Origin of the sequence: Geodermatophilus sp. FMUSA9-8, assembly GCF_037034165.1 — a bacterium.
GTDB lineage: Bacteria > Actinomycetota > Actinomycetes > Mycobacteriales > Geodermatophilaceae > Geodermatophilus > Geodermatophilus nigrescens.
In genome coordinates this window covers 450,098-507,768 of sequence record NZ_JBAGKE010000003.1, presented here as the reverse complement: position 1 = coordinate 507,768, position 57,671 = coordinate 450,098, and the positions used below count along the sequence as shown (strand labels likewise).

Here is a 57,671-nt window from a genome sequence, read left to right as displayed (position 1 = left end):
GACACCCACCTCGACCCGCAGGTCCAGGCGGCGCTCGACGCGCTGTCGCCGGAGTTCCGCGTGGCCGTCGTCCTCTGCGACATCGAGGGCCTCACCTACGAGGAGATCGCGGCGACGCTGGGCATCAAGCTCGGTACCGTCCGCAGCCGCATCCACCGCGGCCGCGTGCAGCTGCGCCAGGCGCTCGCCCACCTGGCCCCGCGCGGGGTCGCGACGGCACCGGGAGCCGGCGCATGAGCATGAGCCTGCCCGAGAGCCACCTGGCGCAGGAGGCGATCGCCGCGCTGGTCGACGGCGAGCTGGCCAGCGGGCCGGCCGCCCGCGCCGCGCGGCACCTGGCCGGCTGCCTCGAGTGCCGGATGCTCGTGCAGGCCCAGCGCGAGGCGAAGGAGGCCCTGCACGCCGCCTCCGACGTCGCCGTCCCCGGCGACCTGCTCTCCCGGCTGTGCGCCATCCCGTTCACCGCCGAGGTCCCCGGCGCCGGTGGGCTCGGCGCCCTGAGCGCGGGCCCCGGCCAGCTCACCGTCTCCGGCTCCTCCGGCCGGTTCACCGTCTCCCTCGACGACCCGCCGATGCGCCCGGCGCCGCCGCACCAGGCGCGCTGGCTGCGCCGCGGGGTCGCCGGCACGCTGGCCGGCCTCGGCATCGGTGTCGCGGTGCTCACCGTCAACCTGCCCGACGGCGGCCCGGTGCAGTCCGACCCGCCCGCGTCGGTGGCCGGCGGCTCGCAGCCGGAGGAGCGCACCGAGGTCGTGCCCCCGGTCGTGCGCACCCTCACCCGCTCCACGGCCGGAGAGGCGACGGCGCCCGCCGCCACGCCCTGACCCTCCGAGCCGCATCCCAGGTCCGGAGAGGACGCTGTACCCGTGACGCCCCCCGACGCCCGGCAGCCCGGGTCCAGCGACGGCGACCGCACCGTCGAGGCCGTCCTCCCGCCGCCGCCCGCCGCACCCCGCGCCGGTGCCTCCGACCCGGCCGACGCGACCCCGGCCGACGCGACCCCGGCCGACGCGACCCCGGCCGACGCGACCCCGGTCGACGGCGCGGCCTTCGCCCGCCCGGCCGGTGCGCAGGGCTCCTTCGACCCGCCGGAGCGCCACCGTCCGGCGGTGACCCCGCCCCCGCCGGCCAGCCCGGCGCAGCAGGCCGCCTTCGGCCGCCCGGCCGCCGTCGCCGGCAGCTTCGCCGGCGACCGGCCCAGCCCGCCGCCGCGGCCGGTGCCCCCGCCCCCGCCGGAGGCCGTGCTGCGCGCCTTCCGCGCCCCCTCCGGGCAGGGCGGGCTGCAGGAGCCGCCCGGCGGCCGCCCCGGCCGCCGCCGCACCTCGGCCGGGCCGTGGTGGAAGTCCGACGCCCGCAGCGACCCCTGGCGCGACCCGCACGCCCCGGCCGGCCTGACCGGTCCGGCGGTGTTCGAGGAGGAGTCCGAGCAGGAGGGCCCGGTCGTCGTCGACCGGAAGGGCCGGAAGAAGCTGCGGCTGCGCGACCTGACGGTGCGGGTGGCCGCGCTGCTCGTGCTCGCCGTCCTGCTGGCCGGCGCGATCGGCGGCGGGGTGGGCTACCTGCTCACCCGCGAGGCCGCAGAGACGCCGCTGCTCGCGCCCGGCACCACGCTCACCCCCACCGACGAGGGCATCACCCGCGAGCCCGGCTCGGTGTCCGACATCGCCGCCGACGTGACGCCCGCCGTCGTGTCCATCGAGGTGCGCATCGGCGAGGCCGGCGCCACCGGCTCCGGTGTGGTCATCGACGGCGAGAACGGCTACATCGTCACCAACAACCACGTCATCTCCGGCGCCGACGGCGTGGAGGGCGCGGAGATCCGCGCGGTGTTCAGCGACGGCAGCGGCTCCGCGGCGCGCATCGTCGGCCGCGACCCGGCCAGCGACATCGCCGTCGTCAAGGTGGAGCGGCCGGGGCTGGTCACCGCCTCCCTGGGCAGCTCCGACGCGGTCGTCGTCGGCGACCCGGTGGTGGCCATCGGCTCCCCGCTCGGGCTGGCCGGCACGGTCACCAGCGGCATCGTGTCCGCCCTCGACCGGCCCGTGCGGCTGGCGGGGGAGGGCAGCGACACCAACGCGGTGATCAGCGCCGTGCAGACCGACGCCCCGATCAACCCCGGCAACTCCGGCGGCGCGCTCGTCGACGCCACCGGCGCGGTGATCGGCATCAACACCGCCATCGCCTCGCTCGGCGGCGGGAGCGTCGGCCTCGGCTTCGCCATCCCGATCGACACCGCCAGCGACATCGCCGAGCAGCTCATCTCCACCGGCGCGGCCGTGCACGCCGCGCTCGGGGTGAACACCCGGTCGGTCACCGACGGCACCCGTGACGGCGCGCTGGTCCTCAACGTCGAGCCCGGCAGCGCCGCGGCCGACGCCGGGATCCGCGAGCAGGACGTCATCATCGCCGTCGACGACCAGGCCGTCGGCAGCTCCGAGGAGCTCGTCGTCGCCATCGACTCGCACGAGCCCGGCGACACGGTGACCGTCGAGGTCGTCCGCGACGACTCCTCGACCACGGTGCAGGCGACGCTCGACCAGGCCTGAGGCCGCGGCTGGCTACCCTGGGACCGGTACACCGCAGGAACGACGGGAGCGACGGTGTTCGACTCGATCGGCTGGGGCGAGATCGTCGTCCTGGCGCTCGCGGCGCTCTTCATCTTCGGCCCCGAGCGGCTGCCCACCCTCGCCCGGGACGCCGCGGCCGGCCTGAAGAAGGCCCGCACCGCGCTGACCGGGGTGCGGGCGCAGGTCGACGAGTCCCTCGGTGAGGACCTCGCCGGCCTGCGCGACCTCGACCTGCGCAAGTACCACCCCAAGACGTTCATCCGGGCGCAGCTGTTCGAGGACGACGACCACGCGGCCCCGCCGGTGCGCCGGGGGAGTGCCGGGGCGGCGGGTGCGACGGCGGCGAGCCTGGTGAAGCCGGCTGTCGTCGACCGCGACCGCACCGTCCCGCCGCCCTTCGACGTCGACGCGACGTAGTCACTGTCGGCCTACCGGCCGACACCGCGGCCAGGTGCCGTCCCCGACCTGCGCGGAGCCCTGCCACGAGGTCCCGACCGGGAGCCTCCGGCCCCGCGGTCGCGCCCCCGTCCCCGCAGGGCGCCTCACGTAGGCGCCGCGGCCACGTGCCGTCCCCGACCGGGCAGCGCCCCTCCACGCCGTCGCCGGCGCCATCGTCGCCGACCGCCACGGCCAGGAGGCGCTGATCCGGCTCTACCGCGCGTGGGGCGAGGCGGTGCACACGCGCGGTGCGTGGCCGGACGCCGGCGACCTGCTCGGGCGTGCCGGGCTGCCGCCGCACCTGGCGGAGGTCATGGCCGACGACGCGCACGACGACCTCGTCCGTGCCTCGCACGCGGAGGGCATCGGGCTGGTCGGCACGCACGTCGGCACGCCCGTCCTCGCCGTCCGGGAGCCGGGGCGGCCGCGCGTGGCGGTGTTCGGGCCGGTCCTGTCGCGGGTGCCGCGCGGCGAGGAGGCCGGCCGTTTGTGGGACGGCGTCGTCCTGGTCGGCGGCACCGTCGGCTTCCACGAGCTGAAGGGCCGTCCGCCCGGACCTCCCCGCACCTGAGACGCCGGAGGCCCGGCCCCCTGGTGGGGACCGGGCCTCCGGTGCGTCAGCGCGTCAGCGGCGGACGGGGGTGAGCCCCAGCGACCGGCCCGACAGCCCGCGGGAGCGGACGGCGAGCGACTCGGCGATCGCACCGAGCGCCTTGGCGGCGGGCGCCTCGGGCTCGGCGAGGACGATCGGGGCGCCGGCGTCGCCGGCCTCGCGCAGCCGGGTGTCCAGCGGCACCTGGCCCAGCAGCGGCACCCGGGCGCCGAGCGTGCGGGTCAGCGCGTCGGACACCGTCTGGCCGCCGCCGGAGCCGAAGACCTCCATGCGGGAGCCGTCGGGCAGCTCCATCCACGACATGTTCTCGATGACCCCGACCACCTGCTGGTGGGTCTGGGTGGCGATCGCGCCGGCCCGCTCGGCCACCTCGGCGGCGGCGAGCTGCGGCGTGGTCACCACGAGGATCTCCGCGTTGGGCAGCAGCTGGGCGATGGAGATCGCCACGTCGCCGGTGCCCGGCGGGAGGTCGAGGAGCAGGACGTCGAGGTCGCCCCACCACACGTCGGCGAGGAACTGCTGCAGCGCGCGGTGCAGCATGGGCCCGCGCCAGACCACCGGGGTGTTGCCCGGGGTGAACATGCCGATCGAGATGACCTTCACGCCGTAGGACTGCGGCGGCATGATCATGTTGTCGACCTGCGTCGGCTTGTCGTCGACGCCGAGCATGCGCGGCACCGAGTGGCCGTAGATGTCGGCGTCCACGACGCCGACCGACAGGCCCTTCTTCGCGAGCGCGGCGGCCAGGTTCACCGTGACGCTGGACTTGCCGACGCCGCCCTTGCCGGACGCGACCGCGTAGACGCGGGTCAGCGAGTTCGGCTGGGCGAAGGGGATGACCGGCTCGGCGGCGTCGGTGCCGCGCACGGTCCTGCGCAGCTCGGCGCGCTGCTCGTCGCTCATCACGTCGAGGCCCACCTGCACCGAGGTCACGCCCGGGACGGCGGACACCGCGGTGGTAACCCGGTTGGTGATCGTCTCGCGCATCGGGCAGCCGGCCACGGTCAGGTAGACCTCGACGCGCACGGCGCCCGGGTCGCCGCCGACGCCGATCTGCACGTCCTTGACCATGCCGAGGTCGGGCAGGGGACGGTTGATCTCCGGGTCCTGGACGGTGGCCAGAGCGGCGTTGACGGCGTCGAGCGCCGGCGAGCCGGTCAGCGTGTCGGACATGGGTGCGTGTGTCTCCTTCGACGGGGGGACCCGTTCGCGGTCTGCCGTACGCGGCGGCGACCGGCACTGCAGGTCACAGTCACTGTACGGCGATCGGCACCGGGTGCCGCCCGGTGCGGGGGTGATGTGCTGCGCACTGGCGACGCGCAGCCCTGCCCTGGTCAACGCCGTGCCGGGCGGGTCCCTTCCCCCTCCGGGGCGGGTCGTTAGCCTCCGGTCCCGTGTCCGGAACCGCCCGCACGGCCCTCCTCCGCGACGCGGTCGGGCTCGGCATCGCCGTCGGGCTCTACGGCGTCGCCTTCGGGGCCGCCGCCGACGCCGCCGGGCTGGACCCCTGGCAGGCGCTGGTCATGTCGCTGCTGATGTTCACCGGCGCCTCGCAGTTCGCCCTCGTCGGCGTGCTCGGCGCGGGCGGCAGCGGCGCGGCGGCGATCGGCAGCGCGCTGCTGCTGGGCACCCGCAACACCGTCTACGGCGTGCGCCTGGCCCCGCTGCTCGCCCCGCGCGGCCCGCTGCGCCGGCTCGGCACCGCCCACTGGGTGATCGACGAGACGACGGCGCTGGCGGTGGCCGCGCCCGACCGCGGGCTGGCGCGGCTGGCGTTCCTCGCCGGCGGGGCGTCGATCTACGTCGTCTGGAACGCCACCACGCTGGTGGGCGCGCTCGGTGCCGCGGCGCTGGGGGAGACCGCGCAGGCCGCGCTGGACGCCGTCGTGCCGGCCGCCTTCCTCGCGCTGCTGTGGCCGCGGCTGCGCGCCGGCGCCGAGGAGCCGGCCGTCGCGCGGCGGGTGGCGCTGGGCGGGGCGGCGGTCGCGCTGGCGCTCACCCCGTTCGTGCCCGCGGGCGTGCAGGTGGTGGCCGCCGTCGTCGCGGTCGCCCTCGCCGGCCGGCCCCGGCGGGAGGCGGCGGCGTGAGCTCCGGGACGCTGTGGACGGTCGTCGTCGTCGGGTCGCTCGGCTGCTACCTGCTCAAGCTGGCCGGGCTGTCGGTGCCGGCGGCCTGGGTGGAGCGGCCGTGGGTCACCCGCATGGTCACCTTCGTGCCCGCCGCGCTGCTGGCCGCCCTGGTCGCCGTGCAGGCGCTGACCTCCGGCCGGGAGCTGGTGGTCGACGGGCGACTGGCCGGGCTGGCGGTCGCCGCGGTGGCGCTGGCGCTGCGCGCGCCGTTCGTCGTCGTCCTGGTGCTCGCCGGGGCCACCGGCGCGCTCGTGCACGTGATCGGAGGCTGACGTGGCGGGGTCCCCCGAGGAGCTCCCCGACCTGACGGCGGTCCGTGCCGCGATCGACGGGCTCGACGAGGAGCTCGTCGCCCTGCTGGCGCGGCGCGAACGGCTGGTGCGCGCGGCGGCACGGTTCAAGACCGACGCCGCCGCGGTGCGCGCCCCCGACCGCGTCGAGCAGGTCGTCGCCCGGGCGCGGCGGCTGGCGGAGGCCTCCGGCGGCAGCCCCGAGGTGGCCGAGCGCGTGTACCGGGCGATGGTCGCGGCGTTCGTCGACCTCGAGCTGTCGGTGGCCGAGCTGCCCGGCGAGGCGCCCGGCGGAGGCGCCGCCGCGCCCTGACCAACTCAGAACAGCCGGTCCTCCCGCTGCTCGAGGTCGAGCAGGAAGCGCTTGCGGGCCAGCCCGCCGCCGAAACCGACCAGGCCGCCGTCGGCGCCGACCACCCGGTGGCAGGGCACCACGACCGCCAGCGGGTTGCGCCCGCAGGCCAGCCCCACCGCCTGGGCACCGCCGGGCAGCCCGACCGCACGCGCCACCGCGCCGTAGGTGGTCGTCCGGCCGTAGGGGATGCGGGTCAGCTCGTCCCAGACGGCGAGCTCGAACCCGCTGCCGAGGGGCCGCAGCGGCAGGTCGAACGCCTCGCGTGCGCCCGCCAGGTACTCGCCGAGCTGGCCGGCGACCGCGGCGAGCGCGGCGTCGTCCCGTACGCCGAGGTCGGCCTCCGGCCCGGGCGGGGAGAGGTACAGCCGGACGAGCGCCCCGTCGTCGGCGACGACGGTCAGCGGCCCGACCGGCGAGGGCAGCACCGCGTGCGCGCGCATGCCGGCAGTGTGCCGCGGGGGTACGACGGCGCGGGCGCTCAGCCGACCGACTCGCGCCGCTCCCGCTCGGCGCGCTCGGCCTGCTTGCGGCGCTTCTTCTCCTTCTTCTCCGCCTCGTCCGGCTCCTCGGGGACCAGCCGGGACAGCTCCCCGCGGATGAAGTCGCGGGTGGCCACCTCGCCGATCGCGACGCGCAGCGCGGCCAGCTCGCGGGCGACGTACTCGGTGTCGGCGCGGGTCTGCGCGGCGCGGGCGCGGTCCTCCTCGGCCTGCACGCGGTCGCGGTCGGCCTGCCGGTTCTGCGCCAGCAGGATCAGTGGTGCGGCGTAGGCGGCCTGGGTGGAGAACGCCAGGTTCAGCAGGATGAAGGGGTAGGGGTCCCAGCGCAGCCGGACGGCGAACACGTTCAGCGCGATCCAGAGGACCACGATGATCGTCTGGACGGCGAGGAAGCGGCCGGTGCCGAGGAACCGGGCGATGCCCTCGGCGAACCGGCCGACGGCGTCGGGGTCCAGCCGCAGGTAGCTGCCCAGGCTCCGGGCGGAGCCGCGGGGGACGTCGAGCCGGCGGCCGTCAGCCACGGCGGGCCCGCTCGCGCCAGTCCTCGGGCAGCAGGTGGTCGAGGACGTCGTCGACGCTGACCGCGCCCACGAGCCGGCCGCGGTCGTCGACCACCGGGGCGGCGACCAGGTTGTACGTGGCGAAGTAGCGGGTGACCTCGGTCAGCGGCGCCTCCGGCCGCAGCGGCTCGAGGTCGTCGAGCACGCCGCTGACCAGCGTCGACGGCGGCTCGCGCAGCAGGCGCTGGATGTGCGCCAGCCCGAGGTAGCGCCCGGTGGGGGTGGCCGACGGCGGCCGGCACACGTACACCTGGCTGGCCAGCGACGGCGTCAGCTCCGGCTCGCGCACCCGGGCCAGCGCCTCGGCGATCGTGGCGTCGGGCGCCAGGATCACCGGCTCGCTGGTCATGATGCCGCCGGCGGTGTCCTCCGAGTACTGCAGCAGCTGGCGCACCGGCTCGGCCTCGTCGGGCTCCATGAGCTCGAGCAGCCGGTTGCGGTCGACGTTGGACAGCTCCGACAGCAGGTCGGCGGCGTCGTCGGGGTCCATCTCCTCGAGCACGTCGGCGGCCCGTGTCTCCGCCAGGGAGGCGAGGATGCCCATCTGGGTGGCCTCGGGCAGCTCGCCGAGGACGTCGGCCAGCCGCTGGTCGTCGAGCGCCTCGGCCACCTCGTGCCGGCGCTTCTCCGGCAGGTCCTGCAGGGCGTGCGCGAGGTCGGCGGCGTTGAGCTCGCGGTAGGTGGCGATGAGCGTCTCCGCGCCCTGCCCGGTCTCCGGCAGCGCCAGCCCGGCCACCTCGGCCCAGGCCAGCTGGTGCAGCTGCCCGCGCCGGCCGAGCCGGCCCGGCTCCTGCACGGCGAGCCGGGTCACCTGCCACTCGCCGGTGCGGGTCTGCTCGACCGCCGCGTCGACGACGGTGGCGGGGCGCTGCGACTCGCGGAGGGTGACCGTGCGGTCGAGCAGCTCGCCGAGGACCAGCGTCTCGCCGCGCCGCTGCTCGAAGCGCTTGAGGTTCAGCGTGCCCGAGGCGAGCACGACCGCGCCGGGGTCGATGCTGGTCACCCGGCCCATCGGCACGAAGATCCGGCGGCGGGCGACCACCTCGACGACCACGCCGAGCGCGCGGGGGCAGGCGGTGCCCACCCGCAGCGCCACGACGACGTCGCGCAGCCGCCCGACCCGGTCGCCGTTGGGGTCGAAGACGGGCAGTCCGGCGAGCCGGGAGACGTACGCCCTGCTCACCGTGGTCACGGGTGCCGAGGCTACCGTCGGGCCCGTGGCGAGCCCCGTGAGCGTCGAGTACGAGGTCGTCGACGTGTTCGCGCCGCGGGCGTTCGCGGGCAACCCGCTCGCCGTCGTCCTGGACGCCGACGACCTGACGACGGCGCAGTGCCAGGCGCTGGCGAACGAGTTCGCCCTGTCGGAGACGTCGTTCCTGTGCCGGCCCACGGAGACCGGCGCCTCCTACCGGGTCCGCATCTTCACGCCGTACGCCGAGCTGCCCTTCGCCGGGCACCCGAGCGTCGGCGCCGCGCACACGCTGGTGCGCCTCGGCCGGCTGGGGGCCGGGACGCTGCACCAGGAGTGCGGCGCCGGCGTGCTGCCGATCGAGGTCACCGGCGACGGCGCGACGCTGACCGGCGGCCGCCCCACGCTGGAGGACGGGCCCGACGCCGGCGCGCTGGCCGAGGCGATGGGCCTGTCGGCCGCCGACGTCGCCGGGCCGCCCGCGTCGGTCGCCGGCTGCGGCCTGCCCTTCGCCCACCTCGCCGTGCGCCCCGGAGTCGTCGACCGGGCGGTCCCCGACCCCGCCCGGCTCGACCGGCTCGGCACGGGCGAGGGCGTCTCGGTGCTGTCGTGGGACGGCGCCACCGCGTACGCCCGCGTGTTCGCCCGCGACCTGCGCTGGGGCGAGGACCCGGCCACCGGCTCCGCGGCCCTCGGCCTCGGCGTCTGGCTGACGGCGGCCGGGCTGGTCGCGCCGGAGGGGACGTCGTCCTACACCGTGCGCCAGGGCGAGGCCATGGGCCGGCCCTCGGTGCTCGGGTGCACGGTCACCGCCGCGGGCGGGCGGGCGACGTCGGCCACCGTGTCCGGCGCGGTGGTGCCGGTGGCGTCCGGCCGCATCCGCGTCCCGTGAGCTCCGGCCAGGCCACCGCGGCCCCCTCGCCGTGGGCGGTGCGCCGCCCCGGCACCCGCGACGTCGGGCTCATGGCGGTCGCCGTCGTCGGCGTCTCGTTCTCCGGCCCGCTGACCGCGCTGGTGACGACGTCGTTCCTGGCCATCGCGTTCTGGCGCAACGCCGCCGGTGCCGCGCTGCTGCTGCCGGTGCTCCTGGGCCGGGAGCGCGCCACGCTGACCGGCCTGCGCCCGCGGGACCTGACGACGTCGGTGGTGGCCGGGCTCTTCCTCGCCGCGCACTTCGCCGCCTGGCTGCCGAGCCTGTCGATGACCACGGTCGCCGCGTCCACGGCGCTGGTGACGACGACGCCGATCTGGACGGCGCTCGCCGCGCGGGTCTCCGGTGTCCGGCTGCCCGCGCAGGTGTGGGCGGGGCTCGCGCTGGCCGTCGTCGGGGCCGCGCTGATCGCCGGGGTCGACGTCGCGGTGAGCCTGGAGGCGCTGGCCGGCGACGGGCTGGCCCTGCTCGGCGCGATCTGCGCGGGCGGCTACATGCTCGCCGGCGCGCGGGCCCGCACCCGGCTCGCGACGTCGGCCTACTCCGTCGTCTGCTACTCCACCTGCGCCGCGGTGCTCGCCGTCGCGGCGTGGGTGACCACCACCCCGCTCGCCGGGTTCAGCGCCCGCGACTGGTGGCTGATCGCCGCGATCACCGTGTGCGCGCAGATCCTCGGGCACACGCTGCTCAACCTGGTGCTCTCCAGCGTCGGGCCGACCGTCGTCGGGCTGGCCGTGCTGCTGGAGGTGCCCGGCGCGCTGCTCGTCGCCCTGGTGCTGCTCGGGCAGACGCCGCCGCTGCTGGCGCTGCCCGGCATGGTCGCCGTCGTCGCCGGGGTGGCGCTGGTGATCCGCGCCGGGCGGCCGCAGACGCCGGTCGAGCCGGTCGGCTGAGCCCTCCGGAGGGCGCTGGCTACCCTCCGGTAACCCGTCATCGACACGCATCCAGCGGAGGCACCGTGGCCGAGCTCCGATCCCGTCGTTCCAACCTCGCCGTCCCGGGCAGCAACCCGCGCTTCCTGGAGAAGGCCAAGGGCCTGCCGGCCGACCAGGTCTTCCTCGACCTCGAGGACGCCTGCGCGCCGCTGGCCAAGCCGGGCGCGCGCAAGAACATCGTCGCGGCGCTGAACGAGGGCGGCTGGGGCGAGAAGATCCGCACGGTCCGGGTCAACGACTGGACGACGGAGTGGACCTACCGCGACGTCATCGAGGTGGTCGAGGGCGCCGGGGCGAACCTGGACTGCATCATGCTGCCGAAGGTCGTCGACGCCTCCCAGGTCGCGGCGCTGGACTTCCTGCTCACGCAGATCGAGAAGGCCAACGGCCTGGAGGTCGGCCGGATCGGCATCGAGGCGCAGATCGAGACCGCGCAGGGCCTGATCAACGTCAACGACATCGCCTTCGCCAGCCCGCGGATCGAGACGATCATCTTCGGCCCGGCCGACTTCATGGCGTCGATCAACATGAAGTCCCTGGTGGTGGGCGCCCTGCACCCCGACTACCCGGGCGACCCGTTCCACTACATCCTCATGCAGATCCTCATGGCCGCCCGCGCCCGCGGCGTGCAGGCCATCGACGGGCCCTTCCTGCAGGTGCGCGATGTCGACGCCTTCCGCGAGGTCGCCAAGCGCTCGGCGGTGCTCGGCTTCGACGGCAAGTGGGTGCTGCACCCCGGCCAGATCGACGCCGCCAACGAGATCTACGCGCCGTCGCAGGAGGACTACGACCACGCCGAGCTGATCCTCGACGCCTACGACTGGTACACGTCCGAGGCCGGCGGGAAGAAGGGCTCGGCCATGCTCGGCGACGAGATGATCGACGAGGCCAGCCGCAAGATGGCGCTGGTCATCGCGGGCAAGGGCCGCGCGGCCGGGATGTCCCGCACGTCGTCGTTCACCCCGCCGGAGGACTGAGGACCTCACGAGGCATAGGAAGCCATCCCCACGTCATGAGGCCCGAGACGTGGGGATTGCTTCCTATGCCTGTCGCGCCCAGAACTGACCGGCCCAGAGGTGACCGGGGACACGGCGACGGGTGCGGGGCGCTCGCCCCATACTCGCCGGTAGCACACGGACACCGGAGTCCCCGAGGAGCAGACGTGGCCCGACTGGCGCAGACCGCCGACCTGACCGACATCCAGCGCGAGATCCTGTCGACGGTCCGCAGCTTCGTCGACAAGGAGATCATCCCGCACGCGCAGGAGCTCGAGCACGGCGACGTCTACCCGCAGGAGATCGTCGACGGGCTCAAGGAGCTCGGCATCTTCGGGCTGATGATCCCCGAGGAGTACGGCGGCCTCGGCGAGTCGCTGCTGACCTACGCGCTGGTGGTCGAGGAGATCGCCCGCGGCTGGATGAGCGTCTCCGGCGTCATCAACACGCACTTCATCGTCGCCTACATGATCCGCCAGCACGGCACGCAGGAGCAGAAGGAGCACTTCCTCCCGCGCATGGCCACCGGCGAGGTCCGCGGCGCGTTCTCGATGTCCGAGCCGGGTCTGGGCTCCGACGTCGCCGGCATCCGCACCAAGGCGGTGCAGGACGGCGACTCCTACGTCATCGACGGCCAGAAGATGTGGCTGACGAACGGCGGGTCCTCCACGCTGGTCGCCGCGCTGGTGCGCACCGACCTGGGCGCCGACAAGCCGCACCAGAACCTCACGACGTTCCTGGTGGAGAAGCCGGCCGGCTTCGGCACCGTCGCCCCGGGCCTGACCATCCCCGGCAAGATCGACAAGATGGGCTACAAGGGCGTCGACACCACCGAGCTGGTGTTCGACGGCTACCGCATCGGCGCGGACATGATCCTCGGCGGGCAGCCCGGCCGCGGCTTCGCGCAGATGATGGACGGCGTCGAGGTGGGCCGCGTGAACGTCGCCGCCCGCGCCTGCGGCATCTCCATCCGCGCCTTCGAGCTGGCCGTCGAGTACGCCCAGCAGCGGGAGACCTTCGGCAAGCCGATCGTGCAGCACCAGGCGATCGCGTTCCAGCTCGCCGAGATGGCCACCAAGGTCGAGGCCGCCCACCTGATGATGGTCAACGCCGCCCGGCTGAAGGACGCCGGCCAGCGCAACGACGTCGAGGCCGGCATGGCCAAGCTGATCGCCAGCGAGTACTGCGCCGAGGTGACCACCCAGTCGTTCCGCATCCACGGCGGGTACGGCTACTCCAAGGAGTACGAGATCGAGCGGCTCATGCGCGAGGCGCCGTTCCTGCTCATCGGCGAGGGCACGAGCGAGATCCAGAAGACGATCATCAGCCGCGGCCTGCTCAAGGAGTACGGCCTCAAGCGGTAGGGCGCACACGCAGAGCGGCCCGGGACCCGATCAGAGGTCCCGGGCCGCTCGCGCGTTCAGCGGGCCGGACGCCGCTCGTAGTTGCGGACCGCCCACAGGTAGCCGACCAGCGCGATGCCGGCGCACCAGGCCACCGCCACCCACCCGCTCGAGCCGATCGCGGTGCCGGTGAGCAGGCCGCGCAGCGTCTCGATCACCGGGGTGAACGGCTGGTTCTCGGCGAACCAGCGCAGCGCCCCCGGCATCGACTCGACCGGCACGAAGCCGCTGCCGAAGAAGGGCAGCAGCATCAGCGGCATCGGGACGTTGCTGGCCGCCTCGACCGTCTGCGTCCACAGGCCCATGGCGACCGACAGCCAGGACAGCGCGATGCTGACCAGCGTCAGCAGGCCGGCTGCCGCCAGCCACTCCACCGGGTTCGCGTCCGGCCGAAAGCCCACGAGCAGGGCGACGGCGACGACGACGGCCAGCCCGACCAGGGTCTGCAGCACCGCCCCGACGACGTGCCCGGTGAGCACCGCGGCCCGGGCGATCGACATGGTGCGGAAGCGGGCGATGATCCCCTCGGTCATGTCCATGGCGATCGCGATCGCCGTCCCCTGCGCCCCGCCGGTGATGGCCAGCACGAGGATCCCGGGCACGACGTAGGCGACGTACTCGGCCCGCCCGCCCGAGGGGCCGCCCAGCCCGGCGCCGAGCGTGCCGCCGAAGACGTAGACGAACAGCAGCAGGAAGACGATCGGCATCGCGGCGACGATGACGGTGAGCCCGGGGTAGCGCAGGGCCCGCACGAGGTTGCGCCGCAGCATCGTCACGGAGTCGGTCACGGTCAGGGCCAGCGTGGTCACGCGGGCACCTCCTCGGCAGCCGGCCGGCCGGTCAGGGCCAGGAAGACGTCGTCCAGGTCGGGGGTGTGCACGGTCAGGGCGGCGACGTCCACGCGGGCGTCGTCCAGGCGGGCGAGCAGGGCGCGCAGCTCGGCGACGCCGCCGTCGCCGGGCACCTCGAGCACCAGGCCGTCCGCGGCCGGGACGCCGAGCGCGCGGGCGGCCTCGCGGACGGTGGCCGCGTCGCCGAACTGCAGGCGCACGTGCCCGCCGGGGACCAGCCGCTTGAGCTCGTCGGCGGTGCCCTCGGCCACCAGCCGGCCGGAGTCCAGGACGCCGATCCGGTCGGCGAGCTGGTCGGCCTCCTCCAGGTACTGCGTGGTGAGCAGGATCGTGACTCCGTCGGCGACCAGGCCGCGGACGGCGTCCCACATGGCCCGGCGGCTGCGCGGGTCCAGGCCGGTGGTCGGCTCGTCGAGGAAGACCACCCGGGGGCGGCCCATGAGCCCCATGGCGAGGTCCAGGCGTCGCCGCATGCCACCGGAGTACGTGGACGGCACCTGCCCGGCGGCGTCGACCAGGTCGAACCGCTCGAGGAGCTCGGCCGCCCGCCGGCGGCCCTCCTGCCGGCCGAGGTGGTGCAGGTCGGCCATGAGCCGCAGGTTCTCCGCGCCGGTGAGCAGGGCGTCGACGGCGGAGAACTGGCCGGTCAGGGCGATCGCGGCCCGCACCGCGCGGGGCTCGCGGGCGAGGTCGTGCCCGGCCACCCGCACTTCGCCGCCGTCGGCGGGGGTGAGCGTGGACAGGACGTCGACGGTGGTGGTCTTGCCGGCGCCGTTGGGGCCGAGCAGGGCGTGGACGGTGCCCTCGGGCACGGTCAGGTCGAGGCTGTCGAGGACGACCTGCGGGCCGAAGGACTTGCGCAGCCCGCGGACGGAGATCGCGTCGGTCACGTCGTCCTCCCCTCAGGCCCGGCGGACGAGGACGTCGCCGTAGGACGTGCGGGCGTGGATCTCGACGGTCTCGCCGGCGCCCTCGGGTCCCTCGGTCTCGGTGAGCAGGTTGCGGACGCGGCCGGCGCCGGAGGAGACGTCGAGCCAGGCCGCGGTCCCCTCCGGGATCCCGGCCTCGATCTCGCCGTAGGCGGTCTCGAGCACCAGGGAGCCGCGGACGGCCTGGCCGACCCGCACCTGGCCGTACCTGGTGCTCCCGGTGAGCGACCCGAGGACGCGGTCGACGGTGACGTCGCCGTAGCCGGTCTCCAGCCGGGCCGGGCCTGCGGTCTCGCCGACGCGCACGTCGCCGTAGGAGGTGGACGCCTCCACCTCGCCGTCGACGGCGCCCGCGGTGATGGTGCCGCTGGAGCTGTGGGCGCGCAGGCGGCCGGCCCGGTCGAGCCGGACGCTGCCGTGCTTGCACTCGAGGTCGGCGGCGCCGAGCCGGCCGGTGCAGGTGACGTCCCCGGCGGTCACCCGGACGCCGAGCGAGGAGCCGGCGGGCAGGACGACGTCGACCTCGACCTCCGGGCCGGAGCCGAAGAACAGCAGGCGGGGCCGGGCGGCCGACCGCACGAGCAGCTCGCCGTCGCGGAAGGTGACCTGGGTGGCCTCGGCGGCGGCGACGTCGGCGGAGCTGGCCGCGTTCTGCGGCCGGACGGTGACGGTGGTGTCGTGCCGGTCGTCGGCGCGGACGTGCACGGCGCCGTACACGACGTCGATGCGGGCCGAGATCGGCCCGGGGGTGTCGAACGTGGGCATGGCTGCGCCCTCCTCGGGGCAGGGGAGATCGCCCCCGGACCGGTCGGCCGGGGTCGCGGTGCGCTGTGCGGGCGGTGCGCTGTGGAGCGGTGCGGTGGTGCGCTGGGCGGTGCTAGCGGGCCCAGCCGGTGAACTGCGAGCCGGCGGAGCGGCGGCCGCGCCGGGCGTCGGGGGAGGGGCGCGGGGCGGGCTCGACCGCGTTCGCGACGGCCCGGACGAGCCAGGTGTTCACCGAGACGCCGAGCCGGGCGGCCGCCTCGTCGACGCGGGCCTTGAGCTGCTCGGGCAGGCGCAGGGTGATGCGGACGGTCTCGCCCTCCTCCACCCCGGGCGCGGGCTCCGCCGCGGCGGCCGGCTCGTGCGCCTCGGGCGCTGGGGGAGGGGTGACGGCGAAGCCGATGTCGCCGCCGCGCAGCCGCACGTCGACCGAGCCGGGGGCGAGCTGGGCGGTGACCTCCTCGGCCGCCACCGACAGCGCGCTGAGCAGGGCCAGCCGGACCGACGACTCCAGCGGCGCGGCGAGGCGCTCGGCGAGGGCCTGCGCCTCCTCGCCCCCCGGTGCGGCGGCCAGCGCGAGCTCCCGGCGGAGCTGCTCGACGAACGGCGTGAGGTCCATGACGTCATACTGACACCACCGTGACGTCACACGCAACCACCGTGACGTCACGACCTCCCGCGGGTCGGCGCACGGCCCCGGCCGGCCGTAGGTTCGCGGTCATGCGCGCTGTCGGGGTGGCCGAGTTCGGAGGGCCCCGCGCCCTCGCCGTCGTGGACGTCCCGGGCGAGCCGCTGGGCCCCGGGCAGGTGCGGCTGCGCGTGCGGGCCACCGCGGTCAGCCCCACCGACACCCACCTGCGCGAGGGCGCCTACGCGAGCCGCGACCCGGTCAAGACGCCGCCGTGGGTGCCGGGCATGGACGCCGCCGGCGAGGTGGTGGAGGTCGGCGACGGCGTCGACCGGGTGGCCGTCGGCGACGCGGTGATGGCGATCGTCGTGCCCACCGGCGCGCACGGCGGCTACCGCGAGGACCTCGTCCTGCCCCAGGGCTCGGTGGCGCGCGTGCCGGCCGGGGCCGACGCGGTCGCCGCCTGCACCCTGCCCATGAACGCCCTGACCGCGCGGCTGGCCCTCGACCACATGGCGCTGCCGCCGGGCTCGGTGGTGGCGGTGACCGGCGCGGCGGGCGCGTTCGGCGGCTACGTCGTCCAGCTGGCGAAGGCCGACGGGCACACCGTCGTGGCCGACGCCTCCGAGGCCGACGAGCAGCTCGTGCGCGACCTCGGCGCCGACGTCGTCGTCCGCCGCGGGGACGACGTCGCGCAGCGGATCCGGGCGGAGTTCCCCGACGGCGTCGACGGCCTGGCCGACGGGTCGGTGCAGGACGCCGCCGTGCTGCCCGCGGTCCGCGACGGCGGGAAGGTGGCCACCGTGCGCGGCTACCGCGGCGACGGGTCGGGCCGGGTGGAGGTGTTCCCGACGCGGGTGCGCGACTACGCCGAGAACGGCGCCGCGCTGGACCGGCTGCGCGAGCAGGTGGAGTCCGGCGTGCTCACCCTGCGCGTCGCGCGCACCTTCGCCCCGGAGGAGGCGCCCGAGGCCCACGAGGCGCTCGCCCGCGGCGGCGTGCGCGGCCGCCTGGTGATCACCTTCTGAGGTCGCGCCGAGCCGCCCGTCCCTGCCAGGGTGGGGGAGTCCCGGGGCAGCGGTGCCCCGGGCCGACCGCGGAGGTGGCGCAGATGGTGCACAGGCTCGTCGTCAGCTACGGGCAGCCGGAGGACCCGGCGGCGTTCGACGCCTACTACCGGGACACCCACACCCCGCTCGCGGTGCAGATGCCGGGCCTGGTGCGGCTGACCACCGGCAAGCCGACGTCGATGGACCCGTCGCAGCCCGCGCCCTACCTCGTGGCCGAGCTCGACTTCGACTCCGAGCAGGCCATGGGCGCCGCCTTCGCCTCCGACGAGGGGAAGGCGACGGCGAAGGACGTGCCGAAGTTCGCCAGCGGCGGCGCCACGATGACCCACTTCGAGGTCACCGAGGTCCACGTCTCCCGGTGAACGGCGCCCAGGCACTGATCCGCACGCTCGTCGACGCCGGGGTCGACGTCTGCTTCGCCAACCCCGGCACGTCGGAGATGCACTTCGTCGCCGCCCTCGACGACGTCCCGCAGATGCGCGGCGTCCTCACCCTCTTCGAGGGGGTGGCCACCGGGGCGGCCGACGGGTGGGCGCGGATGACCGGCCGCCCGGCCGCCACGCTGCTGCACCTCGGCCCCGGCATGGGCAACGGGCTGGCCAACCTGCACAACGCCCGTCGCGGCCGGACGCCGATGGTCAACGTCGTCGGCGACCACGGCACCTCGCACAAGCGCCTGGACGCGCCGCTGGAGAGCGACATCGACTCCCTCGCCGGCACGGTGTCCGGCTGGGTGCGCCGCTCGCTGTCGCCGGCCGACCTCGCCGCCGACGCCGCGGACGCCGTCGCCGCGGCCGCCCGCGGGCAGATCGCCACGCTGGTGCTGCCGGCCGACGTGTCGTGGTCCGAGGGCGCCGAGGTGGCCACCCCCGTGCCGGCCCGCCCGCGCCCGCGGGTCGCCGCGTCGGTCGTCGGCGAGGTGGCCGGGGTGATGGGCGCCGGCGAGCCGACGGTGCTGCTGCTCGGCGGCGACGTCGTCGCGAGCGAGGCCGGGCTGCTGGCCGCCGCGCGGGTGGCCGCGGGCACCGGCGCGCGGCTGATGGCCGAGACGTTCCCGCCGCGGATGCTGCGCGGTGCCGGTCTCCCGGACATCGGCAAGCTGCCCTACCCGCCGGAGGTGGCGATCAAGGCGCTGGCCGGTACCCGGCACCTGGTGCTGGCCGGGGCGACGTCGCCGGTGCACTTCTTCGCCTACCCGGGCGTGCCGCCCACCCCGGTGCCCGACGACTGCACGGTGCACGTGCTGTCGGCTCCGGGGGAGGACGGCGTCGCCGCGCTCGAGGAGCTCGCCGCGCAGGTGGCCGGCGGCGCCGAGCCGGCGCTGCTGGAGGCCTCCCGCCCGGAGGTGCCCGAGGGCAGGCTCACGCCGCGGGGGGTCTCCGCGGTGGTCGGCGCGGTGCTGCCGGAGCGGGCGATCGTCGTGGACGAGGCGATCACGTCGGGCATCGGCATCGCCGAGCTGACCTCCGGGGCGCCGCGGCACGACTGGCTGGCGCTGACCGGCGGGGCGATCGGCGACGGGCTGCCCATGGCCGTCGGCGCGGCGGTGGCCTGCCCCGACCGGCCGGTGCTCGTGCTGCAGGCCGACGGCAGCGCCATGTACACGCTGCAGGCGCTGTGGACGATGGCCCGCGAGCAGCTCGACGTCACGGTGCTGCTCTACGACAACGCGTCCTACGCGATCCTGCAGGGCGAGCTGTCGCGCGTGGGCGCCACCGGCGGCGGGGAGCGGGCCGGGCAGCTGCTCGACCTCGGCGGCCCGGCGCTGGACTTCGTCGCGCTGGCCACCGGCATGGGCGTGCCCGCCACCCGGGCGGAGACGACCGACGAGCTGGCCGGCCAGCTGCGCACCGCGCTGCGCGAGCCCGGTCCGCACCTGGTGCAGGCGGTGCTGCGGCAGGGCGGCTGACCCCCGGCTCACCCCCTCGGGGGAACGCGGGGGACATCCGTTCCAGACAGTTCCGTTCCGGGCCGATGCAGCGTCCGTGAGCACGATCAGCGTCCGCCCCGGCCCGACGGTCCCTCCGGCGCTCCTGCGCCGCGGGGCCGTCGGCGCCGCCGCCGTCGTGGTCGCCCTCCTCCTCGGGATCCTGGCCTCCTGGTCGGGCACCCCGGCCGGCACGGGGCTGTACTTCGCCCTCATCTGGCTGACCGTCGGGGGCGCGTGGCTGGGGGTCCGGCGGGGGCAGTGGCGGCCGCCCGCCGTGTGCATCGCGCTGGGCGTCACGCTGTCCGCGGTCGGCGACGTGCTGTGGGAGCTGCAGGACGCGGGTGCCGACGTCGGCCCGGCCGACGCCGTGTACCTCGCGAGCTACGTGTCGCTCGGGATCGGGCTGGCGCTCCTGGCCCGCAGCGCCACGCACGTCCGCGACCAGCGTCTCGCGGCGTGGATCGACGCCGCCGTCGTCTTCTTCGCCGTGCTGCTCGTCGTGTGGGAGCTGTCGATCGTCTCGACCGTGAACGACGAGTCGCTCGACCTGGTCTCCCGTGTCGTCCTCGCGCTCTACCCGGCCATGGACGCCGCCCTGATCGGCCTCGTCGTCCGGCTGCTCGCCGCCCGCCGCCAGGGGGAGTGGGCGCCGCTGGCCGTCGCCGCCGCGTGCGCGTGCTGGCTGTTCTCCGACCTCGCCTACCTGCTGGTCGCCGACGCCGACGCCGACAGCTTCGGCTCCCTGCTCGACGCCGGCTGGGTGCTCGGCAGCCTGCTGCTGGCCATCGCCGCGCAGCCCCAGACCGGCGGCCCCGACGGGTCCCTCGCCTCGCGGCAGCGGTCGGCGCTCACCCGGCTCGCCGTCGCGCTCGGCGCCCTCGTGGTGCCGCCGGCCGTGGAGCTCCTCCGGGACGTCACCGGCGGCGCGGAGGCGTCCGGCTCGGTCTTCGTCAGCATGGTGGTCCTGGTCGCCCTGCTGTTCGTGCGCTGCTCGTTCATCCTGCGCGGCGAGGCGACGGCACGGTCGCTGCTCGCCTCCCGCGAGCGGTACGCCGCCAAGCTGACCGCGCACTCGTCCGACGCCGTCCTCGTAGTGGCCCGCGACGGGCGGCTGCTCAACGACGGCGCTCCGCTCGCCGCGCTGCTGGGCACTGCCGCCACCCCGCTGGCGACCAGCGGCGAGGCGGTCGCGCTGGCCGGCGTGGACCCGCAGCTCGCCGCCGACCTGTTCGCGCGGGCCCTGGTCGCCGAGGGCGCGACGGTCGACGCGGAGATCCCCGTCCGGCACCGCGGTGAGGACCGCTGGATCAGCGTCCGGCTGACCGACCTCTCCCGCGACCCCGACGTCGGCGGCGTCGTCGTGCACGTCACCGACGTGACCGGCCGCCGTCGCGCCGAGGACGCGCTGGCCCACTCCGTGCTGCACGACGGGCTCACCGGCCTGGCCAACCGCACGCTGTTCGCCGACCGCGTCGGCCAGGCGCTGCTGCGCACCGTGCGCGGCGGGGGCTCGGCCGCGGTCGTCTCGGTCGACGTCGACGGGTTCAAGGCGGTCAACGACGGCCTCGGCCACGCGGCCGGCGACGCGCTGCTGCGCGAGGTGGCGGCCCGGCTGCGCGCCGCGGTGCGCGCCGACGACACCGTCGCCCGCATCGGCGGCGACGAGTTCGCCGTGCTCGTCGAGCAGACCGGCGACGACGAGGCCGTGACGACCGCGACCCGGGTGCGCGAGGTGCTCGCCGCCCCGATGACCCTCTCCGGCACGCCCGTGACGGTGACCGCCAGCGTCGGCGTGGCCGTGGGCCGTGGCGACGTGGGCGCGGAGTCGCTCATCGGCGACGCCGACCTGGCGCTGTACGCGGCCAAGCTCGACGGCCGCGACCGGATGAAGACCTTCAGCCCGTGCATGCGGGCGCAGGCCCGCGAGGCGCGGGAGCTCGAGCAGGAGCTGCGCGGCGCGCTCGACGGCGGCCAGTTCCGGCTCGTCTACCAGCCCGTCGTCGGCCTGGGCGACCGCCGGGTGACCGGCTTCGAGGCCCTGCTGCGCTGGGACAGCCCGCGGCTGGGTCCGGTCGGCCCCGACCGGTTCGTGCCGGTGGCCGAGGCCGCCGGGCTGATGGACGCGATCGGCTCCTGGGTGCTGCGGGAGGCGTGCGCGACGGCCGCGACCTGGCTGCGTGACCACCCTCGTGCCGGGGAGTTCTCGATGGCGGTCAACGTGTCGGCCACCCAGCTGGGCTCACCGGACCTCGTCGCCTCCATCGCCGCGGCGCTGGCCGAGAGCGGCCTGCCCGCGCGGTGCCTGGTGCTCGAGGTGACCGAGACGGCCCTGGTCGGCGACCCGGAGCGGGCGGCGGCGTGCCTGGCGGCGCTGCGGGCGCTGGGCGTGCGGCTGGCGCTGGACGACTTCGGCACCGGCTACTCGTCGCTGGCGCACCTGCGGCAGTTCACCGTGGACGTGCTCAAGATCGACCGCTCGTTCGTGAGCGGCATCGCCGAGGGCGAGCCGCTGCCGGCGATCGTGCGCGGCACCATCGACCTGGGCCGCACGCTGGGCCTGAAGGTGCTGGCCGAGGGCGTGGAGCACGAGCACCAGGCCCGGCTGCTGGCCGACTGCTGCTGCGACACCGCGCAGGGCTACCTGTTCGCGAAGCCGCTGGAGCGCACCGACGCCGAGGCGCTGCTGCTGGAGCAGGCGGCGGTGCGCCGGCCGCAGGTGCCGGCGCCGCGGTCGCGGGTGGGACAGGCGGTGCGCCCGGCCTGACCGGCCGGGCGCACCGGCTCAGCCGACGCGCTCGAGGTCGGCGTGGCGGGCCGGCGGGCCTTCCGCCCGCGGTGCCGGCAGCGAGCGCACCTCCGCCGAGACCTCCGCTCGGGAGAGCCGGACACGGACGACGGTGAAGCCGAGCATGCGCTGGAAGTGACGGAGCCCGTTGGTGAGCTCGTGCGGGGAGCGTCCGTCGAACAGGTGGCGCACGCCGCGGGCGGAGAGGGTCTCCACGACCGCCTGGGTCAGCAGGTACCGCGCGTCACTGTGCTGAGGCCCGTCGCCGAGGGCGATGAAGAGCCGCAGTTGGGCCCACCGGCCGTCATGGGGCGTCACGGACAGCACGAGGGGGGTGCCCTCGGCATCCTCCGCCACGGCCCACAGACCCGAGCCGACCATGTGGCTGTGGTCGGAGTCGACCTGGCGGTAGCGCCTGTCCCGCTTCTGCGGCAGGTGGTCGTCGAGGCGCCGGGCCAGGGCGGCCTGCTCGTCCTCGTCGGTCACCTCGCGCCAGCCGACGCCGGCCTTCGCGGCGGCCCGCACCTTCCGGCGCAGGGTCTGGCGGGACCGACCGAGGCTGTAGTCGGCCGGCACCTCCGGGACCTCGAGGACACACACCCCCGTGCTGGAGAGCCGGAGACCGAGGGCGGTCCGGCGGGAGAGGTCGGCGGCGAGCAGCCTGCCCTCCGGCCGTCCGGACAGGGCAGCCTCGAGGACGGGTAGCGCCCGGACGTCCCGGACCGCACGCACGAGCGCTCGTGGGTCCCGCAGGACCTGCAGGCGTGGACGCTCGGCGCCGACGACCCGCTCCCAGAAGGCGGACAACCTCTCGGCGGCCTCCGTCGATCCGCCGTCGGACATCGTGTCCCGCCGCGACATGCTGCTCCCTCTCCGTCCCCCTGCCCGGTGCGGTTCCGCCACCGGGTGCCCGCAACGGGAGTTGCCGGGCCGGACGCATTCTGTGCTCCTGGCCGGAGACCGGGAAGGCCTGCGCTGTTCAGGGCGGGGACGACCCACCGTGCGGGTGACCCCGGGGCCTCGAGAGAGGCCGGACGGGTCACCCGGGTGGGTGGCCGGCGGCCCGGCGGGGTCACGCACTGTCCACAGATCGGTGGAGCGACCTGCCGCGGAACGGCGGCGTCTCCCTATGGTCCCGGCGTCCGCACGGGGGCGGACCGGGAACGGGGGTGTGCGTGCCGACTGCGACGAGCGCGCTCGACGTCGTCGACGGCGAGGTGCGCGAGCTGATCCGCCGCCGCGGCCTCGACCCGTTCACCGACCCCGGGCCGGTGCGGGTCCTGGTGCGCGACGTGGTGGCCGACTACTCCGAGCGGTCGCTGACCTCGGCGCTGCCGCCGATCGGCGACGCCGACTCGGTGGTGCGCGACGTGCTCGACCGGGTGGCCGGCTACGGGCCGCTGCAGCGCTGGCTGGACGACCCGGAGGTCGAGGAGATCTGGGTCAACGAGCCGGGCCGGGTGTTCGTCGCCCGCCGCGGCCGGTCGGAGCTGACGACGACGATCCTGGGCGCCGGCGAGCTGGCCGACCTGGTCGAGCGGATGCTGCGCACCTCGGGCCGGCGCATCGACATGAGCCAGCCCTTCGTCGACGCGATGCTCCCCGACGGCTCGCGGCTGCACGTCGTCATCCCCGACATGATTGACGGGTGAGCGGCCTACCTGCCCAGACCACTTCAGCTAGGGGCGTGACCTGCGTTTATGGGTAAGTGAGGCGGTTGGCTCCCGTTGGTCCAATACGGGCATCCTGCGGACTTTCTGCGGACTCGGTGCGGACTCCGAGCAGGTGCTGGCGCGGCCGTGCCCGAAGCTTGGCCAGCCTGCGCGGGTCCCTGCGCGGACCGCGCGGGATGTCCGGGCGTCCAGGCCCTCGGCTTGTGACGGCCCGCTGCTAAGGCGTAGGCGAGCGGCAGCACTGACGGGCTGGCCCGACCTGTGGATAGCCGCCGCAGCCGCCGCAGCCGTCTGCTTGGCTGGTCGTGCTGGTCGGGTGTATCCACCCCTGCGGGCGAACTCCTCATGGCGTGGGAGCCCCGTGCCGTCAGGGCGAAGGAGCCCGGCCAGCCCTGCGCTCGATCAGTGGCTCTGCGAACTTGAGGGGACAGAAGGACCCTTAATCGACCCTGCTGCTGCCCCCCGGCGTCGGGCCGCTCCAGTCCGCTGCCTGTTCTTGACTGGGGCTCGACAGTCCTCACGCTTCAGACGCCCCTGGGCCTGGCTTGCGGTCATTCCCCAGGTGCGAGCGAAAAGTCTTGAAGTCTTGGACGTCGCCCACCGTTGCGGCGATTTGCTTTATCTGTCGGAGGAGACTGTCGGGTGCCTGGGCGAGGTCGAGGACGTGCTGCACGATCTCCACGCCTTTGCCGCGGATGACGTGCCGCCGTTCGGTCTCCCCGGATCCCTTCGCGTAGACGAGGTGTCCGACCGGCAGGTCCAGGGCGGTGCAGTAGGCCAACAGCTGGTAGAGGTCGGCCTGCGGGAAGCCGGCGGGCTTCTCTGCCTTGTACTTGGCGTCGATGACCCCGCGGGGGGCGCCTGCTGCCGACGTCCAAACGAGGTCCGGTTTCATCCTCACGGAGTCCGCTTCATCAAGCCAGGTAGGCGCTTGCCGCTGCGTCCGACCCCCGCGCCGCTCGATCTCCTCGCCGAGCGCCACGGTCACGAAGTCCTCGAACAGCTGCGGCATGTTGACCAGGAAGCCATCGACCTGCAGCACACCCGGAGACAGCTCCATGGAGGTAGCGCGCAGCACCATCTCCGACAGTCGCACCGCGGCGTGGTAGCGGGCGTTGAGCCGTGTCGGCAGCCAGGTCGGCAGCGGCCGGCCAGCCGCTGCCGGAGTGACTCCGTCGAGGCGGCCGGCAACACGGAGGAGCCCGTGCCGGACTTCACGCGACAGCCGTGGCAGGCGTTGCAGGCGACGCGTAGCGGTAAGCAGCAACTGGTTCTCGGCGATGTCGACCGTGAACTCGTCGAAGCGCACCTCCAAGGGCACGGGGAAGCCGTAGCGCCGGCGGAGCTGGTCGGACTCCCGGATGCGCCCACGGAGCACGGGGAGGCTGGCCTCCACTTCGCGGTATCCGTGCAGCACACCTTCGCGGAGCGCGCGGTCGGCCTGGCGCACGAAGGCCTCAGCGACGGCCGGCAACAGGTCCGGCTCCTCTGCGAGGGGGACGTGGGTGTCCTGCCACCTCTTGCCCGACAGCGCGTACCCGAGGAGGAACAGCAGCCGGTCGATCGCCACCTTGGGCCTGATCCACACCTCGATACCGGCGACCACCGCGACCCCGACCAGGTTGGCAGGCCGCACGAGGTAGGCGTCGCCGTGCAGTAGGCGCTCGACGGTAACGACGCCTGACGCCGACAGCGTCTCCGCCACTGGGCCTGGGAGCTGGACTTCCTGGGCGTCTCCCAGTTCCACGAGTTCCAGGCGCTCAGGAGTCAATGGCGTCTCCCGGCTCTGCCGGGGGTTCGCTCTGGCCTTCTTCGTCGGTGTGCTGGCCCGCCACGGCGGTGCGGAGGCCAGGTAGGCCATACCGTCGATTGACGTCCACGCCGTCCCCGTAGTGGTGCTCCTCCAGCAGCGGCAGGATCGCCGTGCGCCATGCCCGCTCCAGACCGCCCTCCTGGTGCGCCGCAGGACGCATGAGATAGGACGGCCCGACCTTGAACTCGGGGTCGGTGATCCGCCGATTCAGCTCGGTGAGCAGCCGCGCCGCCTCGTCCTTCCTGCCCTCACGCTCCAGCCAGCGGCTGAGCAGGGAGCGGATCGGTTCCTCCTCCGGGTGCAGGGACAGGAAGTTGAAGCGTCGCCGCATCGCGGCGTCGACCAAAGCGATGGACCGGTCGGCGGTGTTCATAGTCCCGATGACGAGCACGTTCGGCGGCAGCGCGAAGGCCTTGTCATCCCCTGAGGCGTAGAGGAGCTCGATGGCCTCGTCCCGGTACTCGAGCAGGAAGTAGAGCTCCCCGAAGATCCGGGCGAGGTTGCCGCGGTTCATCTCGTCGATGATGAGAACGAACGGCTGTTCCGGGTGCTGGAGCGCCTGGTCGACTACCCGTCGCAGCGGCCCCGGCCGGAGCCTGAATCCCACCGTCCCAGCCTCGCCTGCACCGGGGCGGTAGCCCTCGAAGAAGTCCTCGTAGCTGTAGGCGGGATGGAACTGCACGAGTGTTGTGCCCTCGGTGCCGGCGAGGTGGCGGGCCAGCTTCTGGGCCAGGTATGTCTTGCCGGTGCCGGGTGGGCCGTAGAGGACGAGCTGCGGCCGGTCGCGCAGCAGCTCCACGCACTCCTGCAGCCAGGAGCGCGGAATCAGCAGCTCGTCGGCCAGGTCGTCGGTCACGTCGGGCAAGACGAACGTCGCCACGGGGGCGGCCGCCTCGTTGCGGTCGACGAGCCCCTCCAGCTCGGATAGCTGGGCCGTGAGGTCGAGCAGCTCGTGCGGGCTCTGCAGCTTCGCGCTGAGTGTGGCCGGTAGGTCGGCGAAGTCGACGCCCTGCCCGGCGTTATCCCACCTGACCGGCCTGCGGAGCCTCGACAGCACCTCCGCGGACCGGTACTCGGCGTCCCCGTCCACCTCACCGACATAGAGAGCGCCCTTGTCGGTGGTGGCCACGAGGTCGCCAGGCTGCATGCGCGTGAGGAACGCGTGAAATTCGTCGACCTTCTGGTCGCGCTGGCTGTACGAGACGTGCCCGTAACTGTCATCGACGAGGCGCTTGAGCTGCTCATGAGCCGTCCCGCCATCGACCGGTGGCAGGTGGGTGGCGGCGAGGCTGATCCAGCCCTCCGCCAGCCAGGACGGGACGAGGCTCGTGCCCTGAATGCTCGCTCCCCGGACCAGCCACGCCCTCCGGGGCGGGGCCGGTGCGGTGGCGCTCTCGCTCTGTGGTTGCGGCAGCCACTGTTGGCCGTACGGCGGCTGGTACCAGTCGAACGGCTCGCCGGTCGCCTGCTCGAAGTGGTCGCGCAGCGTCAGCAGGTCCCGGTCCAGGTCGCCGGTTGGTGCGACGACGTCCGCGAATGCCGACCGGATTCTCCGCTTGTGCTGGTCGTTGATGATCGGTTCGAAGACGTCGGGGAACGCGAGGTAGGCGAGGGCGTGCCGCTGCCCGGCCGGCTTGGAGCCGGGTGTCGACTGGAGCAGGTCCCGGAACGCCCAGGGGTCGCAGGCCAGTCGCTGGCGCTCCGCTGCGGGCAGCTCCGTCCAGGCACGGACGAAGGAGATGAGGACCCCGAACTGGTTCCAGACCTGGACCTTATAGCCCATGCCGCCGTTGAAGACGCCGCTGCTGAGAGTCGCGTCAAGGTGAGGCGGCACCGCAACGGGCTCGGCCATCATCGAGAGCGGACGCCGGATGCGATCCCGCTTGGTGTCCACTTTCAGGTCGCCAAGCGGCAGGACCGACAGGTACTGCAGCTCTGCGGCGAGCTGGAGCGCGGCCGGCGAGCAACCGGCCAGCTGACTCCGCAGCTTCTCCAGGAAGCTCCCTGGGCCGAGGTCGGGCTTGTCCACGAAGGCCCGTTCGAGTTCGGCGGCGGCCTCAGAGGTCCACAACGGCGAGCCGGGGGTGAAGGCGGAGTCGCCGTCCACCAGCCCGAGCTTCAGCACGGTGGCTGCAGCCTCCTGCACCTTCTCCTCACCGCGCTGATTGCGGTTGCCGTGCTCGCGTCGTGGCCGTTCCCCGATGCACTTCGTGGCCATCCGTGCCTCCCCGTTTCACTCCCGCGGTGGCCCGAGTCTTGCCTGCGCGTGGGGCTCGTGCACACAGCGGCCAGTGAAGAGGAGCAGGACGCCCAGGAGGTGACATCTACGGCGACGCCGGGCAGGCCTCTCACGTCGAGGATGCTCACGGCGACGATTCAGGGCCGCGGCCCGGGCGCCCCCGGTTCAGTACAGGTAGCGGTCGATGCCGGAGCCTTGCGCCCACAGGTAGTTCATGCGGTCGGCGGTACGGGCGTGGGCGGCTTTCTCGGCGTCGCTGAGCATGCAGTCGGCGCCGGGCGGGGTGGCCCGCAGCCGGGCGGTGAGCAGGCGGGTGTCGTCGGTCGGGGCGAGGTCGAGCAGGCCCGCCAGCCGCGCGAGGACCGAGACCAGGTCGGTGCGGTCGGTCCGGCGGTAGCCGAGGTTGAGCTGCTCGGCGTGGGCGGTGACCAGTTCGGCGATGTCGGGGTCCAGCCGGGGGTGGCCGAGGGTGGCGGCAATGGTGGACAGGAGGTCGATGTCGGCGGCGGGCAGGCTGAGCACGGTCATCGGCGCGTGCTCGTAGCGGCCGTCGGGAGCGAGCAGCCGGCCCTCCGCTGCCCGGGACTGGGTGGGCGCCAGGGCGGCGAGGAGCCGCTGCACGGCGGCGAGGGCGACCCGGTCGGCCAGTGGCGCCGGTAGCCGCAGCGGCTCGGTAACGGGGCTTGAAACCCCACCGGTCGTCGTCCTCCCACGTGCCCAGGCACAGCAGGATCTCTTCCAGGGCGCGCAGCGGCGCCAGCGGTTCGCCGTCGAGGTCGACGACGAGCACGGTCTGCTGCCCCGGCAGGGGAGCTCGCTCGGTCCGGGGTGGCCGGTCGGCTGCTCAGCCACGGTCAGACCACCGTTCGGTGGCCGACTGGCCGGTCAGGCCGGCGGCCCGGCCGATGTCGGCCCACGAGGCTCCGGCCGCGAGCGCGGTGCGTACCGCCTCGTCCAGTCCGCGGGCGGCGGCGGCGTGCCGGGCCGCGGCCTCCTCGACGTCTTCGAGGGCTTGCCATCCGGCGATGTGGCGTCGCCATTCGGTGATCACCCGGTGCTCGTCGGCGGCGTCCAGATCGGCCCACGGGCCGGTAACGGCGAGCCGCTGCGCCGCCGGGTCGGCCAGCCCCGGTGGGACGCGGGTCCAGGGGGTGCCGCGCCAGCCGCAGGTGCAGCCGGCGACCCAGCCGACCACCTCCGCGTCCGGCCGCCACTCCTCGGCCTCCTCAATCACCTCGCAGTGCACCTGGCCGCCAGGCTCGGCGGGCATGATCCCGTTCCCGCCGATCACCGTGCGGTCCTGCCAGAGGCCCTCGACGGTGCAGCCGTCGCGGTAGGCCAGCCGCACCCGGTCGCCGTCGTAGGGCCCGTCGTCGGGCCGGCGGGCTATCAGCACGCCGCGGGAGCTGGTGGTGCCGGCTCCTTGCGCGCCGTCGGCGAGCAGCGGAACCACCCAGCCCTCGTGCGCTTGGCCGTTCACGACCGGGCCCATCCATCCCATCGCTTGCTCCTCTCGGTGTTGGGAGCGTCGCCGTTCCGGCGCTGCCGGAACCGGTTCTGTTCGGCTTCTGTGGAGGACCGTCGTCGTCCACAGCCGGGGCTGGCCGCCGGGCCGCACCGTGTGCCCGAGTGCGCAGCGGTGCCGTGTCCGGTCCCGCCGCTCTCCGGTGGGGGCTATCGGCGGGGGGACTGGTCTGCTTGTGCGTCGATCCAGGTGCGCAGGTCGGCGCGGCGGTAGAGGACGCGCCTACCGAGCCGGAAGCTGTTCGGGCCGGTGCCGAGGTGCCGCCAGTACCGGAGGGTGGCGACGGGCGCGCGGAGCACGTCCGCGGCCTCGGTGATGGTGAGCAGCTCGGGCTCGTGGTCGGCGGTGGGGTCGGGCATGGCTGGCTCCCGGAGGATCGTTGGTGCTGGGCGGTGCCTTCACCACAGAAGGCGCCATTTCGGGCCCGTTGGTGACACCTCACAGCCAGCTTTCTCTGACGGTCTCCGGTTGTTCTCCTGTAGCGGTGTGACGCACACGAGCTGGCCGGCGTGACCCTTGCCAGCGACGGAGGCGCCTTGACCTACCGGCGCCGGGGTCGGCGCCGGGACAGCCGGGTGGACACGGCCCCGGGTCCCGTGGCTGGATTCGACCCCGTCCCAGCAAGCGGTCTCCCGTGACCGCCTGCAGTTCGTCTCCAGGCGATGCCTGGTTGTCCGCCGCGACCGGCGACCGTGAGCAGGACCCGCGCTGCCCCCGCTTGTGAAGCAGTTCTTCGGGAGGCCGTCCGCACCCAGGCGACCCGGGCGCCCACAGGACTGGAGGTCCGCTGCCAGGGTGACGGCTTCTCCAGTAGTCCTCCTGTTGTTCCCCAGTCCCGCCGAGGCAGGCCGCTCGAATGGGGGCGCTCCTGCGCAACTGGTCCCTGTGGACAACAGCTTCTGTCCACCAAGTCCAGACCGACGCCCTCGGTCGAGCGCCGGCCTGGCCACGCTCGACCCATGGCGCACGACATCGCATCCGGGGCACGGCGACACCGGGCGGCTCGTTACTGGTTCGGCAGGGCCGCTCGGGAGGTGTCGCGTGACCCGGGCGCGCTATCTGGCGGGCGCGCCGTCGGCGTCGTCGCGCCGGGGCCGGTGGGGGAGGGCAGGAGCGCCCTGCGGGCCACGCTGCGCGCGGCGCCGGCTGCGCCGTCGTCAAGGTCCGCCTGCGGCGGGCTGCGCTTGCTGGTCCCCCGACCCGTCCGGCAGCTCAGCGTAGGGGCCTCCCGCGCCGCCTCCTCCCGACCGGACCAAGATCCTTCCGCCCTTCGGGCGCTCCGCTGCGGAAGCAGTCTTGGTCCGGTCGTCCCCCGCCGTCGCTCCCGGCCCCTGAGCAGAGCTCTGCGCCGGACGGGCCGGGGGAATGGGTGGCAGGACACCTGCTCCGCAGTCCCTCCCGTACCGGCTTCAGCTCCAGTTCCGGGAGGGTCCAGATGACCAGCACCAGCAGCACGGCAAGCAGCAGCCGCACCGGCACGGGCGGGCGGGGCAAGCGCGCCCCCCTCAGCGCCGCGCAGCGGGAAGCCGCCGACGCCGCGCGGGCAGCCAAGATCGCCGCCCTGCACGACCAGATCGGCGAGCAGGTCGAGGCGCTGACCGCCGACCCCCAGTGGCGGGCGATGCTCGATGCCGCCGCGAAGTTCCACACCTACAGCCTCAACAACCAGCTGCTGATCGAACTGCAGGCCGCGCGGCTGGGCTTCAGCCCGACCCGGGTCGCCGGGTTCGGCACGTGGAAGGCGCTGGGCCGCAGCGTGGTCAAGGGATCCACCGGGCTCGCGGTGCTGGCGCCGTGCACCTACACGCCCAAGAGCACCGACCCCGGCCAGGCGGCACCCGCCGCCGCGACGGCGACGGGCACGTCGACGGGGACGGCGGGGGAGCCGGCCGGCGGGGACGCCGACCAGCGTGCCGGGGCGCGGGTGCTGCGCGGGTTCCGGGTCGCGCACGTCTTCGACATCTCCCAGACCGACGGCGACCCGCTGCCGGAGATCCGCCCGGAGCTGGTGACCGGTGACGCCCCCGCCGCCCTGTGGGACGCGTTGGCCGATCAGGTCGCCGCGCACGGCTACACGCTCACCCGCGAGGACTGCGGGCAGGCCAACGGCCTCACCGACCCGGCCGCCCATACCGTGCGGGTCCGCCCGGACGTCGCCGACGCGCAGGCGGTCAAGACCCTCGCCCACGAACTCGCGCACATCGAGTGCGGGCACACAGCCGACGGCTTCGACTACCGGGGCTGCCGCGGGCGGGCCGAGGCCGAAGCCGAGTCGGTCGCCTACATCGTCACCGCCTGGGCCGGACTGGACGCCGGTGCTTACACCGTCCCGTACGTCGCCGCCTGGTCGGCCGGGGACGTCGACGTCGTCCGCGCCGCTGCGACCACGGTGACCGCCGCAGCCCGCCGCATCCTCGACCACCTCGACGGCGCCGAGGCCACCGAGACCCCGCCGGGGGATGGGGAGACGTCCCCGCCCGCCGGACCGGTCGCGCAGCCCGGGGGCGCCCGCGTCCTCGCCACCGCCTGAGCGGGGAGAGCGCGACATGACCGTCACCAGCACCCCCGCCGACAGCACTGCCACCGAGAGCACCGCCACCGAGAGCACCGCCACCCCGCAGAGCATCGAAGGAGAACCCGCCATGACCACGACCACGACAGTTGCCGCCCTGAACACCGGCCGGGAGACCACGCCCGACGAGCCTTCCGCGACCGAAAACGCTCAAGGTGCCGGGATCGAGCAGCGCGAGACCGAGCACGTCGACCCGGCCGGCACCGGCAACGCACGCGCCGACACGGCCGAGGGCAATGGGCGGGCACACCGGCTGGTGTGGCTGGACCCCCAGGAGCTGGCCGTGCACCCCCGCAACATCCGCGACGACCTCGGCGACCTGTCCGGGCTGGCCGACTCCATCGCCGCCCAGGGCGTGCTGGAAGCCCTCACCGTGATCCCGCACATCACCGCCGACGGCACACCGGGCCATCAGCTGGTCGCCGGACACCGCCGGGCGGCCGCCGCGATCCTCGCCGAAGTCACCCCGGTGCCGTGCGTGCTGCGCCCCGACCTCGCCCTCGACGGGAACGCCGCCGACGGCGACCGGACCGCCCAGGCCAGCCACGTTGGCGCGATGCTGGCCGAGAACCTGCACCGCCGCGGTCTGTCCGCGGTGGAGGAAGCTCGCGGGGTGCAGGCGATGCTCGACCTCGGCGTGCCCCTGACCAGGGTGGCCAAGTCCACCAGCCTGGACCGCAAGCGGGTCGCCAAGGCCGCCGGCGTAGCCCAGCTGGACGGCGACACCGCCGCCGCGGTCGCCGGTGCCGGGCTGACACTGGACCAGGCCGCCGCCGTCGCCGTCTACGCCGACGACCCCGACACCACCGCAGCCCTGATCGCGGCAGCGGGGGAGGGGCCGGGGCGGTTCGCCCACGCGCTGACCCGCGCCAAGCAGGCGAAGCAGGAAGCCGAACACGCCGCCGCGTTGCTCGCCGAGCTGACGGCCGCCGGGCGCACTGCCCTGGACGAGGACACCGGCCGCGCCGCCACCCGGCTGGCCGACCTCGAGCACGACGGCCAGCCGCTGACCGCCGACGGCCACGCCGGCTGCCCCGGCGCGGCGGTCTACGTGAACACCAGCGGCTGGCAGGGGCCGCAAGCCGTGGAGGTGTGCACCGATCCGGCCGGCAACGGCCACCGCGACCGCTGGACGGCCACCGCCCTGCCCGGCAACGCAGGCAGTGAGCCGGCCGGCGACGCCGAACGGGAGGCCGCCGCGGCCGAGCGGCGGACCACCATCGAGAACAACAAGGCGATGGCCGCCGCTAACGAGACCCGCCGGGAGTGGGTCAAGGGCCTGCTGCAGCGCAAGACCGCGCCCAAGGCTGCGCTGCGGTTCGCCGTCGAAACGATGGCCGCCGACCCGCGGGCGCTGTCCCGCTGGCTGTCCGGGCAGCCCAACCGCGCCCACGACTCTGCCGCCGCCGACCTCGGCATCGACGCCCCCGGCCAGTGGTGGGCCACCCGGGACAAGCCTTCGCTCACGCTGACCAGCGGTGAACAGGTGCCCGACGCCCGGCTCCCCGTGGCGCTGCTGGCCCACATCGCCGGAGCCATCGAGTCCGGGCTGCACCGCCAGTCCTGGCGCAACCCCGGCGCCAGCGACGCCCGCTGGCTGCGGTTCCTGGAGTCCTGCGGCTACACCCTGGCCGACATCGAACGACAGATCATCGACGCCGACCAACCCACCGCCGATCCCGCTCCGAACGCAACCTGACCGACGTTCGGCCGTCCCCGCACCCCCGCGGGGGCCGCCACGCCGAGGCAGGGGCTGGGTCGGCCTACCGGCTGGCGGCGGGGGTCGCGCGCGGCCCCGCCGCTGGCGCGTCGAGGCCACCCGTCAGCAAGCTGCCGGCGGGCCTGCCGGCCCGACGCGCTCACCAGCACCGCGACCGCCGTCGCACACCAGCACCGGCCGCGCTGTCAGACCCCAACGGCACACTTCCCCCGACCCCGCCGGCCGGGAAAGGAGAACACCAGTGATCTTCGAACCCAGAGCCGCCGACCTCGACCCGGTCGGCGTGGAGAACGCCCTGCTGCGTGCCGCTCTGGGCGACTACTGCGACGAGGCCGCGATCCTCCTGCTGATCACCTCCGGCCACTGGCTGCCGCAGCTGCAGCACGCCGGCCTGATCACCGTCGACGGGAACGTGGAAGGGGAGGGACTGTGGGCCCACATCTACTGGCCCGACGTCGACGGGGCCCTGCGCATCGGCACGATCACCGGCAGGAGCAGTGACCAACAGGTCCTGCGGGCAGCCGCCAGCATCGCCGACGGCCATCCCGTCGACCTCGGCGACCTCGCCGCCGGCCTCGACCGCCACGCCCTCACCCTCGTCCTCGCCGCCATCGCCCACGCCGCCGGCAGCCACGAGCACCACCACATCCCTCGCGCCGTCGGCGGCGTCCCGAAGCTTGGTGACCGGCTGCCGCCGCTGGTTCCCTGGCCCCAGCCGAAGCTTGAGTGAATTGGTCACGAGACGGCTGAGGAGCCCACCGGCGGGAATGCATCGAGCACGGACGACGGTTGGTGACCCGTGACCTCATCGGCTTGATGCACGAGGGCACGGGCGATTCCTTGCGCCGCTGCTGGGGTCCGACGTGGCTCACCAGAAGTGGTGATGCTGTCGCGCTTCGGCGTCCATGACCGGTGAAAGGCGACCGATGGAGTCGGTAGTTCCCTTGTCCACCCGGGTCGAGGGCTCCTCGACAAGACCGGAGATTCTCTTGCTGACCACGACCGTTCTGGACCGCAACAACGTCACCATCTCCGGCCGCCAGGACGGCCCGGTGCTGCTGTTCGCGCACGGGTTCGGTTGCGACCAGGACATGTGGCGCAAGGTGATTCCGGTCTTCACCGACGACTACCGGGTGGTCGCGTTCGACCACGTGGGCGCCGGCCAGTCAGACCCCGCCGCCTACGAGAGCGGCAAGTACTCCTCGCTGGAGGGATACGCCCAGGACCTGCTGGAGATCTGTGCCGAGCTGAACCTGCGCGAGGTCACTCTGGTCGCGCACAGCGTGAGCGCGATGATGGCCGTAGTCGCGGCGGTCGCCGAGCCGTCCCGGTTTGCGCACCTGGTGCTCGTGGGTCCGTCCCCCTCCTACATCGACGACCCGGCCACCGGCTACGTCGGGGGGTTCTCCCGGACCGACATCGAGGACCTGCTGGAGTCGCTGGACAGCAACTACTTCGCCTGGGCCGCAGCCATCGCGCCGATGGTGATGGGCAACCCGGACAGCCCGGAGCTGGGCGAGGAACTGGCCGGCAGCTTCTGCCGGACCAACCCCGACACCGCCCGGGAGTTCGCCCGGGTCACCTTCCTGTCCGACACCCGGCACCTGCTGTCGCAGGTAGTCACGCCCACCCTGGTCCTGCAGTGCTCGGAGGACATGCTGGCCTCGGTGGAGGTGGGTCAGTACGTGCACCAGCAGATCGTCGGCAGCACCCTGGTGCAGCTGGCCGCCACCGGACACTGCCCGCACGTCAGCGCACCGGAGGAGACCGCGGCGGCGATCGCGGACTATCTCCACCCGGATCGTTGACCGCGACCGACCAGGCGACCCCGTCCGCGAACCCCGACGGCGGCCCGGTGGTCGCGCCGGACTTCGAGCTGCTCTACCAGCAGGCACCCTGCGGCTACCTGGTCACCGCCGACGACGGCAGCATCACCGCGGTCAACGACACCTTTCTGACCTGGACCGGCTACACTCGCGCCCAGCTGCTCGGCACCCCGATGCAGAAGCTGATGCCGGTCGGTGACCGGATCCTGTACTCCACGCACAGCCGACCGCAGCTGCTGGTCACCGGCGCCGTCGCCGAGGTGGCCATCGAGATCGTCGACGCCGCCGGAGCGCGCCGGGCGGCGCTGCTCAGCGCCTCCCGCACGCCGGCCACAGATCAGGAGCCGGCGACCGTCCGGGTCATCGTCTTCAGCGCGCACGAGCGCCGGAAGTACGAGAAGGAATTGGTCGCGGCGCTACGCCAGGCTGAGGAGTCCGAGGCACGCAGAGCCGCCGCCGAGGCCGACCTGCAGTTCCGGGCGTCACACGATGCCCTCACCGGTCTGCCCAACCGGGCCGGCCTGCTCACCGGCCTGGCCGCCGCGCTCACCGAGCACGCCACTCACCGGTCGGGCCTGGGTCTGCTGTTCATCGACCTGGACCACTTCAAGGCGGTCAACGACAGCCTTGGACACTCCGCCGGCGACGAGCTACTGATCATCGTGGCCCAGCGGCTGCGGGCCGCGGTCCGCGAGGGAGGCACCATCGCCCGGCTGTCCGGGGACGAGTTCGTCGTCGTCGACCAGCTCGCCGACACCGACGACGCCGCCGCCCTGGCCAATCGCCTGCTGGAGGCCCTCGCCGTGCCGGTAGTGCTCGACGGCCTGGAAGTCGTCGTGTCGGCCAGCATCGGCGCTGCGGTCGCGGAACCGGCAGACGACACCCCCGACCGGCTGCTGCGCCGCGCCGACATCGCGATGTACCAGGCGAAAGGCGCCGGCCGCAACAGCTTCCAAGTGCACGACCCCACCCAGACCGACCCAGCCGTCGACCGGCTGCGATTGCTCGGCGAGCTCCGCCACGGAATCGAGAACGGGCAGCTCCGCCTGCACTACCAGCCCCGCGTCGACCTCGGCACCGGCCGGCCGCTGGGCGTCGAGGCCCTGGTCCGCTGGCAGCACCCCACCCGTGGCCTCCTCACACCCGTTGCGTTCATCGACCTCGCCGAGGAGTCAGGCCTCGTCCGCGAACTGGGCGCCTGGGTCCTGGACCACGCCATCGCGCAGGCCGCAGCTTGGCAGCGGCTGACCCCGAAGGCTCCCCTGGAGATGGCGGTCAACCTCTCGGTGCGCCAACTCGCCGACCGGCGGCTGGTCGGCCTTGTCGCGCACGCACTGACCACCCACGGCTTGCCCGCGGACCTGCTCACGCTGGAGATCACCGAAACGGCGCTGATGGGTGACCCGCAGGCCGCCCTGGACACACTGCAGAACCTCAAAGCGCTGGGAGTCAGCCTCGCCGTCGACGATTTCGGCACCGGCTACTCCAGCCTCACCTACCTCAAGCGCTTCCCCATCGACGAGCTCAAGATCGATCAGTCCTTCGTTCGCGGACTCGGCACTGAGGGCGGCGATGAGGCGATCGTCACCAGCTGCGTCCAACTCGCCCACGCCCTCGGCCTGCGCGCGGTCGCCGAGGGCGTCGAAACCGACGCCCAGCGAGTAGCCCTTCTGAACTTGGCATGCGACTCCGTGCAGGGCTACCTGTTCAGCCGTCCCCTGCCGCCGGAGAATCTCTGGGCCTGGCTCACCACCCATCCGACGGCACACACCAAGCAATTCACGGTCCAGGCGTAGCCACGCCGCAGGCGTCCAGTACTCGTCATCCTGATTTCGTTGCCCCCGGGACTGTCGACGCAGACGACGAGCGCCGTTGACAGCCGTCCGGTGAAATCAGCGGAAGGACAGCACCGGTAGAGGCTAGGAGCCGGTCGCCGCCGACGACGTCGCCCGCCGCAACGACTCCGACCGTCACTTCTCGCGGGCTGCATGTTCGCCGGACCGTTCGGGCTCAAAGCCGATGCCGCCGAAGTCCTCGCCGCGTCACTCAGGTCGCGTCAGTCCAGGATCGCTCTGGTGACTGCCGCCTGTTCGGTGAGCACGCCGCCGATGACGGTCTGTGTCTCGTTGATCCGTTCGACCGCGGTGCCGATCTCGGCGAGCGCGGTGGTGACCAGGTCGACTTGTGCCTGGATCGCCTTGATCTTGGCGTCGACCTCGGTCGTGGCGGTCGCGGTCTCGTTGGCCAGTTCCTTCACTTCGTTGGCGACGACGGCGAAGCCCCGGCCTGCCTCGCCGGCGCGGGCGGCCTCGATGGTGGCGTTGAGCGCCAGCAGGTTGGTCTGCGCGGCGATGCCGCTGATGACTTTGACGACCTTGCCGATCTCCGCGCTGGATTCTCCGAGGCTGGCCACCACCTGGTTGGCCTCCGCGGTCAGCCGGTGTCCGTCGCTGGCCACGGTCGTGGCCGAGAGCACGTTGCGCTCCACTTCCTCGATCGAGGTGACCAGCTCGCGGCCCGCGGTTTCCAGACGTGACGTGGCGGCGAAGCGCTCCAGGGCCTGTCCGAGCAGGAACGCGGTGTTCCGCAGCGCGTCCTCCCGTCCCGGCGACAGGGTCAGCGTCGTCGTGGCGAAGAAGTCCATGGTGCCCACGACCGCGCCGCCGACCATGATCGGCAGGCAGACGCCGGACTTCACCCCGACGCGCTGGGCCGCCGGTGCACGCACGCAGTCGGTCACCTCGGCGAGATCAGCAACGAACACCAGGTCCCGCGCCCGCCACGCACGGCCGGACAGCCCCACGCCCTCCCGGAACGTCGCAGCAAGCGTGACCTGGCGGAACTCTTGCCCGGCGTCACCGGACTCCTGCGCGAAGCGCAGCGCGCCCAGGGTCTCGTCGATGCGCCAGACGGAGCCGTACGCCCAGCCGAATCCGGTCCGAATCGTGTCCAGCGCCCGGCCGAGCGCGTCCTCCTGGGTCGTCGCGCCGGAGACGTCGCGCAGGACGCGGTTCACCGCCGCCATGTCCTGCGCCGCCTCGGCCTGCCGCTCGGCCACGGCAAGCCGCTCCAGCGCCTGGGACACCAGCACACCGATGCTGCGCAGGGTGTCCATCCGCCGCGCCGACAGCTCCACGGTCTCGGTGGCGAAGAAGTCCATCGTCCCGGTGACCTGCCCGGCCTCCAGAAGCGGGAAGCAGATACCGCTACGTACCCCCACCCGCTGGGCCACCGGCGCGCGCACACAGTCACTCACCTCCCCCAGGTCGGGCACGAACACCAGGTCCCGCGCCCGCCACGCCCGGCCGGACAACCCCACACCCTCGCGGAACGAGGCGGCCAGGGTGACCCGCCGAAACTCCTCACCGGCATCTCCCGATTCCTGCACGAAACGCAGTGCACCCTCGGCATCATCGATCCGCCAATAGGAGCCGTACGCCCAGCCGAAGCGTTCCCGGACCACGTCCAGCGCGGTGTGCACCGCGTCCGCCGGCGACGTCGCCGACGAGAGAGCGGTCACCACCGCAGTCACCGCGTCGACGTTCGCCCGCGCGTCGACCAGATCCTGCTCATCGCGGCCAACCTGCGGTCGACTCTTCAGGCTCAGCAACGTCACTCCTGGTCAACGGGCGCACCGACCGTGCGGACAGGGAACTGCGAGGACGCGACTCGGTTGCGAGTCACGCAGTTGATCTGCGTGCCTATCGGCCGAGAATGTGACTGTATTCAGTCCACTCCTGTTCCATTTCGTCGACGGTTCAACCGGTAGGACGCCGTGAGCGTCGCAGCCCCGGAACCGGGTCGTAGAGCCCGCCTTCGACGAGCAGCAAGGGGAGCATGTCCTCATCGAGCTCGTGGGCAACTGGCACCCGTCCCTGGCGCTGTGCGCCACCGCGGCGGGGGACTGATCACGGGGCTGCGGGCAGCGGCGCGACCGCCTTCTCCGCCTCTCCGACTCCCTCGGGCGACAGCCATTCCGTCGCGGCGCTGGTGCCGACGATCGAGCCCCGGGACAGTCCCACGTGTGTGGGGCGTCCTGGCGGGTACGCGGTTCACCCTGCTGAAGACGTCGCTTCGTGGAGCTCTTGAGAGCTGCTTCTCGACCGGCGGCGGCCCGCGACGATGCCCGGCCCGTCCATCACGTCTGCCGCGCGAGGAGCGGCGCGTCCGCCGCCCAGGGAGCCTGAAGCCGTGACGTCCCCCGAGTCCGACATCCCGCCGAAGGATCCGATCCGGCGACTGTTGCGCGAGGCTCACCTGCTCGCCGCCGACGACGTCGCACCTACCGTCGCGGCGCGCGCCGCCGACCTGGGCTTTCCTGAGGCGGTCATCTACCTGGCCGACTACGAGCAGGTCTCCCTCCTGCCGCTGCCCGGGCCCGGTGTCCCGCCGCGTCAGGAGCTGTCGGTCGAGGGAACGGTCGCCGGACTGGCCTACCGGCGGATGCAGGTGACGCACACGGAGCGCCCCGGCAGCGGGCACCACCTGTGGCTTCCGCTGCTCGACGCCGCCGAACGGCTGGGGGTCATCGAGCTGCAAGTGGAGGCCGGCACGGCAGAGGGCGAGGACGAGGCCCGCACGCTGGCCTCGCTGGTGGCCGAACTCGTCGTCGTCAACGACCTGTACAGCGACGCCTTCTCCCGGCTCCGCCGGCGGCGGGTGATGACCCTGGCCGCGGAGATCCAATGGGATCTCCTGCCCCCACTGACCTTCGCCACCGACCGCTTCGTCATCGCCGGCGCCCTGGAACCGGCCTACGAGATCGGCGGCGACACCTTCGACTACGCCGTCACCGACGACACCGCCGACATCCTCATGCTCGACTCGGTCGGGCACGGCCTGGCCTCCGCGCTGCTGGCCGGCGCCGCCGTCGGCGCCTACCGGCACGCCCGCCGCAGCCAACTCGACCTGCCCGACATCAGCCAGGCCATGGACGCCGTCATCGCTCAGCAGTTCAGCGCCAGCCAGTTCGCCACCGCCGCGATCGTGCGCCTGGACCTGGAAACTGGGCAGCTGCGCTGGGTCAACGCCGGCCACCCCGCCCCGCTGATCCTGCGACACGGGTCGCTTCTTCATCTTCCTGCCTGCCCACCGGCCCGGCCGCTGGGGCTGCAGTCGGGCAAGCCACTGGAGTGCGAGACCCGGCTGCAGCCCGGCGACCAGCTGCTGCTCTACACCGACGGGATCATCGAGGCACGCTCGCCGCAAGGCCAGTTCTTCGGCGAGGAACGGCTCGCCGATTTCGTGCTCCGCGCCGTGGCCGCCGGTGACGCCGCCCCGGAGACCGTCCGCCGCCTGATGCGCCAGGTACTGACCCACCAGTCCGACCAGCTTCAGGACGACGCCAGCATCGTCCTGCTCGAATGGCGCACCGGACGCGAACTGCAACTGCTCGCGTGAACGGCGGCCGAGTCCCGGCCGGCGCACACCCGACACAGCGTCTGCCGACGGCGCACGCGTGTCTATGGGACCGTGCGTGCCTCACCGCGATCATCGGCATCAGCGACCGGCAGACCACCACTTCGGCGATCGGGGAGTGGAGGGTGACCGCCTCATGCCGGGTCGCGTATTGGGCGCGGATCCGACGGGCCTAGCAGTCACCGGAGTCGGGGGGAGTCCTTGCTGCCGTCCCGCGGTCGAAGTCGGGAAACGGCGGTCGGTAGGCTCTCGGCCTCGCGATGGTCGAGGCGGGCCCACACAGTTCTCCGGGTGCCGTCCTGGAACCAGCCGTGTGCGCTGCACAGCCGAGCAATCAGGTACAGGCCGAGTCCGCCGTCCGCGGCGTCCCGGCCGATCGCGGGCGCCGGAGGCTGGTCCGGCGCGGCATCGCTGACGGTGAGCAGCCAGGAGTCTCCGAGCATGGTCACCGATGCGCGCACAGGTGGGGTGCCGTGCCGCAGCCCGTTGCTGACCGGTTCCTCGAAGGCCAGCAGCAGCCGTTCGACCGCGCTGTCATCGACCCCGTCAGGCCGGTCGCCATCCTGGAGTGCGGAAGCCAGCTGACGCCGGTCGGCGGTCAGGTCGGCGGGACCCGCCGGCTCCCACTGGCCGATCGGCGACGTGCCTGCGTGGCGGCTAGGCGGCGGCCGGTGTCCCTACAGAGGTTCGCTCATCGCTCCCGTCCCGGACTGCGGCCCGCTGATCGACAGAGCGGTTCCGAGTCCGCGGGGGAGAGCCCGCCGACGGTCCGGACGAGCCGTGCTGTTACAGCTCCGTCTCGGAAAGCGGACGACGGCGACGGAGACCTCGCGCTCCAGGTTCGATGCCGAGCATGTCGAGTGCGATGCGGCCTACCGTCCGCCGTCGACGGCGTCGGGGATCGCGACGGGTCCGGCCTCGGCCGGACGGGGCCGGTCCTGGCGGTGGAGCCGGATGGCGACGATCGCGATGTCGTCGAGGGAGCGGCCCTCGACCAGGTCGTCGATGAGCAGGTCGGGCAGCTCGCTCAGCGAGCGGTTGGCGTGCCGGGTGAGGGCGGCGCGCAGCCGGGCGAGGCCGTCATCGAGGAACTCGTCGCGGCGTTCGACGAGGCCGTCGGTGTAGAGGATGACGGTCGCGTCGTGGTCGAGGGTGATGACTGACTCGGTGCGCCGCGCGCTGGGGTCGACGCCGAGCAGCATCTCACCGGGTTCGGTGGCCAGGGCGGCGACGGTGCCGTCGCGGTGCACCACGAACGGCGGTGGGTGGCCGGCGTTCGCCCAGCGCACGCGGGTGACGCCGCGCGCCCGCTCGTCGGCGGTCTGCTCGAGGCGGGCGACGGCGGCGGTGGCCAGGGTGGCCACGTCGAGCAGGGCCATCGAGCTGTCGAGATCGGTCAGGACCTGGGCCGGGCCGGGACTGCCGGTGGTGGCGATGCCGCGCAGCAGCCCGCGGAGTTGGCCCATGGTGGCGGCGGCCTGGATGTCGTGGCCGACGACGTCGCCGATCACCAGGACGGTGGCGCCGTCCCGCTGGAGGAAGGCGTCGTACCAGTCGCCGCCGACGGCGGCGGACCTCACGGCCGGCAGGTAGCGGACGACGATCTCGGCGTGGTCGGGCTCGGGGGGAGCGGTGAGCAGGCTGTGCTGCAGTTGCTCGGCGACCTGCCGCTGCTCGTCGTAGAGCAGGGCGTTGTCCAGGGCCAGTCCCGTGCGGTCGGCCAGGTCCTGCACGTCGGTGAGATCGTCGTCGTTCAGGCGCCGCCGTCCGCCGAAGAGCAGGGTGAGCAGTCCCAGGGTGCGGCCGCGGCCCTGTAGGGGGACGAGCAGGACCGAGCGCGGCGCCAGTCGACGCAGCAGCTCGCGAGAGGCTTCGTCGTGCAGGAGACCGAGGGCTTCGTCGCCGTCGACGGACACGGGAGAACCGGTGGTGAGGGCTTGCGTAACCGTCGGGATGCTGAGAAGGACAGGCAGGCGCGCGGCGGCGTAGTTTTGCAGCAGGGGTCGTGTCTGCGGGTCGGCGTGCCAGCTGCCGGCGCTGCGGGGAAGGCGACGGGCGTCGAAGACGGTGACGATCGCGCCGTCGGCCAGCGTCGGCACGACCAGCTGGGGTAGCCGGGTGGTGGCCGCGTCAGCGGTGAGGGACCGGCCGAGCTCGATGCTGGCCTCCGCCACCAGCGCTAGCCGCTGATTGGCCCGTCGCGCTGCCTCTTCGGCCGACCGGCGGGCGGTGACCTCCAGGAAGTACACCGAGACCCCGTCGGGACTGGGCCAGGCCCGGATCTCGTACCAGCCGTTCAGTGGGGGCGGGTAGTGGGCCTCGAACGACACCGGCTCGCCATCGGCCGCCCGGCGGTAGCCGTCCTCGAAGACCGAGCCGACGGTCGCGGGAAAGGCATCCCAGATCACCTGGCCGACCAGCTCGGCGCGGCTGCGCTGCAGGAGCCGCTCGGCCTCCGCATTGACGTAGGTGAAGCGCCAGGCCCGGTCCAGGGAGTAGAAGCCGGCCGGCATGGCCTCCAGCACCCGGACCACGCCCTCGTCCGCGACGTGCTGATCGGTGACGTCGTAGGCGGCGCCGAGCAGTCGCGTCGCCCGCCCATCGACGTCGCACAGGGCACGCCCGCGCGCGGCCACCCAGCGCAGGTCTCCGCCAGGCGGCCGTACGCGGTAGAGCGCCTGGAAGTCACCGCAGCTCTCGATCGCGTCCTCGAGCGCGTCGCCGACCCGTGCCACGTCGTCCTCGTGCAGCCGGTCGTTGAAGCCGGCGATGGTGTGGTCGAACTCGCCGGTGGCGTAGCCGAAGATCTCCTCCAGCCGCTGGTCCCAGTCCAGATGGCCGGTCTCCAGGTCCCAGTCGAACGTGCCGATGCCGGCGGCGCCGATGGCCAGCTCGCTTCGGAGCTGGGCGGCGACCTCGTCCAGCGGTACCGGGATGTCGCCGTCCCCCACGGCCGCGTCGGGCGCGCCGCCGTGCCTCGACGTCTCGTCCACCAGGTCCTCCGGTTGCGGGCACGTGTCTGCGCCAGCTCGTTGTGCTCGACCGGCCGGGACAGCCTAGAGCAGGACGGTCAGGAATCCTGACGCCGGACGCCCGCGAGTGCTCCGCCGTCACGGCGGCCATGGCGACCGCCCTCTAGCCTCGGGTGATGGGCCGAGACGTACCTGTGGCCGAGCCGCCGCTGGCCCGCTTGCTGCTGCTGGCCAGCCGCTGGTTCGACGCCTGTACCCTGGACGAGCTGGCTCGCCGTGGCTGGCCGCGGCTGAGTCCCGCCCAATCCCTGCTGTTCGCCTTCCTCGAACGGGACGGCGTTCCGCCTGCCGAGCTCGCTCGTCGGCTGGGTCACACCCGGCAGGCCGTGCAGGACCTGGTTGACGGCCTGGTGCGGATGGACTTGCTCGAGATGCGCAGCAACCCGGCGCGGCGTGGCGGCCGGCTGGTCTGCCTGACCGACGCCGGCAGCTCGCTCGCGGGAGAGGCCTACGACATCCTCACCGAGCTGGAGCTTCGCATCGGCACCCGGAGGGCCAAGACATTGCGGCGCTGCCTGGGCGAGTTCGAATGGACGCGCTGATCGCCCGCGCACCGCAATGCAGCCACTGCCCCTGTGACCTCCGAGAGGTCGGGAGTGCGCGTGCGGGCGGCATGGAGCGGGTAGCGATGCGGCACGGGCGCCGGTGATCCCGGGTAATGGGCGTCCCAGGCCCGGCGGTCCGGCAGCGTGGCCGCCGGGTCGCCTTCCGGGTCACCGCTTGTTCGGAAGGATCCCGGTCAGAGTGACGTCCTCGGCGATGTCACGGAGCTTGCGGTTGAGCTGCTGGCTGGTGCAGGCGAGCAACTGGAACGCCCGATCTGCGGTGATCTTGTGGGCGTTCATGAGGATGCCGACGGCCGCACCGATCTGCCGGCTGGTGCTCAGCGCCTGGGTGAGATCTGTAGCCTTCACCGCGGCGTCGGCGTGCAACATCAGGACCCTGGCGTGGGCGGCGAACAGTGCGCCGGTGCCGAATGCGTCGTCGTCGAAGGCCCCGGGGCGGGCGGTGTAGAGGTTGAGCGCCGAGCGATGCGGCTCGTCGGCGAGGTGGAAGGACAGGACCCCGCGAAGCGGTGTGCGCTCCTGCGAGGCTGAGCAGAAGGCCGGCCACCGGTTCTCGGTGGCCACATCGGAGATGTGGACCGCGGCGCGGTCGCTGGTAGCGGTGAGACAGGGCCCCTCGCCCAGCTCGTACTGCAGGTCGTCGACGGACTGCGCGACATCGCCGGACCGTGCCAGGGTGCGCGGCTCGCTGTCGGCGGGCCAGACCGTCACCCCGGCCCACTCGCAGCCGGGCACCGACGACGTCGCGAGTTCGACGAGCCGCTGCAACGCGGAGGTTCTGTCGCCGCCGGCACGCAGGTAGTCATTGAGAGCGAAGAACTCCAGGGCGAGCTCGGTGGCGGGCTGTCCTTCGCTCATCGGCCTCTCCCGTTCATGCATCTTCCATGGCGATGGCCGGCAGATCCCCAACCGGACCGCTACCCCAAACTATTGCGCACCGCGCTGATGGTCGAGGCCGACGAGGTCGAGGACGCGCTGGGCAGGGCTGCCGGCGGCGGCCACGAGCGTCGGCGGGTGACCGGTAGTGGCGAACCGGTCGCGATACTCAAAGAGCACCCGCACGCCGGCGTTGGCCAGGATCTCCACCGCGGTCAGGTCCACGAGGAGCGGATGCAGTCCGCCGCGCGCGGCAGCGCCGAGCTCGTCGGCGAACCGGCCGGCGGTGGCAACGTCGATCGGTCAGGCCACCTGTGGAGTTCCGACCTGCCTTCTGTGTTCGCGAGATCCTTCATGGCTGGCATGCGCGATCCGCAGCTCATCGAGCATGACGCCGATACGGTCCGCCGCGAGCGGTCCGAAGGCGCGGATCGCGGGTACCGGGCAAGATTCTCCGCGGGTTGCGGTGGGCGGCCCAACCGTGCCTGGCTGGCATGTCATCGACCGAGGCGGGTGATCAGCGTGAGCGACGCTCACCGTTCGGGTGAGGCCGACGTCGTCCGAGATGCCTACGAGACGCTGCCGGTCATGCTGGCCGCCTTCGCAGGCCCTGAGCAGCGGTTCGTGGCCGCGAATGCGGCCTATCGCGCGATGATCGGCAAGCCGGACCTGGTCGGGCTGCCGGCTCGTGAGGCCGTTCCTGAGGCCGAGGGGCAGCAGTTGCTCCCGATCGTCGACCGGGTCTTCGCAACGGGGCGTGTGGAGTCCAAACGGGAGTGGCGGCTGCAGTTCGAGCAGGATGGTGTTCCGGTCGAGGTGTTCCTCGACTTCAACGTCTATCCGGTGCATGGCCCCGACGGGACAGTGACCGGGTTGAACGTGCTCTGCGTCGACGTGACCGAGCGGGTCCGTGAACGGCAGGCTGCCGAAGGGCGCGAGACCGAGGCGCAGCGGCGGTACGAGGCGGCGCGCGATGTCGTCGTGGAGTTGCAGCAGGCGCTGCTGCCGACCGGGGTGCCGGTGCTGCCGGGCGCGGACATCGCCGCTCGCTATCTGGTGGCCGAGCAGGACCAGGCGGCTGGTGGGGACTGGTTCGACGCCGTTCCGCTGTCGGACGGGTCGGTAGCACTGGTGATCGGCGACGTGGTCGGGCACGGCGTGGCCGCGTCAGCGGCCATGGGCCAGCTGCGGGCCGTGCTCAACGATCACCTGATCACGACGGGCGATCTGCAGCTGGCGTTGCAGCATGTCGACGAGCTGGCCACCCGAACGCCGGCTTTCCGGGCGTCCACCGTGTGCGTGGCCGTACTGGATCCGGCCAGCGGTGCACTGCGATACAGCACGTGCGGGCATCCGCCGCCGCTCGTCCTGCGGTCGGACGCGTCAGCGCGTTACCTCGCGGCGCCCGGTGCCGGGCCGCTGGGCACGGGGTCCGGGCCCGTACCGACCTCGACGGACAGTCTGGCGCCGGGTGAGTTGTTGCTGCTCTACAGCGACGGACTCGTCGAGCGACGCGGCGATCCTCTCGACGCAGGCCTGGACCGCCTGGCCCGGGTCGCCCGGGACGCGGCCGCGAACACGGTACTGCCCACTGGGGCGCCGGAATCGGTGGCTGAGCGGGTCGGTCAGCAGAGCGTGGAGCTGCTGACCCGTGAAGGCTTCAACGACGACGTCACCGTATTGACCGCACAACGTCGGGCGGTCCCAATCGAGGAGTTCCACCTCAAGTTTCCCGCCGAAGCGAGCCGACTGGCCGAGCTACGCGACGCGCTGCTGGACTGGCTGAGGCCGCTCAACCTGGCCGACCGTGAGGTGGCCGGCATCGACTTGGCCGTCAGCGAGCTGGTCGCCAACGCGATCGAGCACGCCTATCCACCCGGACAGCCCGGCCCCGTTCGCGTCGACGCCCGCCTCGACGCGAGTGGGACGCTGCGGTTGGGGGTTGGCGATGACGGGAGCTGGCGCGACCCTGGCCCGACTCCCGCCGATACGAGCGGTCGTGGGCTGTGGTTGACCGGCGCCGTCCTTGACGACGTACACATCGAGCATGTCGGGACAGACACCCACGCTGTCCTCCGAGGACCGACCAAGAACCGCGCCACCGGGACCGTGGTCACCGTCCGGCGTCGGCTCGCCCGTCCTGCGCAGCTCGCTGCCCGGCCCGCGATCTCCTCGACGGAAAGGCTTGGCGTGGACTTCTCGACCAGCCTCGACCCCGGACCTGCACGCATGTTGCGCGTCACCGGCCCGGTGGACATGGCCACCGCTGGGGAACTCGCCGAGGACCTGTCCACAGCCAGCCGCGGCGGCCTCCATCCGCTCGTGCTGGATCTCAATGCAGTGACCGTGCTGGCCAGCGCGGGCGTGAAAGTGCTGTTCGCCGTCCGTGATCAGCACGCCGTTCACGACCAGGCCCTGAAGATTGTCGCCGACGACACCAGTCCCGCCGCCAATGTCCTGGACCTGGTCGGTCTCGAGCGCACATCGAATTTCCCGCGATCCGGTTGTACGTGACCACCGACGGCGGCGACAGACGGACAGTGCACCGAGCGGGAATGCAAGGACAACGATCGCCGCCAACTTCACCGCGATGCCCCTTCGGTCACCGGTACGTCGACCGCGGTCCGGCACGGACACGCCGACCAGAGCCACCTCACCCGTGACGTCGCCCGCTACACCGGCGAGACCCCGAGCGAGCTCGCCGCGCAGCACGGCGCCTCAACCCGTCGACCGCCCTGGGGCACGACGCAGCCGCCGCAGGCTGCGGCAACTCCGAACCCGGAGTTCATGCCGTGCAATCGCACCTTCGATAGAAGTGCCGAGGGTCTGTCCATTCAACCGTCGCCATCGTTATCCACTTACCTGATCAGCTCGATCGAACAGCCAATGGTGAGCAAGATTTCTCCTCTCCTTTGAAAGGCTCCACTGACAAGCGGCACGCATGCTACCTTCGGGAAGAAGTTCGGGCCCCGCTTCGCGGGGCCCATCGCCGTTTTCAGGGGTGACTCGTTGGTCTTTGTCGGGTGGCGTTGAGAATGCACGGCGGGATGAAGATCTACGCCGGTGCGCCGGCGGCTGCCCGGCAGTACGTGGAGGCTGACCGCGGCCGGGCGGATGACTACTACCTCACCGAGGGCGCCGGTGTGGCCCGCCGGTTCGCCGTCACCGAGGGGCGGGTGAGCGAGCTGTCACCGCTGACCGGCGACGCCTACGAGACGTGGGTGGCCGGCTGTGACCCTGCGACCGGGGAGCCGCGGGGGCAGCTGCGCGGTGACGGGCATGCGGTGCGGTTCGTCGAGGTGGTGGTCAACGGCCCGAAGACGTGGTCGCTGGCCGCCGCGCTGCATCCGGACATTGCAACGGCGTATGACGCGGCCCAGTCTCGGGCGGCCGAGCAGATCATCGGCTGGCTGGGGCAGCACGCCACCACCCGGGTCGGTCCGCGGGGCGGGCAGGTGCAGGTGCCGGTCGAGGTGGCCGAGGCGGTGACGGTGGCGCACTACACGTCGCGGGCCGGGGACCCGCACCGCCATCTGCACCTGCAGATCAACGCCCGGGTGTTCGCGGCCGGGAAATGGCGCGGACTGCACACCGTCGGCGTCCGCGATTCCCTCGCCGCAATCAACGGTATCGGGCACGCCGCGGTCGCCTGCGATCCGCAATTCCGGGCCGCGCTCGCCGCCCACGGGTATGCATTGGATGCCGGTGGCGAGATACGGCAACTGGCGAATTACGTGGGCGCCTTCAGCGCGCGAGCCGCGCAGATCACCAGGAACATTGACACCTACGAACGAGAATGGGCCGCAGCGCATCCCGGGGAACAGCCCGGCCCGGTGTTGCGCCGCTCCTGGGACGCCAGAGCGTGGGCGCAGGGCCGCCCGGACAAGGTGAGGCCGCAGCCGGGGGAGGACCTCACGGCACGGTGGCTGGCCGAGCTGGTCGCCCTGGGCTACCGAGACCGGAATGTTCCCACCGGCCTGACACCCGCCCCGGTCGGCGGCCTGGACCGGGAGCAGGTCGTGGGCCGGGTCCTGGCCCGGCTGGCCGCCGCCCGCTCGGCGTGGAACGCCGCCGACGTGCGCGGGGAGGTCGAACAGCTGCTCGCCGCCGCAGGCATCGTCACCGACCCGGCGGTGCGCATCGAGCTCGCCGAGGACCTCACCGCCCGCGCGATGGACCGCTCCGTGCCGCTTCTGGACCGCCACAGCCCTGCCGATGGGGTGCCCGAGCACATCCGGGCCTGGACCTCAGGACCGGTCCTCGCCGTCGAGGCCGACCTCACCGCCCGGTTGGCCGCCCGCGCCACCGGGCGCCCGGCCGGCGTCCCGGACATCGATCCGACGCCGCCGGTCGACGTCGCCGGCGTTGCCTCGCGGCTGGATGGCGGGCAGGCCGCGGCGGTCGCTGCGCTGGTCGGCCCACGGGCCCTGGTCGTGATCGAGGGGGCGGCCGGCGCCGGCAAGACCACCACCCTGGCCGCCACCAGAACCCTGCTCGACCAGCAGGGGCGCCGGCTGGTGGTCGTCACCCCGACGCTGAAGGCGGCCCAGGTGGCCGCCGCGGAGGTCGGCGCGGTCGCCGGGTCGGCGGCCCGGCTGGTCTTCGAGTACGGCTGGCGCTGGAATGACGACGGCGCTTGGGGCCGCCTCGCCCTCGGCCACACCGACCCGGTCACCGGCCGTGCCTACGCCGGACCGGCCGACGGGGCGCGGCTGCGGGCCGGTGACCTCTTGGTCGTGGACGAGGCCGGCATGCTGGATCAGGACACCGCCCGGGCCCTGCTGACGATCGCCGACGAGTGCCGGGCGCACCTCGCGCTGCTCGGTGACCGGCATCAGCTCGCGGCGGTCGGCCGCGGTGGCGTCCTGGACCTCGCCGCGGCCCAGGTCGCCCCGGCCGAGCACCTGACCCTGGTCGGGGTGCACCGCTTCACCTGCACCGACGCCACCGGCGCCACGGCACCGGACAGCGACTACGCCGACCTGACGCTGGCGATGCGCTCGGGTGAGAACCCCGGCAAGGTGTTCGACGCGCTGCTGGCCCGCGGGCAGATCCGGCTGCACCCCGATTCCGAGGCGCTGCGGGAGGCGCTCGCCGCCGCCGCCGCGGCCGAGCACTACACCGCGGGCGAGCGCGTAGCCGTGGTGGTCGCCACCCGCGAGCAAGCCGCCACCCTCAACGCCGCCATCCGCGACCGACTCGTCGCCGACGGCCGGGTCGACGACCGGCGCGTGGTCGTCACCGGGGCCGGGGAGCGGATAGGCGCCGGCGACCGGATCGCCACCCGCCGCAACGACCGCGACCTCCATGTCGCAAACCGCGACGTGTGGATCGTCGCCGCCGTCGGCCAGCGGGGCGGGCTGCTCGTCACCACCGACGGCACAGCGCACGTCACCCCCGCCGGCGGCGTGTCCGCCCCTGTCACCCCCGCCAGCACCCTGGCCGGGACAGGGGCGCGGGTGCTGCCCGCCGACTACGTCACCGCGAACGTGGAACTGGCCTACGCGACCACCGCCCACGGGGTGCAGGGGGAGACCGTGACCGCCGGGCACCTGGTGGTAGGCGAGGACACCGGAGCGGCCGCGGCCTACGTCGGGATGACCCGCGGCCGTACCGCCAACACCGCCCACCTCGTCGCCACCGACCCTGACGGAGCGCGGGAGCAGTGGCTCGCCGTCTTCGCCCGCGACCGCGCCGATCTCGGCCCCGCCCACGCCGCGGAGCTGGCCGCCGCCGACGCCACCCGCTACGCCCAGCCCCGACCGCTGAACCAGGCGCTCGCCGACCTGCACTCTGCGTGGACGGCCGAGCAGCGCTGCCTGGATCGGCTCGTCCACGACCTGCCGCGCCGGGACGCGCTGCGCGAGATCGTCGCCCTCGAGTCCGCCCACGCCAACCAGCTCACCGCGCTGGAAGCCCGGTACGAGGAGACGGGAATCGACGCCCGCCACGCCACCGCGCGGGCCGACGCCAGCCGGGCGGCCGTCACCGCCGAGACCGACCGGATCCGCGACACGCTCCTCGACAGCTGGGACACTGGGCGTGACACCGCCCGCCAGGCCGCGCAGTTCGTGCTCGACGGCCCTGGACGGCTCCGGCTTCGGCGGGCGGCGGTGAACCGGGCCGGCGAGCAGCTGGTCGACTGGGCGGACGCCTGGCGGCCCTACCTGCCGGCGATGCCCACAGACTCGCAGCAGATCGCGCGCCTGGCCGACCGGTCCGACGACCGACCGCGGCTGTGGACCGCCTTCGACTCCTACGCCCGCGGTCACGCCGAACACGCCCACCCGGAGCACGCTCAGTTGCGCGCGGCCGCAGCCACCGCCCAGAAGGCCCATTGGCACGCCGGGGCCGCGGTGGCCGCAGCCCGCCGCCAGCACGAGGATCGGCTCGCCCGCTTCGGATCTCTCGCCTGGACTCTCGACCCGGCGGAGCGGCTGGCCGACACCGACCGGGACATCGCCGCCGATCACACCGAACTGGCCGCCGTCCGAGATCGCATCGCGTGCCTGATGGCCGAGCCGGCGCTCCTCGCCCAGCCGGCCGACCAGGTAGCCAGTGAGCGTGAGCACTGGCAGGCCCGCCACGACGCCGAGCTCGCCACCACCCGGACACCTGCCTCCCCGTCGGCGCCACCGCAGCTGGGCGTCCGGCCGCCGCGCCCGGAGGACGTCCGACGGCTCGCACTACATCGCGACGCGGGCCTGGGGATGCCTCGGTGAATCCCCAGGGAGACGGGAGCCGGAAGACAAGTCCCATTCGCGGTGTCAGCGTTCGGGTCAGCAGACGAGCCGAGACTGCGCTGGCCATGGCCAGATTCAAGACCAGGGAGGCGATGAGCGGTGGCGTCGATCGCGAGGCGGCCTGACGGCACATACCGGCCGCGGTACCGGGACGAGAACGGCAAGGAGCACGCCCGCCACTTCAAACGCAAGGTCGACGCCCAGCGGTGGCTCGACGAGCAGACCGCGGCGTTGGTGCGCGGTGACTGGGTTGACCCGAAGAGGGGCCGGAGCACCTTCCGTGCCTATGTTGAGACTTGGCTGCCGGCGCAGCCGCTACGGGACTCCTCCCGCCGGGCCTATGACTCCTATCTGCGGAATCACCTGCTGCCCGCGTTCGGGGACAAGCGGCTGTCGGCAGTCACGCGAACTCAGGTGCTCGCGTTCCGTCGCGGGATCGAGGCGAAACTGTCGCCGACGACCAGTCGTCAGATGATGGCGCTCTTGGCCGGCATTTTCGCCGACGCCGTCGAGGACGGGTTCCTCGTCAAGTCGCCGTGCCGGGACACCGTCCCGCCTCGGCCGCACCGGGAGAAGGTCGTCCCCTTGACGGTCGAGCAGGTCGTAACCTTGGTCGACGCCGCGCCCGACCGCTACCGCGCCCTCGTCGTCCTGGGCGCCGGCTGTGGTCTCCGGCTCGGCGAGGCACTGGGCCTCAAGGTGAGCAGGGTCCGGTTCCTCGAGCGGGAGCTGGACGTCGTCGAGCAGCTGACGCTGGTTCCGGGGGCGCCGCCGAAGCTCGCACCGCCGAAGACCCGCGGAAGTATCCGCACGGTGCCACTGGCCGATGTGGTGGCCTCGGCGCTGGCCGAGCACCTGGCGGGCTTCCCGGCCGGACCGGACGACCTCGTCTTCCGGTCGCGCACCGGCGGCTCGATCTGGGCCAACACTTTCAACAACTCGGTGTGGCAGCCGCTCCGCAAGCGCGCCGGCCTCCCGACCGCGCGGTTCCACGACCTGCGGCACTTCACCGCCTCGGCGCTGATCCGCTACGGGGAGTCGGTGAAGACCGTGGCACACGTCCTGGGCCATGCGGACGAGACGGAAACCCTGCGGACTTACTCGCACCTGTGGCCCGACGCGGACACCCGGACCCGTGCGGCTGTCGACGCGGCATTCGCGCCATCTGCGGACTCCGTGCGGACTGAGGGGGTCGCATACCTCCGCTGACCTGCGGAAAGAGACAGGGAGCGCGTCATCCCGGACATCACGCGGCGCCACATGGCGGTCAACATCCGCAAGTTCGTGCTGCAGGCGCACTCGCTCGACGAGCTGGTGGCCACCGGGACGCTCACCGCGCAGGCGGCCCGGTTCCTCGAGGCCGCCGTCGCCTCGGGCCTCAACGTGCTGGTCTCGGGCGGCACCCAGGCGGGCAAGACGACGCTGCTCAACTGCCTGGTCGCCGCGGTCCCGGCACGCGAGCGGGTGATCACCTGCGAGGAGGTGTTCGAGCTCCGCGTGCCGCTGCCCGACGTCGTCGCCATGCAGACGCGCCAGCCCAACCTCGAGGGCGCCGGGGAGATCCCGCTGCGGCGGCTGGTCAAGGAGGCGCTGCGGATGCGGCCCTCGCGGATCGTCGTCGGCGAGGTGCGGCAGGAGGAGTGCCTCGACCTGCTCATCGCGCTCAACTCCGGGTTGCCCGGCATGTGCACGCTGCACGCCAACAGCGCCCGCGAGGCGGTGGTGAAGATGTGCACGCTGCCCCTGCTGGCCGGCGACAACATCGGCCACGCGTTCGTCGTCCCCACGGTGGCCGCCAGCGTCGACCTGGTGGTGCACGTGGCCACCGAGGCGTCGGGTCAGCGGCGGGTGCGCGAGGTCGTCGCGGTGCCGGGGCGGGCCGAGGGCGGCGTCGTCGAGCTGGCCGACGTCTTCACCACCCGGGAGGGCCGGCTGGTGCGCGCCGAGGGCTTCCCGCCGCACGCGGAGCGCTTCGCCGCCGCCGGGTTCGACCTGCCCGCGCTGCTGGAGGCCCGCCGGTGACCGGCGCGCTCCTCGGCCTGCTGCTCGGCGTGGGGTTGCTGCTCGTCTGGCGCAGCGGGCCGCGGGCACCGCGGCGGCCGGCCACGCCGCGCCCGCCCGGACGGCGGGCCCGCCTGCTCGCCGAGGCCGGGCTGACCGGGATCAACCCGGCGCAGCTGGTGGCGCTGCAGGTCCTGCTCGGGGTCCTGGCCACCGTCGTCGTGCTGCTGACCACCGGCACGGTCAGCGTCAGCGTCGCCTTCGGGGTGTTCGCGGCCGCACTCCCGCACGTGCAGGTGCGCCGGCTGGCCGCCCGCCGCCGCGCCGACCTGCGCGAGGTGTGGCCGGAGGTGGTCGACAACCTGGCGTCCGCCGTGCGCGCCGGGCTCTCGCTGCCGGAGGCCCTGTCGGCGCTCGCCGTCCGCGGGCCCGAGGTGCTGCGCCCGCAGTTCGCCCGGTTCGCCGCCGACCACCGCTCCAGCGGCCGGTTCGGCGACGGCCTCGACCGGCTCAAGGCCGACCTCGCCGACCCGGTGGGCGACCGCATCGTCGAGACGCTGCGGGTGGCCCGCGAGGTGGGCGGCTCCGACCTCGGCCGGGTGCTGCGGACGCTGGCGACCTTCCTGCGCGAGGATGCCCGCGCCCGCGCGGAGCTCGAGACCCGGCAGGGCTGGGTGGCGCAGGCGGCGCGGCTGGCGGTCGGGGCGCCGTGGGTGGTCCTGCTGTTGCTCGCCACCCAGTCGACGACGCTGGCCGCCTACGACAGCCCGGCGGGGACGGCGCTGCTCGTCGGCGGCGGGGCGGTCTGCCTCGTCGCCTACCGGCTGATGCTGCGGATCGGGCGGCTGCCGCAGGACGTGCGGGTGCTCCAGTGAGCGCGTCGCTGACCGGGATGCTGCTCGGGCTCGCGGCTGCCGTCGGGCTGCTGCTGGCCGTCACCTTCGCGCCGCCGTTCCGCGCGGTGCGGCTGGTCGACCGCCTCGCGCCCTACGTGCACGACGCCCCGCCGCCGTCGCGGCTGCTCGGGACGGCGACCGAGCCGGGGCTGCTCGTCGCCGTCCGCCGGGTGTTCGGCCCGCTGGTGGTCGACGGCGCCCGGTTCGTCGACCGCGTGCTCGGCGGCCGGTCCGCCGTGCGCCGTCGTCTGGACGCGCTGGGCGCCGAGCAGACGGTGGAGGACCTGCGCGTCGAGCAGGTCGTGTGGGGCGGGATCGGCCTGCTCGGCGCGGCCCTGCTCGCGGGGACCGGCGCGCTGGTGGCCGGCAGCGTCAACGTGCTGTCGGTGGCGCTGCTGTGCCCGGCCGGCCTGCTCGGCGGGGTGCTCGGCCGCGACTGGTGGCTCACCCAGCAGGTCCGCCGGCGCGAGGAGCTGCTGCTCGCGGAGTTCCCCGTCGTCGCGGAGCTGCTGGCGCTCGCGGTGACGGCGGGGGAGAGCCCGACGGCGGCCATCGCCCGGGTCACCCGGCTGTCGGGCGGCGAGCTGGCCCGCGAGCTCGGCGGGGCGCTCGGCCGGGCCCGCGCCGGCGTCCCGCTGGTGCAGGCGCTGCAGGAGGTGGCCGACCGGACGTCGGTCGACGCCCTGGCGCGGTTCGTGGACGGCCTGCTCGTGGCCATCGAGCGCGGCACCCCGCTCGCGGAGGTGCTGCGCGCCCAGGCCGCCGACGTCCGGGAGGCCGGCAAGCGCCGGCTGCTGGAGGCCGGCGGCCGCAAGGAGATCGCCATGATGGTGCCGGTCGTCTTCCTGGTGCTGCCGGTCACCGTCCTGTTCGCCCTGTTCCCGGGGCTGATCAGCATCGTCTCGCTGGCGCGCTGAGCGCCGGTGCACAACGGAGGAGGACGACGGATGCGGGCATGGGCCTGGCTTCTCGCGCTCACGGCGGCCCTGGCCGCACGGCTGCGCAGCGGCGGTGATCCCGAGCGGGGCGACGTCCCCGGCTGGGTGATGATCACGGTGATGACGGCGGCGCTCGTGCTGGCCATCCTGGTGCCGTTCCGCGAGGCGATCGTGGCGGCGGTGCAGAACGCGCTCGCCTCCGTCACGGCCGGTGGCTGAGCGGGACGACCCCGAGCGCGGGAGCGCCGTCGTCGACTTCGTGCTGGTGTCGGTGCTCGTCGTCGTGCTGCTGCTCGCGGTGCTGCAGGTGGCCGTCTACGTGCACGTGCGCAACGTGGTGACCGCCAGCGCGCAGGACGGCGCCCGGTACGGGGCGAACGCCGACGTGCCGGCGACGGCCGCCACCGGCCGCACGCTGGAGGCGGTGGCCCGGGCGACGTCGAACGGCACCGCCGAGGGGCTGGTGTGCACCGCGGCCGAGGAGGTCGACGCCACCGGCCTCGTGCTGGTCACCGTGCGCTGCCGTGGCGCGGTGCCGACGCTGCTGGCCGGGCTGGGCGACCTGCTGCCGCTGGACGTCACCGGCCGGGCGGTGGAGGAGGCGGCGTGAGGTGGCTGCGCGCCCGGCTCGGGCAGGTGGAGGGCGAGCGCGGGTCGGCGCTGGTGGAGTTCGTCTTCGTCGCGCTGGTGGTGTTCGTGCCGCTGGTCTACGTGGTGGCCGGGTTCTCGGCGGTGCAGCGCGGGGTGTTCGCCGCGACGGCGGCCGCGCGGGAGGCCGGCCGAGCGCTGGCCACCGCGCCCGATCTCGGCTCCGGGCTGGCACGGGCGGAGCGGGCGGCACAGCTGGCGGTGGCCGACCAGTCCGTGGACGCCACCGACGTGCGGCTGGCCTTCGTGCCGGCGGGCGGGGACTGCGGCTCGGCGGGCGGGTGGACGCCGACGTTGGTCCCGGGGGAGGAGTTCTCCGTCTGCGCCACGGTGACCGTGCGGATCCCGCTGCTGCCGGAGTGGATCGACGCCAACACCGCGACCGGCCAGTTCGTCGTCGAGACCGACCGCTACGTCGACCGCTGAGGCGGGCGACGGCGCGCCGCTCGACAGGTCCGGAACGCGGGGGTTCCCGTCCGGGACCGTGCCGGAGGGCCACAGTCCGGTCCCTGCGGGCCGGACCCGCCGGCCCGGGGGTCACGGGAGGTCGTCATGTCCCACTCCGCCGCACGCCTGGCCGCCGTCACCGTCGGCGCCGGTGCAGTCCTGCTCGGTCTCGCGGCGCCGGCCCTGGCGGCGCCCCCGACGATCGAGCGGGTCCAGTTCGACGACACCTTCTCCGACGAGTTCCTAAGCGAGGAGTGCGGCGTGGACGTCACCACCCGGGCCGTCGGTCAGGTGGCGACCCGGACCTTCGACCGCAAGGGCACGGGACCGCTCGTCCTGACGACGGTCAACGTCAGCCTCACCGCCACGGCGGGTGACAACACCGTCCGGTTCCGGGACGTCGGCGCGGACCTCCTGCGTCGTGAGCCCGACGGCACGCTGGTCCTGTCAATCATCGGTCAGGTGCCGTTCGACTTCCGCGGCGTCCTCAAGATCGACCCGGACACCGGCGAGGTCCTGCACGAGCCCAGCGAGTCCGCGTCCGACGACCTCGACAGGGTCTGCGCCGTTCTCAACCCGGAGTGACCTGATCGGCGGTGTCCCGGTCTCCAGGGCCGGGACACCGTCCCGCCGGCGCGCCACACTGGCGTCGGACCACGACGGGGGAGGGGCCGTGACCACGGTGCGCGGGGCGGTGTGGCTGGGCGTCGTCGCCCTGGCCGGGGTGGCCGTCTACGCGGCGCTCGTGGTGCTGCCGTACTTCGTCAACGGCCTCGACCGGTTCCCGCTCGCCGACGTCGCCATCGGCCACCACGACCCCAAGGACCTGTGGCCGGCCACGGTCCCGTACGTCGGCGGCTGGCTGCACCTGTTCGGGG

General features: G+C 73.6%; 54 protein-coding genes (2 of these 54 running past the window's edge). 35 read left to right on the top strand and 19 right to left on the bottom strand.

The features are described 5' to 3' along the window. The 5 genes from sigE to WA616_RS09685 all read left to right on the top strand — a co-directional run. A protein-coding gene (sigE, locus tag WA616_RS09705; RefSeq protein WP_073418786.1) for an RNA polymerase sigma factor SigE crosses the window boundary here: on the top strand, positions 1-237 show its final stretch. The gene continues 366 nt to the left of window position 1, outside the view; the window shows 237 of its 603 coding nt (coding positions 367-603); the start codon falls outside the window, past its left edge; its stop codon occupies positions 235-237. Further along, entirely contained in the window at positions 234-824 is a 591-nt protein-coding gene (locus tag WA616_RS09700) for an anti-sigma factor family protein (protein ID WP_245794281.1), read from the top strand. The genes sigE and WA616_RS09700 overlap by 4 nt, the downstream gene beginning before the upstream one ends. Positions 825-866: 42 nt before the next feature. Further along, the gene (locus WA616_RS09695; protein ID WP_336029262.1) at positions 867-2,546 is read left to right on the top strand and encodes a trypsin-like peptidase domain-containing protein; all 1,680 of its coding nucleotides are present in this window, start codon (positions 867-869) and stop codon (positions 2,544-2,546) included. Positions 2,547-2,600: 54 nt separating this feature from the next. After that, positions 2,601-2,984: a twin-arginine translocase TatA/TatE family subunit gene (locus WA616_RS09690; RefSeq protein ID WP_336029260.1), complete on the top strand. Its 384-nt coding sequence runs from the start codon at positions 2,601-2,603 to the stop codon at positions 2,982-2,984. Between the two features lie 193 nt (positions 2,985-3,177). Further along, a complete protein-coding gene (locus WA616_RS09685) occupies positions 3,178-3,576 on the top strand; it encodes a mycothiol-dependent nitroreductase Rv2466c family protein (protein WP_442901992.1) in 399 nt (132 codons plus the stop codon). Positions 3,577-3,630: 54 nt separating this feature from the next. Here the strand turns inward: WA616_RS09685 and WA616_RS09680 are convergent, their stop codons facing one another. Beyond that, entirely contained in the window at positions 3,631-4,791 is a 1,161-nt protein-coding gene (locus WA616_RS09680) for an Mrp/NBP35 family ATP-binding protein (protein ID WP_336029258.1), read from the bottom strand. Between the two features lie 221 nt (positions 4,792-5,012). Between WA616_RS09680 and WA616_RS09675 the strand changes: the two genes are divergently transcribed. The 3 genes from WA616_RS09675 to WA616_RS09665 are packed head-to-tail and all read left to right on the top strand — an operon-like array spanning position 5,013 to position 6,350. Next, entirely contained in the window at positions 5,013-5,705 is a 693-nt protein-coding gene (locus tag WA616_RS09675; protein WP_336029257.1) for an AzlC family ABC transporter permease, read from the top strand. After that, the gene (locus tag WA616_RS09670) at positions 5,702-6,019 is read left to right on the top strand and encodes an AzlD domain-containing protein (RefSeq protein WP_336029256.1); all 318 of its coding nucleotides are present in this window, start codon (positions 5,702-5,704) and stop codon (positions 6,017-6,019) included. The genes WA616_RS09675 and WA616_RS09670 overlap by 4 nt, the downstream gene beginning before the upstream one ends. Before the next feature lies 1 nt (position 6,020). Then, positions 6,021-6,350 carry a chorismate mutase gene (locus WA616_RS09665; protein ID WP_336029255.1) on the top strand — a complete coding sequence of 110 codons (330 nt, stop codon included), beginning with the start codon at positions 6,021-6,023 and terminating at the stop codon, positions 6,348-6,350. 5 nt (positions 6,351-6,355) lie between these two features. Here the strand turns inward: WA616_RS09665 and WA616_RS09660 are convergent, their stop codons facing one another. The 3 genes from WA616_RS09660 to WA616_RS09650 are packed head-to-tail and all read right to left on the bottom strand — an operon-like array spanning position 6,356 to position 8,644. Beyond that, on the bottom strand, positions 6,356-6,832 hold the full coding sequence (locus tag WA616_RS09660; protein ID WP_336029254.1) for a methylated-DNA--[protein]-cysteine S-methyltransferase: 477 nt from the start codon (positions 6,830-6,832) through the stop codon (positions 6,356-6,358). Between the two features lie 38 nt (positions 6,833-6,870). Continuing rightward, complete coding sequence (locus WA616_RS09655) at positions 6,871-7,413, bottom strand: DUF1003 domain-containing protein (RefSeq protein WP_073418795.1); 543 nt, start codon at positions 7,411-7,413, stop codon at positions 6,871-6,873. Further along, entirely contained in the window at positions 7,406-8,644 is a 1,239-nt protein-coding gene (locus WA616_RS09650; protein ID WP_073418796.1) for a magnesium transporter MgtE N-terminal domain-containing protein, read from the bottom strand. Before WA616_RS09650 ends, WA616_RS09655 begins: the two co-directional genes overlap by 8 nt. A gap of 25 nt (positions 8,645-8,669) precedes the next feature. On the opposite strand from WA616_RS09650, the gene WA616_RS09645 reads away from it, so the two are divergent. The 4 genes from WA616_RS09645 (at position 8,670) to WA616_RS09630 (ending at position 12,866) form a co-directional block, all read left to right on the top strand. Beyond that, positions 8,670-9,533 (top strand): PhzF family phenazine biosynthesis protein, encoded by an 864-nt coding sequence (locus tag WA616_RS09645; protein ID WP_336029252.1) that lies wholly within the window; start codon positions 8,670-8,672, stop codon positions 9,531-9,533. Continuing rightward, positions 9,530-10,465 carry a DMT family transporter gene (locus WA616_RS09640; RefSeq protein ID WP_336029251.1) on the top strand — a complete coding sequence of 312 codons (936 nt, stop codon included), beginning with the start codon at positions 9,530-9,532 and terminating at the stop codon, positions 10,463-10,465. Before WA616_RS09645 ends, WA616_RS09640 begins: the two co-directional genes overlap by 4 nt. A gap of 65 nt (positions 10,466-10,530) precedes the next feature. Then, a complete protein-coding gene (locus tag WA616_RS09635; protein WP_336029249.1) occupies positions 10,531-11,484 on the top strand; it encodes an HpcH/HpaI aldolase/citrate lyase family protein in 954 nt (317 codons plus the stop codon). Positions 11,485-11,669: 185 nt separating this feature from the next. Then, the gene (locus tag WA616_RS09630; protein ID WP_073418799.1) at positions 11,670-12,866 is read left to right on the top strand and encodes an acyl-CoA dehydrogenase family protein; all 1,197 of its coding nucleotides are present in this window, start codon (positions 11,670-11,672) and stop codon (positions 12,864-12,866) included. A 56-nt stretch (positions 12,867-12,922) separates the two neighbouring features. On the opposite strand, the gene WA616_RS09625 is transcribed toward WA616_RS09630, so the two are convergent. The 4 genes from WA616_RS09625 to WA616_RS09610 form a co-directional block, all read right to left on the bottom strand. Next, positions 12,923-13,714 (bottom strand): ABC transporter permease, encoded by a 792-nt coding sequence (locus WA616_RS09625; protein ID WP_336029247.1) that lies wholly within the window; start codon positions 13,712-13,714, stop codon positions 12,923-12,925. Then, on the bottom strand, positions 13,711-14,646 hold the full coding sequence (locus WA616_RS09620; protein ID WP_336029246.1) for an ATP-binding cassette domain-containing protein: 936 nt from the start codon (positions 14,644-14,646) through the stop codon (positions 13,711-13,713). Before WA616_RS09620 ends, WA616_RS09625 begins: the two co-directional genes overlap by 4 nt. Positions 14,647-14,658: 12 nt before the next feature. Beyond that, positions 14,659-15,450, bottom strand: coding sequence for a DUF4097 family beta strand repeat-containing protein (locus WA616_RS09615; protein WP_336029245.1), 792 nt, complete (start codon positions 15,448-15,450; stop codon positions 14,659-14,661). A 112-nt stretch (positions 15,451-15,562) separates the two neighbouring features. Beyond that, positions 15,563-16,066 carry a ribbon-helix-helix protein, CopG family gene (locus tag WA616_RS09610; protein WP_336029243.1) on the bottom strand — a complete coding sequence of 168 codons (504 nt, stop codon included), beginning with the start codon at positions 16,064-16,066 and terminating at the stop codon, positions 15,563-15,565. Positions 16,067-16,167: 101 nt separating this feature from the next. Between WA616_RS09610 and WA616_RS09605 the strand changes: the two genes are divergently transcribed. The 4 genes from WA616_RS09605 (at position 16,168) to WA616_RS09590 (ending at position 21,839) form a co-directional block, all read left to right on the top strand. After that, the gene (locus WA616_RS09605) at positions 16,168-17,103 is read left to right on the top strand and encodes an NADP-dependent oxidoreductase (RefSeq protein WP_336029240.1); all 936 of its coding nucleotides are present in this window, start codon (positions 16,168-16,170) and stop codon (positions 17,101-17,103) included. 83 nt (positions 17,104-17,186) lie between these two features. Then, positions 17,187-17,507 carry an EthD family reductase gene (locus WA616_RS09600; RefSeq protein WP_336029239.1) on the top strand — a complete coding sequence of 107 codons (321 nt, stop codon included), beginning with the start codon at positions 17,187-17,189 and terminating at the stop codon, positions 17,505-17,507. Next, positions 17,504-19,054 carry an acetolactate synthase large subunit gene (locus tag WA616_RS09595; RefSeq protein WP_336029238.1) on the top strand — a complete coding sequence of 517 codons (1,551 nt, stop codon included), beginning with the start codon at positions 17,504-17,506 and terminating at the stop codon, positions 19,052-19,054. The genes WA616_RS09600 and WA616_RS09595 overlap by 4 nt, the downstream gene beginning before the upstream one ends. A 76-nt stretch (positions 19,055-19,130) precedes the next feature. Continuing rightward, a complete protein-coding gene (locus tag WA616_RS09590; RefSeq protein ID WP_336029236.1) occupies positions 19,131-21,839 on the top strand; it encodes a putative bifunctional diguanylate cyclase/phosphodiesterase in 2,709 nt (902 codons plus the stop codon). An 18-nt stretch (positions 21,840-21,857) separates the two neighbouring features. On the opposite strand, the gene WA616_RS09585 is transcribed toward WA616_RS09590, so the two are convergent. Next, positions 21,858-22,592: a hypothetical protein gene (locus WA616_RS09585; protein WP_336029233.1), complete on the bottom strand. Its 735-nt coding sequence runs from the start codon at positions 22,590-22,592 to the stop codon at positions 21,858-21,860. A gap of 443 nt (positions 22,593-23,035) precedes the next feature. Here WA616_RS09585 and WA616_RS09580 point away from each other — a divergent pair, with 443 nt between their 5' ends. Beyond that, the gene (locus WA616_RS09580; RefSeq protein WP_336029231.1) at positions 23,036-23,512 is read left to right on the top strand and encodes a hypothetical protein; all 477 of its coding nucleotides are present in this window, start codon (positions 23,036-23,038) and stop codon (positions 23,510-23,512) included. A gap of 538 nt (positions 23,513-24,050) precedes the next feature. On the opposite strand, the gene WA616_RS09575 is transcribed toward WA616_RS09580, so the two are convergent. From WA616_RS09575 to WA616_RS09555, 5 genes are all read right to left on the bottom strand, one after another. After that, positions 24,051-25,238 (bottom strand): McrC family protein, encoded by a 1,188-nt coding sequence (locus tag WA616_RS09575; RefSeq protein ID WP_336029229.1) that lies wholly within the window; start codon positions 25,236-25,238, stop codon positions 24,051-24,053. 55 nt (positions 25,239-25,293) lie between these two features. After that, positions 25,294-27,564, bottom strand: a complete 2,271-nt coding sequence (locus tag WA616_RS09570) for an AAA family ATPase (RefSeq protein WP_336029227.1) — start codon at positions 27,562-27,564, stop codon at positions 25,294-25,296. Positions 27,565-27,750: 186 nt separating this feature from the next. Further along, positions 27,751-28,206: a LuxR family transcriptional regulator gene (locus WA616_RS09565; protein ID WP_336029223.1), complete on the bottom strand. Its 456-nt coding sequence runs from the start codon at positions 28,204-28,206 to the stop codon at positions 27,751-27,753. 223 nt (positions 28,207-28,429) lie between these two features. Next, positions 28,430-29,086: a hypothetical protein gene (locus WA616_RS09560; RefSeq protein WP_336029221.1), complete on the bottom strand. Its 657-nt coding sequence runs from the start codon at positions 29,084-29,086 to the stop codon at positions 28,430-28,432. A gap of 173 nt (positions 29,087-29,259) precedes the next feature. Beyond that, positions 29,260-29,469, bottom strand: a complete 210-nt coding sequence (locus WA616_RS09555; RefSeq protein WP_336029219.1) for a helix-turn-helix transcriptional regulator — start codon at positions 29,467-29,469, stop codon at positions 29,260-29,262. A 1,076-nt stretch (positions 29,470-30,545) separates the two neighbouring features. Here WA616_RS09555 and WA616_RS09550 point away from each other — a divergent pair. The 5 genes from WA616_RS09550 to WA616_RS09530 all read left to right on the top strand — a co-directional run bounded on the left by WA616_RS09550 (position 30,546) and on the right by WA616_RS09530 (position 37,024). Beyond that, complete coding sequence (locus tag WA616_RS09550) at positions 30,546-31,640, top strand: ArdC-like ssDNA-binding domain-containing protein (protein WP_336029216.1); 1,095 nt, start codon at positions 30,546-30,548, stop codon at positions 31,638-31,640. A gap of 16 nt (positions 31,641-31,656) precedes the next feature. Then, a complete protein-coding gene (locus WA616_RS09545; protein ID WP_336029213.1) occupies positions 31,657-33,381 on the top strand; it encodes a ParB/RepB/Spo0J family partition protein in 1,725 nt (574 codons plus the stop codon). Positions 33,382-33,643: 262 nt separating this feature from the next. After that, the gene (locus WA616_RS09540; protein ID WP_336029211.1) at positions 33,644-34,132 is read left to right on the top strand and encodes a hypothetical protein; all 489 of its coding nucleotides are present in this window, start codon (positions 33,644-33,646) and stop codon (positions 34,130-34,132) included. Positions 34,133-34,391: 259 nt separating this feature from the next. After that, entirely contained in the window at positions 34,392-35,210 is an 819-nt protein-coding gene (locus tag WA616_RS09535) for an alpha/beta fold hydrolase (RefSeq protein WP_336029209.1), read from the top strand. Then, entirely contained in the window at positions 35,207-37,024 is a 1,818-nt protein-coding gene (locus WA616_RS09530; RefSeq protein ID WP_336029208.1) for an EAL domain-containing protein, read from the top strand. The genes WA616_RS09535 and WA616_RS09530 overlap by 4 nt, the downstream gene beginning before the upstream one ends. 260 nt (positions 37,025-37,284) lie before the next feature. On the opposite strand, the gene WA616_RS09525 is transcribed toward WA616_RS09530, so the two are convergent. Then, a complete protein-coding gene (locus WA616_RS09525) occupies positions 37,285-38,838 on the bottom strand; it encodes a GAF domain-containing protein (protein WP_336029207.1) in 1,554 nt (517 codons plus the stop codon). A gap of 581 nt (positions 38,839-39,419) precedes the next feature. On the opposite strand from WA616_RS09525, the gene WA616_RS09520 reads away from it, so the two are divergent. Then, positions 39,420-40,628, top strand: coding sequence for a PP2C family protein-serine/threonine phosphatase (locus tag WA616_RS09520; RefSeq protein ID WP_336029205.1), 1,209 nt, complete (start codon positions 39,420-39,422; stop codon positions 40,626-40,628). Positions 40,629-40,825: 197 nt separating this feature from the next. Here WA616_RS09520 and WA616_RS09515 read toward each other — a convergent pair whose 3' ends face one another. Continuing rightward, positions 40,826-41,227 (bottom strand): ATP-binding protein, encoded by a 402-nt coding sequence (locus WA616_RS09515; RefSeq protein WP_336029285.1) that lies wholly within the window; start codon positions 41,225-41,227, stop codon positions 40,826-40,828. 291 nt (positions 41,228-41,518) lie between these two features. Next, the gene (locus WA616_RS09510; RefSeq protein WP_336029203.1) at positions 41,519-43,639 is read right to left on the bottom strand and encodes a SpoIIE family protein phosphatase; all 2,121 of its coding nucleotides are present in this window, start codon (positions 43,637-43,639) and stop codon (positions 41,519-41,521) included. Positions 43,640-43,812: 173 nt separating this feature from the next. Between WA616_RS09510 and WA616_RS09505 the strand changes: the two genes are divergently transcribed. Next, positions 43,813-44,220, top strand: a complete 408-nt coding sequence (locus WA616_RS09505) for a MarR family winged helix-turn-helix transcriptional regulator (RefSeq protein WP_336029201.1) — start codon at positions 43,813-43,815, stop codon at positions 44,218-44,220. A 171-nt stretch (positions 44,221-44,391) separates the two neighbouring features. On the opposite strand, the gene WA616_RS09500 is transcribed toward WA616_RS09505, so the two are convergent. Together WA616_RS09500 and WA616_RS24490 are read right to left on the bottom strand one after the other, a co-directional pair. Beyond that, positions 44,392-45,102 carry a GAF and ANTAR domain-containing protein gene (locus WA616_RS09500; protein WP_336029199.1) on the bottom strand — a complete coding sequence of 237 codons (711 nt, stop codon included), beginning with the start codon at positions 45,100-45,102 and terminating at the stop codon, positions 44,392-44,394. A 69-nt stretch (positions 45,103-45,171) separates the two neighbouring features. Next, a complete protein-coding gene (locus WA616_RS24490) occupies positions 45,172-45,420 on the bottom strand; it encodes an STAS domain-containing protein (RefSeq protein ID WP_442901991.1) in 249 nt (82 codons plus the stop codon). Here WA616_RS24490 and WA616_RS09495 point away from each other — a divergent pair. From WA616_RS09495 to WA616_RS09445, 11 genes are all read left to right on the top strand, one after another. Next, complete coding sequence (locus tag WA616_RS09495) at positions 45,355-47,634, top strand: SpoIIE family protein phosphatase (RefSeq protein ID WP_442901990.1); 2,280 nt, start codon at positions 45,355-45,357, stop codon at positions 47,632-47,634. The genes WA616_RS24490 and WA616_RS09495 overlap by 66 nt on opposite strands. Positions 47,635-48,167: 533 nt before the next feature. After that, the gene (gene mobF, locus WA616_RS09490; protein WP_336029194.1) at positions 48,168-51,842 is read left to right on the top strand and encodes a MobF family relaxase; all 3,675 of its coding nucleotides are present in this window, start codon (positions 48,168-48,170) and stop codon (positions 51,840-51,842) included. A 120-nt stretch (positions 51,843-51,962) separates the two neighbouring features. Next, a complete protein-coding gene (locus WA616_RS09485; RefSeq protein ID WP_336029192.1) occupies positions 51,963-53,072 on the top strand; it encodes a tyrosine-type recombinase/integrase in 1,110 nt (369 codons plus the stop codon). 51 nt (positions 53,073-53,123) lie between these two features. After that, on the top strand, positions 53,124-53,885 hold the full coding sequence (locus WA616_RS09480; protein ID WP_442901987.1) for a CpaF family protein: 762 nt from the start codon (positions 53,124-53,126) through the stop codon (positions 53,883-53,885). Continuing rightward, a complete protein-coding gene (locus tag WA616_RS09475; RefSeq protein ID WP_336029191.1) occupies positions 53,882-54,739 on the top strand; it encodes a type II secretion system F family protein in 858 nt (285 codons plus the stop codon). The genes WA616_RS09480 and WA616_RS09475 overlap by 4 nt, the downstream gene beginning before the upstream one ends. Further along, positions 54,736-55,677 carry a type II secretion system F family protein gene (locus tag WA616_RS09470; protein WP_336029189.1) on the top strand — a complete coding sequence of 314 codons (942 nt, stop codon included), beginning with the start codon at positions 54,736-54,738 and terminating at the stop codon, positions 55,675-55,677. The genes WA616_RS09475 and WA616_RS09470 overlap by 4 nt, the downstream gene beginning before the upstream one ends. Before the next feature lie 30 nt (positions 55,678-55,707). After that, a complete protein-coding gene (locus WA616_RS09465) occupies positions 55,708-55,917 on the top strand; it encodes a hypothetical protein (RefSeq protein WP_336029187.1) in 210 nt (69 codons plus the stop codon). Then, complete coding sequence (locus tag WA616_RS09460) at positions 55,910-56,308, top strand: TadE/TadG family type IV pilus assembly protein (protein WP_336029184.1); 399 nt, start codon at positions 55,910-55,912, stop codon at positions 56,306-56,308. Before WA616_RS09465 ends, WA616_RS09460 begins: the two co-directional genes overlap by 8 nt. Then, complete coding sequence (locus tag WA616_RS09455; RefSeq protein WP_336029181.1) at positions 56,305-56,772, top strand: hypothetical protein; 468 nt, start codon at positions 56,305-56,307, stop codon at positions 56,770-56,772. The genes WA616_RS09460 and WA616_RS09455 overlap by 4 nt, the downstream gene beginning before the upstream one ends. A 126-nt stretch (positions 56,773-56,898) precedes the next feature. Further along, positions 56,899-57,378, top strand: coding sequence for a hypothetical protein (locus WA616_RS09450; RefSeq protein WP_336029179.1), 480 nt, complete (start codon positions 56,899-56,901; stop codon positions 57,376-57,378). A gap of 88 nt (positions 57,379-57,466) precedes the next feature. Beyond that, a protein-coding gene (locus WA616_RS09445) for a hypothetical protein (protein WP_336029177.1) crosses the window boundary here: on the top strand, positions 57,467-57,671 show its 5' portion. The gene runs 197 nt beyond the window's last position; the window shows 205 of its 402 coding nt (coding positions 1-205); it begins with the start codon at positions 57,467-57,469; the stop codon falls past the right edge of the window.

What these genes read in the sequence shown, in the direction of transcription:
- WA616_RS09700 (WP_245794281.1), top strand. Translation starts at nt 234, where the DNA reads ATGAGCATGAGCCTGCCCGAGAGCCACCTGGCGCAGGAGGCGATCGCC.
- WA616_RS09680 (WP_336029258.1), bottom strand. Translation starts at nt 4,791, where the DNA reads ATGTCCGACACGCTGACCGGCTCGCCGGCGCTCGACGCCGTCAACGCC.
- WA616_RS09660 (WP_336029254.1), bottom strand. Translation starts at nt 6,832, where the DNA reads ATGCGCGCGCACGCGGTGCTGCCCTCGCCGGTCGGGCCGCTGACCGTC.
- WA616_RS09615 (WP_336029245.1), bottom strand. Translation starts at nt 15,450, where the DNA reads ATGCCCACGTTCGACACCCCCGGGCCGATCTCGGCCCGCATCGACGTC.
- WA616_RS09610 (WP_336029243.1), bottom strand. Translation starts at nt 16,066, where the DNA reads ATGGACCTCACGCCGTTCGTCGAGCAGCTCCGCCGGGAGCTCGCGCTG.
- WA616_RS09605 (WP_336029240.1), top strand. Translation starts at nt 16,168, where the DNA reads ATGCGCGCTGTCGGGGTGGCCGAGTTCGGAGGGCCCCGCGCCCTCGCC.
- WA616_RS09600 (WP_336029239.1), top strand. Translation starts at nt 17,187, where the DNA reads ATGGTGCACAGGCTCGTCGTCAGCTACGGGCAGCCGGAGGACCCGGCG.
- WA616_RS09570 (WP_336029227.1), bottom strand. Translation starts at nt 27,564, where the DNA reads ATGGCCACGAAGTGCATCGGGGAACGGCCACGACGCGAGCACGGCAAC.
- WA616_RS09560 (WP_336029221.1), bottom strand. Translation starts at nt 29,086, where the DNA reads ATGGGATGGATGGGCCCGGTCGTGAACGGCCAAGCGCACGAGGGCTGG.
- WA616_RS09555 (WP_336029219.1), bottom strand. Translation starts at nt 29,469, where the DNA reads ATGCCCGACCCCACCGCCGACCACGAGCCCGAGCTGCTCACCATCACC.
- WA616_RS09550 (WP_336029216.1), top strand. Translation starts at nt 30,546, where the DNA reads ATGACCAGCACCAGCAGCACGGCAAGCAGCAGCCGCACCGGCACGGGC.
- WA616_RS09545 (WP_336029213.1), top strand. Translation starts at nt 31,657, where the DNA reads ATGACCGTCACCAGCACCCCCGCCGACAGCACTGCCACCGAGAGCACC.
- WA616_RS09500 (WP_336029199.1), bottom strand. Translation starts at nt 45,102, where the DNA reads ATGAGCGAAGGACAGCCCGCCACCGAGCTCGCCCTGGAGTTCTTCGCT.
- WA616_RS09495 (WP_442901990.1), top strand. Translation starts at nt 45,355, where the DNA reads ATGCAGTCCGCCGCGCGCGGCAGCGCCGAGCTCGTCGGCGAACCGGCC.
- mobF (WP_336029194.1), top strand. Translation starts at nt 48,168, where the DNA reads ATGAAGATCTACGCCGGTGCGCCGGCGGCTGCCCGGCAGTACGTGGAG.
- WA616_RS09480 (WP_442901987.1), top strand. Translation starts at nt 53,124, where the DNA reads ATGGCGGTCAACATCCGCAAGTTCGTGCTGCAGGCGCACTCGCTCGAC.
- WA616_RS09465 (WP_336029187.1), top strand. Translation starts at nt 55,708, where the DNA reads ATGCGGGCATGGGCCTGGCTTCTCGCGCTCACGGCGGCCCTGGCCGCA.
- WA616_RS09450 (WP_336029179.1), top strand. Translation starts at nt 56,899, where the DNA reads ATGTCCCACTCCGCCGCACGCCTGGCCGCCGTCACCGTCGGCGCCGGT.